The organism is Bacteroidota bacterium (assembly GCA_016194975.1).
Classification (GTDB): Bacteria; Bacteroidota; Bacteroidia; order Palsa-965; family Palsa-965.
The window spans coordinates 115,343-173,013 of sequence record JACQAM010000016.1 but is presented as its reverse complement, the minus strand read 5'-3'; the positions used below and the strand labels follow the sequence as shown (position 1 = coordinate 173,013).

The 57,671-nt window shown below is 44.0% G+C and carries 55 protein-coding genes (2 of these 55 running past the window's edge); 21 read left to right on the top strand and 34 right to left on the bottom strand.

Features of this window, described 5'->3' with window-relative positions; all coding sequences use genetic code 11:
- Positions 1–1,518, bottom strand: the 5' portion of a protein-coding gene (locus HY064_10900; protein ID MBI3511162.1) for an ABC transporter substrate-binding protein. It extends 261 nt beyond the left edge of the window; the window shows 1,518 of its 1,779 coding nt (coding positions 1–1,518); its start codon is at positions 1,516–1,518; its stop codon lies off the left edge, out of view.
- A gap of 186 nt (positions 1,519–1,704) precedes the next feature.
- Entirely contained in the window at positions 1,705–2,475 is a 771-nt protein-coding gene (gene xth / locus HY064_10895; GenBank protein ID MBI3511161.1) for an exodeoxyribonuclease III, read from the bottom strand.
- 150 nt (positions 2,476–2,625) lie between these two features.
- On the opposite strand from xth, the gene HY064_10890 reads away from it, so the two are divergent.
- Together HY064_10890 and HY064_10885 are read left to right on the top strand one after the other, a co-directional pair.
- On the top strand, positions 2,626–6,114 hold the full coding sequence (locus tag HY064_10890) for a hypothetical protein (GenBank protein ID MBI3511160.1): 3,489 nt from the start codon (positions 2,626–2,628) through the stop codon (positions 6,112–6,114).
- A 180-nt stretch (positions 6,115–6,294) separates the two neighbouring features.
- Positions 6,295–6,945, top strand: coding sequence for a hypothetical protein (locus tag HY064_10885; GenBank protein ID MBI3511159.1), 651 nt, complete (start codon positions 6,295–6,297; stop codon positions 6,943–6,945).
- Positions 6,946–7,076: 131 nt separating this feature from the next.
- Here HY064_10885 and HY064_10880 read toward each other — a convergent pair whose 3' ends face one another.
- On the bottom strand, positions 7,077–7,922 hold the full coding sequence (locus HY064_10880; GenBank protein ID MBI3511158.1) for a hypothetical protein: 846 nt from the start codon (positions 7,920–7,922) through the stop codon (positions 7,077–7,079).
- Between the two features lie 170 nt (positions 7,923–8,092).
- Complete coding sequence (locus HY064_10875) at positions 8,093–9,031, bottom strand: hypothetical protein (GenBank protein MBI3511157.1); 939 nt, start codon at positions 9,029–9,031, stop codon at positions 8,093–8,095.
- A 64-nt stretch (positions 9,032–9,095) separates the two neighbouring features.
- Between HY064_10875 and HY064_10870 the strand changes: the two genes are divergently transcribed.
- On the top strand, positions 9,096–9,806 hold the full coding sequence (locus HY064_10870) for a ComF family protein (GenBank protein MBI3511156.1): 711 nt from the start codon (positions 9,096–9,098) through the stop codon (positions 9,804–9,806).
- Positions 9,807–9,835: 29 nt separating this feature from the next.
- Here the strand turns inward: HY064_10870 and HY064_10865 are convergent, their stop codons facing one another.
- From HY064_10865 to HY064_10855, 3 genes are all read right to left on the bottom strand, one after another.
- Positions 9,836–10,720 (bottom strand): helix-turn-helix transcriptional regulator, encoded by an 885-nt coding sequence (locus tag HY064_10865; GenBank protein MBI3511155.1) that lies wholly within the window; start codon positions 10,718–10,720, stop codon positions 9,836–9,838.
- Positions 10,721–11,085: 365 nt separating this feature from the next.
- On the bottom strand, positions 11,086–11,526 hold the full coding sequence (locus tag HY064_10860) for a hypothetical protein (protein ID MBI3511154.1): 441 nt from the start codon (positions 11,524–11,526) through the stop codon (positions 11,086–11,088).
- Positions 11,486–11,836, bottom strand: a complete 351-nt coding sequence (locus tag HY064_10855) for a class I SAM-dependent methyltransferase (GenBank protein ID MBI3511153.1) — start codon at positions 11,834–11,836, stop codon at positions 11,486–11,488. Before HY064_10855 ends, HY064_10860 begins: the two co-directional genes overlap by 41 nt.
- 161 nt (positions 11,837–11,997) lie before the next feature.
- On the opposite strand from HY064_10855, the gene HY064_10850 reads away from it, so the two are divergent.
- The gene (locus HY064_10850) at positions 11,998–12,612 is read left to right on the top strand and encodes a 2OG-Fe(II) oxygenase (protein MBI3511152.1); all 615 of its coding nucleotides are present in this window, start codon (positions 11,998–12,000) and stop codon (positions 12,610–12,612) included.
- Positions 12,613–12,618: 6 nt separating this feature from the next.
- Here HY064_10850 and HY064_10845 read toward each other — a convergent pair whose 3' ends face one another.
- Entirely contained in the window at positions 12,619–14,157 is a 1,539-nt protein-coding gene (locus HY064_10845; GenBank protein ID MBI3511151.1) for a glycine--tRNA ligase, read from the bottom strand.
- Between the two features lie 121 nt (positions 14,158–14,278).
- On the opposite strand from HY064_10845, the gene HY064_10840 reads away from it, so the two are divergent.
- Positions 14,279–15,610, top strand: a complete 1,332-nt coding sequence (locus HY064_10840) for a tetratricopeptide repeat protein (protein MBI3511150.1) — start codon at positions 14,279–14,281, stop codon at positions 15,608–15,610.
- A gap of 6 nt (positions 15,611–15,616) precedes the next feature.
- Here the strand turns inward: HY064_10840 and HY064_10835 are convergent, their stop codons facing one another.
- The 6 genes from HY064_10835 to HY064_10810 form a co-directional block, all read right to left on the bottom strand.
- A complete protein-coding gene (locus HY064_10835) occupies positions 15,617–16,561 on the bottom strand; it encodes an alkaline phosphatase family protein (GenBank protein MBI3511149.1) in 945 nt (314 codons plus the stop codon).
- A 107-nt stretch (positions 16,562–16,668) separates the two neighbouring features.
- A complete protein-coding gene (locus HY064_10830) occupies positions 16,669–17,136 on the bottom strand; it encodes a gliding motility lipoprotein GldH (protein MBI3511148.1) in 468 nt (155 codons plus the stop codon).
- On the bottom strand, positions 17,133–18,530 hold the full coding sequence (locus HY064_10825) for a hypothetical protein (GenBank protein ID MBI3511147.1): 1,398 nt from the start codon (positions 18,528–18,530) through the stop codon (positions 17,133–17,135). The genes HY064_10830 and HY064_10825 overlap by 4 nt, the downstream gene beginning before the upstream one ends.
- 98 nt (positions 18,531–18,628) lie before the next feature.
- Positions 18,629–19,762, bottom strand: coding sequence for a DNA polymerase III subunit delta (locus HY064_10820; protein ID MBI3511146.1), 1,134 nt, complete (start codon positions 19,760–19,762; stop codon positions 18,629–18,631).
- An 18-nt stretch (positions 19,763–19,780) separates the two neighbouring features.
- Positions 19,781–20,452, bottom strand: a complete 672-nt coding sequence (locus HY064_10815) for an SdpI family protein (GenBank protein ID MBI3511145.1) — start codon at positions 20,450–20,452, stop codon at positions 19,781–19,783.
- Position 20,453: 1 nt separating this feature from the next.
- Positions 20,454–20,735, bottom strand: coding sequence for a winged helix-turn-helix transcriptional regulator (locus tag HY064_10810; GenBank protein ID MBI3511144.1), 282 nt, complete (start codon positions 20,733–20,735; stop codon positions 20,454–20,456).
- 173 nt (positions 20,736–20,908) lie between these two features.
- Here HY064_10810 and HY064_10805 point away from each other — a divergent pair, with 173 nt between their 5' ends.
- Positions 20,909–22,102, top strand: coding sequence for a phosphoglycerate kinase (locus HY064_10805; protein MBI3511143.1), 1,194 nt, complete (start codon positions 20,909–20,911; stop codon positions 22,100–22,102).
- A 10-nt stretch (positions 22,103–22,112) separates the two neighbouring features.
- A complete protein-coding gene (locus tag HY064_10800) occupies positions 22,113–22,634 on the top strand; it encodes a hypothetical protein (protein ID MBI3511142.1) in 522 nt (173 codons plus the stop codon).
- Between the two features lie 20 nt (positions 22,635–22,654).
- Here HY064_10800 and HY064_10795 read toward each other — a convergent pair whose 3' ends face one another.
- Positions 22,655–23,218: a CvpA family protein gene (locus HY064_10795; protein ID MBI3511141.1), complete on the bottom strand. Its 564-nt coding sequence runs from the start codon at positions 23,216–23,218 to the stop codon at positions 22,655–22,657.
- A gap of 239 nt (positions 23,219–23,457) precedes the next feature.
- Between HY064_10795 and HY064_10790 the strand changes: the two genes are divergently transcribed.
- Complete coding sequence (locus HY064_10790; protein ID MBI3511140.1) at positions 23,458–23,802, top strand: hypothetical protein; 345 nt, start codon at positions 23,458–23,460, stop codon at positions 23,800–23,802.
- A gap of 50 nt (positions 23,803–23,852) precedes the next feature.
- On the opposite strand, the gene HY064_10785 is transcribed toward HY064_10790, so the two are convergent.
- A complete protein-coding gene (locus HY064_10785; GenBank protein ID MBI3511139.1) occupies positions 23,853–24,212 on the bottom strand; it encodes a hypothetical protein in 360 nt (119 codons plus the stop codon).
- Positions 24,213–24,312: 100 nt separating this feature from the next.
- On the opposite strand from HY064_10785, the gene HY064_10780 reads away from it, so the two are divergent.
- The 4 genes from HY064_10780 to HY064_10765 are packed head-to-tail and all read left to right on the top strand — an operon-like array spanning position 24,313 to position 27,261.
- The gene (locus HY064_10780; protein ID MBI3511138.1) at positions 24,313–25,158 is read left to right on the top strand and encodes a peptidylprolyl isomerase; all 846 of its coding nucleotides are present in this window, start codon (positions 24,313–24,315) and stop codon (positions 25,156–25,158) included.
- Positions 25,159–25,881 (top strand): hypothetical protein, encoded by a 723-nt coding sequence (locus HY064_10775; protein ID MBI3511137.1) that lies wholly within the window; start codon positions 25,159–25,161, stop codon positions 25,879–25,881. It abuts the gene before it with no gap.
- 25 nt (positions 25,882–25,906) lie between these two features.
- Positions 25,907–26,920, top strand: a complete 1,014-nt coding sequence (gene pheS / locus HY064_10770) for a phenylalanine--tRNA ligase subunit alpha (GenBank protein MBI3511136.1) — start codon at positions 25,907–25,909, stop codon at positions 26,918–26,920.
- A gap of 32 nt (positions 26,921–26,952) precedes the next feature.
- Positions 26,953–27,261 carry a tetratricopeptide repeat protein gene (locus HY064_10765; GenBank protein ID MBI3511135.1) on the top strand — a complete coding sequence of 103 codons (309 nt, stop codon included), beginning with the start codon at positions 26,953–26,955 and terminating at the stop codon, positions 27,259–27,261.
- A 55-nt stretch (positions 27,262–27,316) separates the two neighbouring features.
- On the opposite strand, the gene HY064_10760 is transcribed toward HY064_10765, so the two are convergent.
- From HY064_10760 to HY064_10745, 4 genes are all read right to left on the bottom strand, one after another.
- The gene (locus HY064_10760; protein ID MBI3511134.1) at positions 27,317–28,270 is read right to left on the bottom strand and encodes a choice-of-anchor J domain-containing protein; all 954 of its coding nucleotides are present in this window, start codon (positions 28,268–28,270) and stop codon (positions 27,317–27,319) included.
- Positions 28,271–28,400: 130 nt separating this feature from the next.
- The gene (locus HY064_10755; protein ID MBI3511133.1) at positions 28,401–29,336 is read right to left on the bottom strand and encodes a T9SS type A sorting domain-containing protein; all 936 of its coding nucleotides are present in this window, start codon (positions 29,334–29,336) and stop codon (positions 28,401–28,403) included.
- Between the two features lie 174 nt (positions 29,337–29,510).
- The gene (gene pyk, locus HY064_10750; GenBank protein ID MBI3511132.1) at positions 29,511–30,974 is read right to left on the bottom strand and encodes a pyruvate kinase; all 1,464 of its coding nucleotides are present in this window, start codon (positions 30,972–30,974) and stop codon (positions 29,511–29,513) included.
- Between the two features lie 2 nt (positions 30,975–30,976).
- Positions 30,977–31,396 carry an IPExxxVDY family protein gene (locus HY064_10745; protein MBI3511131.1) on the bottom strand — a complete coding sequence of 140 codons (420 nt, stop codon included), beginning with the start codon at positions 31,394–31,396 and terminating at the stop codon, positions 30,977–30,979.
- Between the two features lie 152 nt (positions 31,397–31,548).
- On the opposite strand from HY064_10745, the gene HY064_10740 reads away from it, so the two are divergent.
- Positions 31,549–31,971: a hypothetical protein gene (locus HY064_10740; protein ID MBI3511130.1), complete on the top strand. Its 423-nt coding sequence runs from the start codon at positions 31,549–31,551 to the stop codon at positions 31,969–31,971.
- Between the two features lie 13 nt (positions 31,972–31,984).
- Positions 31,985–32,434, top strand: a complete 450-nt coding sequence (locus HY064_10735) for a hypothetical protein (protein ID MBI3511129.1) — start codon at positions 31,985–31,987, stop codon at positions 32,432–32,434.
- On the opposite strand, the gene HY064_10730 is transcribed toward HY064_10735, so the two are convergent.
- The gene (locus tag HY064_10730) at positions 32,435–33,007 is read right to left on the bottom strand and encodes a hypothetical protein (protein ID MBI3511128.1); all 573 of its coding nucleotides are present in this window, start codon (positions 33,005–33,007) and stop codon (positions 32,435–32,437) included.
- Between the two features lie 224 nt (positions 33,008–33,231).
- Positions 33,232–34,680, bottom strand: a complete 1,449-nt coding sequence (locus HY064_10725; GenBank protein MBI3511127.1) for a WG repeat-containing protein — start codon at positions 34,678–34,680, stop codon at positions 33,232–33,234.
- A gap of 330 nt (positions 34,681–35,010) precedes the next feature.
- Between HY064_10725 and HY064_10720 the strand changes: the two genes are divergently transcribed.
- The 3 genes from HY064_10720 to HY064_10710 all read left to right on the top strand — a co-directional run bounded on the left by HY064_10720 (position 35,011) and on the right by HY064_10710 (position 39,233).
- On the top strand, positions 35,011–35,583 hold the full coding sequence (locus HY064_10720; GenBank protein ID MBI3511126.1) for a hypothetical protein: 573 nt from the start codon (positions 35,011–35,013) through the stop codon (positions 35,581–35,583).
- A gap of 197 nt (positions 35,584–35,780) precedes the next feature.
- Complete coding sequence (locus HY064_10715; GenBank protein MBI3511125.1) at positions 35,781–37,814, top strand: ABC transporter ATP-binding protein; 2,034 nt, start codon at positions 35,781–35,783, stop codon at positions 37,812–37,814.
- Positions 37,815–39,233 (top strand): hypothetical protein, encoded by a 1,419-nt coding sequence (locus HY064_10710; GenBank protein MBI3511124.1) that lies wholly within the window; start codon positions 37,815–37,817, stop codon positions 39,231–39,233. It begins immediately after the preceding gene.
- Between the two features lie 36 nt (positions 39,234–39,269).
- Here HY064_10710 and HY064_10705 read toward each other — a convergent pair whose 3' ends face one another.
- From HY064_10705 to HY064_10690, 4 genes are read right to left on the bottom strand one after another with little or no spacing between them, the layout of a single operon-like run.
- The gene (locus HY064_10705) at positions 39,270–39,968 is read right to left on the bottom strand and encodes a class I SAM-dependent methyltransferase (GenBank protein MBI3511123.1); all 699 of its coding nucleotides are present in this window, start codon (positions 39,966–39,968) and stop codon (positions 39,270–39,272) included.
- A 54-nt stretch (positions 39,969–40,022) separates the two neighbouring features.
- Positions 40,023–40,760, bottom strand: a complete 738-nt coding sequence (locus tag HY064_10700) for a glycosyltransferase (protein ID MBI3511122.1) — start codon at positions 40,758–40,760, stop codon at positions 40,023–40,025.
- Positions 40,757–43,087 carry a hypothetical protein gene (locus tag HY064_10695; GenBank protein MBI3511121.1) on the bottom strand — a complete coding sequence of 777 codons (2,331 nt, stop codon included), beginning with the start codon at positions 43,085–43,087 and terminating at the stop codon, positions 40,757–40,759. Before HY064_10695 ends, HY064_10700 begins: the two co-directional genes overlap by 4 nt.
- Positions 43,084–43,812, bottom strand: coding sequence for a glycosyltransferase family 2 protein (locus HY064_10690; GenBank protein ID MBI3511120.1), 729 nt, complete (start codon positions 43,810–43,812; stop codon positions 43,084–43,086). The genes HY064_10695 and HY064_10690 overlap by 4 nt, the downstream gene beginning before the upstream one ends.
- A gap of 129 nt (positions 43,813–43,941) precedes the next feature.
- Here HY064_10690 and HY064_10685 point away from each other — a divergent pair, with 129 nt between their 5' ends.
- Positions 43,942–45,537, top strand: coding sequence for a hypothetical protein (locus HY064_10685; protein ID MBI3511119.1), 1,596 nt, complete (start codon positions 43,942–43,944; stop codon positions 45,535–45,537).
- Here the strand turns inward: HY064_10685 and HY064_10680 are convergent.
- The 8 genes from HY064_10680 to HY064_10645 all read right to left on the bottom strand — a co-directional run bounded on the left by HY064_10680 (position 45,531) and on the right by HY064_10645 (position 55,596).
- Positions 45,531–47,417, bottom strand: coding sequence for a hypothetical protein (locus tag HY064_10680; protein MBI3511118.1), 1,887 nt, complete (start codon positions 47,415–47,417; stop codon positions 45,531–45,533). The genes HY064_10685 and HY064_10680 overlap by 7 nt on opposite strands.
- A gap of 113 nt (positions 47,418–47,530) precedes the next feature.
- On the bottom strand, positions 47,531–48,190 hold the full coding sequence (locus HY064_10675) for a CoA transferase subunit B (GenBank protein ID MBI3511117.1): 660 nt from the start codon (positions 48,188–48,190) through the stop codon (positions 47,531–47,533).
- Positions 48,191–48,293: 103 nt separating this feature from the next.
- Positions 48,294–48,629, bottom strand: a complete 336-nt coding sequence (locus tag HY064_10670) for a hypothetical protein (protein MBI3511116.1) — start codon at positions 48,627–48,629, stop codon at positions 48,294–48,296.
- A 51-nt stretch (positions 48,630–48,680) separates the two neighbouring features.
- Positions 48,681–49,388, bottom strand: a complete 708-nt coding sequence (locus HY064_10665) for a CoA transferase subunit A (protein ID MBI3511115.1) — start codon at positions 49,386–49,388, stop codon at positions 48,681–48,683.
- A gap of 140 nt (positions 49,389–49,528) precedes the next feature.
- Positions 49,529–51,070, bottom strand: a complete 1,542-nt coding sequence (locus tag HY064_10660) for a gliding motility-associated C-terminal domain-containing protein (GenBank protein MBI3511114.1) — start codon at positions 51,068–51,070, stop codon at positions 49,529–49,531.
- Between the two features lie 512 nt (positions 51,071–51,582).
- On the bottom strand, positions 51,583–53,883 hold the full coding sequence (locus HY064_10655) for a transglycosylase domain-containing protein (protein ID MBI3511113.1): 2,301 nt from the start codon (positions 53,881–53,883) through the stop codon (positions 51,583–51,585).
- Positions 53,884–54,018: 135 nt separating this feature from the next.
- The gene (gene metX / locus HY064_10650; protein ID MBI3511112.1) at positions 54,019–55,029 is read right to left on the bottom strand and encodes a homoserine O-acetyltransferase; all 1,011 of its coding nucleotides are present in this window, start codon (positions 55,027–55,029) and stop codon (positions 54,019–54,021) included.
- A 102-nt stretch (positions 55,030–55,131) separates the two neighbouring features.
- The gene (locus HY064_10645; protein MBI3511111.1) at positions 55,132–55,596 is read right to left on the bottom strand and encodes a hypothetical protein; all 465 of its coding nucleotides are present in this window, start codon (positions 55,594–55,596) and stop codon (positions 55,132–55,134) included.
- Between the two features lie 150 nt (positions 55,597–55,746).
- Here HY064_10645 and HY064_10640 point away from each other — a divergent pair, with 150 nt between their 5' ends.
- The 3 genes in view from HY064_10640 to HY064_10630 are tightly spaced (at most 51 nt apart) and all read left to right on the top strand, a layout consistent with a single transcriptional unit that may run on beyond the window.
- The gene (locus HY064_10640; protein MBI3511110.1) at positions 55,747–56,169 is read left to right on the top strand and encodes an OsmC family protein; all 423 of its coding nucleotides are present in this window, start codon (positions 55,747–55,749) and stop codon (positions 56,167–56,169) included.
- A 51-nt stretch (positions 56,170–56,220) separates the two neighbouring features.
- Positions 56,221–57,411 carry an O-succinylhomoserine sulfhydrylase gene (locus HY064_10635; protein ID MBI3511109.1) on the top strand — a complete coding sequence of 397 codons (1,191 nt, stop codon included), beginning with the start codon at positions 56,221–56,223 and terminating at the stop codon, positions 57,409–57,411.
- A protein-coding gene (locus tag HY064_10630; protein ID MBI3511108.1) for a SpoIIE family protein phosphatase crosses the window boundary here: on the top strand, positions 57,408–57,671 show its beginning. The gene runs 2,970 nt beyond the window's last position; only the first 264 of its 3,234 coding nucleotides appear in the window; it begins with the start codon at positions 57,408–57,410; its stop codon lies off the right edge, out of view. The genes HY064_10635 and HY064_10630 overlap by 4 nt, the downstream gene beginning before the upstream one ends.

Below are 57,671 nucleotides of genomic sequence, written 5' to 3'. Positions count from 1 at the left end.
GCTCACATAACGAACTGAGTTGATCGATTCGCGTTCTTCAAGTTTCGCCGGAACATGTTTTCCATAGAGAATCGTAAGAAAAGTTTCCGGATCGGGATAATCGGCGATCCAACCCGTACGCCAGAAAAGTGCTTTTCCTGTTTCGAGAGTTTCGAGATGTTCTGCAAATGGCAATTGTGTAACATGAACAGAAATGCCGAGATTTTCTTTCAGTTGATTCACGACATAATCTGCAGTCATAGGATTTCTGTCGCCACCGCCGCTGTTGATCTGCAAAGTGATATCGGGAAATCCTTTTCCACCGGGATATCCTGCCTGCGCAAGAAGTTTACGCGCTTTATCAGGATCATAAGTATATCCAACGATAGTTTTTGAATCGTATCCCGGCAAACACGGAGGAACAACTCCGTAGATGGCAGGTGTTGCATCGCCCTGTAGAACTTTTTCTGCAATGTATTGGCGATTGATCGCATAATTGAATGCCTGTCGAACAAGAGAATTATTGAACGGTGGTAATTTATCCTGGAATCCGTAATACGTCAAACTCATCGCTTCGTTGCTCTGTATAGTAAAATCGGCTGCATGGTCTTTAGCACCGGAGAGTTCTCCCATGATATCTTTCGCCATTTCTACCGGTAAACGGAAAACCATATCGAGGTCTCCGCTGCGGAATGCAATGATCTCGGAACGTTTGTCCTTGATGAATTTAAATTCCACATTATCAAGATAAGGCAGGCGATTGCCATATTGATCAATTGCCCAGTATTTCGGATTTCTTTCGAGTACCACTGCATCTCCTTCACTGATGCTTTTCACTTTGAATGGTCCCGTTCCCACACAATGAATGCGCATGTCCTCGCCATATTTTGCAAATGCTTCTTTCGCGTAGATCCAGCAACCTTGTGTAGCAAGAATATTCAGGAAGCCGGGCATTGGTCCGCTCAAACGGATATCGATGGTAGAATCATTCGGAGCGGTTATACCCGAAACTCCTCCTGCGAGCGGACTGTTTTTTTCCGTGGAAGCAAAATAATCATTCGCACCTACAACGCGGTCTTTGAACGTATCGGGAAAATGCTGGTTGTTTGGAGAAACTGTGCAGATCCTGTCGAAACAATATTTAATATCGGCTGCAGTACATGCGCGTCCATTGCCACCAGCGAAGCATGGGTCATCATGAAAAACAACATTGTTGCGCAAATGAAAAACAAAATGTTTGGCGCTGTCGAGAATTTCCCATTTGTAAGCAATACCCGGCATGATGGTGAGATCTTTCGGATTGAACTTCACGATGCCTTCGTACACCTGTGCGCCTATGTGGCCGCTCACAATATCCACAATGTTCAGCGGAAAAAGTGTCCGGAAATCTTCCGTCTCATTCATCTTGAAAACTCCGCCATATTTTACGGGGCCCTTAGCGACAAGATTTTTGCCATCGTTCTGGTTATCGTCTCCGCAACTGTAAACAAGGGCTAAACCAAGCAGGGAGATCGCCAGGGAAATTTTTAAGCTTTTCATAGTGGAATTAGCGTTTTTCAGGAATCAGCGCCTAAAATACGGAAAATTACCTTTTGCACTGGAAAAATTGGGGAATTCGCTTTCTGCACTATAGATCGGCGAAAAACGGGTAGAAGATCAGGAGAATTTCAGAGGGAAACTACCCAAACCCAAAAATTCAAATTCCCAAACCCAAAAATCAAAAATTCAGAATTCCACTTCCACTGAAATGGGGCAATGATCAGAATGTTTTACTTCGGGCATAATGGAAGCTGATCGCAATTGTTTTTCCAATGCAGCACTGATCATGTGATAATCGATGCGCCACCCGAGATTACGCGCACGTGCATTCGCGCGGAAAGTCCACCACGTGTACTGATGTGGTTCGGGATGATAATGACGGAATGAATCAATGAATCCGCTGTTAATGAATTTTCCGATCCACGCTCTTTCTTCGGGAAGAAAACCGGATGATTTTGCATTGCTCACCGGATTGTGAATGTCGATCGGTTTGTGGCAGATGTTCCAGTCTCCGCCAATGATGAGCTTCATCCTTTTTTTCTTCAGCTTGTCAATGTACTGCTGAAAAAAATCCATGAATTCATATTTGAAATCCTGGCGCACATCGCCCGTTGTACCGGAGGGGAGGTATAAACTCATCACTGAAACATCGCCATAATCGGCGCGCAGCATTCTTCCTTCCGAATCGTATTTTTTATTTCCAGAACCGATTTCAATATGATCGGGTTTTGTTTTTGAAAGAATAGCCACACCGCTGTATCCTTTTTTTTCTGCCGGATTCCAGTAGCAATGTTTGTATCCTGCATTTTCGAAAACAGAAAGATCGAGCTGTCCCGGCTCCGCTTTTATTTCCTGAAGAAGAATAATATCAGGCGAATTTTTTTTTACCCAGTCTATCCATCCTTTATTGAGCGCAGCACGAATGCCATTTACATTGTAGGATATAATTTTTTTCATTCGTAAACGTTTAACAGTAGCCCCGAAAGATAGGCAGAAAGCAAAGCCACAAATTCCAAATCTCAAATCTCAAATTCCAAGAGTCAATCGAGTTAGTCCGGAATTTGAGATTTGGTATTTAGATAATGCACTACCTTTAATTTTACATCGATGCGGCGAAAAGTTTTTCTGTTTTTTTTCTTCCTGCTCTTTGCTGCGGGAAAAATTTCTGCGCAGGCTTCATCGTGGCGGGATAAATCCATCGCTGCAAAATCAGACACCGTTACACTCGACACACTCAGTATTGTTGCAACTACTTTCGAGATATCGTCGAACGGAAAAAAATTAGATTCCACCCAATACAAATTGCTTCCTGCTGAAGCAGAACTTGTTCTTTCTGCAAATGCACCGCACAATGATCTGCAGGTGCATTATGCCGTTTATCCATTGCTGTTCACGAAATCAAATTCGCACAAGGACGAAAAGACTTTCACCTCCAAACCCGATAACCGCATTGATCCGTTCCTCTATAAACCCGGGGAAACAACACTGGATGATCCGTTCGCTATGGGCGGACTCAATAAAAGCGGAAGTCTTTCGAGGGGAATTACATTCGGGAATACGCGCGATGTTTCTGTGAACTCCAGCCTCAACCTCCAGCTCAGCGGAAAAATTTCTGATGATGTCGATCTTACGATGGTGGCCACGGATGATAATCTTCCTATTCAGCCCGACGGTACCACGCAGCAATTGCAGGAGTTCGACAAAGTTTATATCCAGCTTTCGGGAAAAGGAACAAAACTCATTGCGGGAGATTTCACTGCCACGCGGCCCAGTTCTTATTTCATGAATTACAACAAACGCGGACAGGGACTGATGGTCACTTCCGAACAACATATTCTTAACGCAGCAAAAAAAGATTCTTCCGGAATTCTGAAAGTGAGCGGAAGTGTTGCGCTCTCAAAAGGGAAATTTGCACGCAATGTGATCCAGGGCATCGAAGGAAACCAGGGGCCGTATCGGTTGCACGGAGCGGAAAATGAATTTTTCATTGTGATTCTTTCCGGAACAGAAAAAGTTTTCATTGACGGAAAACAATTGATGCGCGGACAGGAAAATGATTACACCATCAATTACAACACAGGCGAGATCACTTTTACAGCGAAACAACTCATCACGAAGGACAAACGCATTACGGTAGAATTCCAGTACAGCGACAGGAATTATTCGCGCACGCTCGCCACCACGGGAATTGAATATGATGTGAAAGGATTTTCTGTGCGGCTCAATGCCTATTCAGAACAGGATGCAAAAAATCAACCGCTGCAACAAACATTGACCGATGATGACAAATTAAAAATGGCGGCGGTAGGTGATACACTTTTGCATGCCGTGGTTCCCGGAATTGACAGCGTTGCTTTTTCCGGCGATAAAGTTTTGTATAAAAAGACCGATACGCTCGTGAACAGCATTCTTTATTCCAATGTGTATGTGTATTCCATTTCTCCCGACAGCGCGCATTTCCGTTTGAGTTTTTCATACGTGGGTTTACACAATGGAAATTATGTGCAGTATTCCACTTCTGCCAATGGAAAAACTTTTCGCTGGATAGCGCCGGTGAACGGAGTTCTGCAGGGAGATTATGAACCGGTCATTCTCCTGATCACGCCGAAGAAAAAACAAATGGTGACATTGGGAGGAACCCTGCCTACTTCGCTTGGAAAATTTGAAACCGAACTCGCCTACTCTTCCTTCGATCAGAATACTTTTTCTCCTTTTGATTCGCAGGATGATAAAGGATACGGAGGAAATTTAAAATACACCAATGAATTCACGATGGGAAGTTCGCAACACCTCGGCGTGCAGGCGCACTACGAATACGTGAGCCGTTATTTTTCGCCGATCGAAAGATTCCGTCCTGTGGAATTCGAACGCGATTGGAATTTCGGTTACGGAAATTCTACGCCGCACATTCCCACTGCCGATCAGCATCTCGCCGGCGTTTCGCTCGATCTCAAAGGAAAAAAATCAAATGTCATCGGTTATGATTATTCCATGTTCGATGAAGGAACTGCTTTCCGCGGAGCGAAAAATGCGGTGAATGTGAATTGGGCCGATAAAAAAACTTCTGTGACCGGAAAAGCAAGTGTGCTGGAGACCACCGGAATTTTCGGCAACAGTTCTTTCATCCGTCAGAATGTAAAAATTACAAGAGCGATCTATAAAAAATGGAGCGTTGCCGGATCTGAATCGCAGGAAATGAATCGTTCAGTGCGCGCAGGAAATGATTCGCTCATTTTGCCAAGCGCAGGATTTTTCGAATGGGAAGGTGATCTCAATTACAACGATTCTTCGAAACGCACACTGACTTTTTTTTACAAACAACGCAGCGATCTTCTTCCTGATCACGCATCACTCTCGCGCGCTACGTTCGCAGAAAATTTCGGGAGTACAGTAGAGATGAGAAAAAATCCTGATCGTGATCTTCGTGTAACGGCGAGTTACAGGAAACTCGATATCAATTCTCCGCTGCTCACTTCGCAACAACCGGATAATACAGTTGTGGGAAGAGCAGAATATAATCTGCGAATGTGGAAAGGAGTGGTGAGCACTACCACTTTTTACGAAACCGGTTCGGGACTCGAAGTGAAAAAAGAATATTCCTACATAGAAGTTCCGGCAGGGCAGGGAAGTTACACGTGGACCGATTACAATGGCGATGGCGTGAAACAACTGAATGAATTTGAAACGGCGTTGTACAGCGACCAGGCAAATTACATCCGTGTTTTCACTCCCACGAATCAATATGTGAAAGTTTACACGAATCAGTTCAGCCAGAGTTTAAATTTAAAACCTGCTGTGAAATGGGCGAATGAAAAAGGCGTAAAAGGATTTGCGGGAAAATTTTCCGATATGGCTTCGTACCGCGTAGACCGGAAAACAATGAGCAACGATCCCGCGCACATTTACGTGCCCACGGTGGATGACGCGCGCGACACGCAACTCGTGACGCTGAATTCCACAATAAGAAACACGATTACGTTCAACCAGCTCAGCAGTAAATTCGGAATAGAACATACGTACCAGGATGTGCGCGGAAAAAATTTGCTTACAAACGGGCTCGAGTCGCGCGCGAACACGTATCATGATGTGCACGTGCGCTGGAACATGACGAAATCACTTTCGCTGGTGAATGATCTGCGCGACGGACACAAGAGCAGTTCTTCCGAATTTTTTTCCACGAGAAATTATCGAATTCATTACACCGAAACAGAAAATAAATTCAGCATTCAGCCCGGTACTACTTTCCGCGTGAGTTTCAGTTATCGTTACTCCATGAAAAAAAATCTTCCGGAATATGGAAATGAAAATGCGGTGGTGCAGAAATTCGGAACGGAAGTAAAACTGAGTAAACTTTCGAAAGGAAGTTTTGTTGCCGAAGGAAATTATTACCGCATCACTTATTCCGGCGTAGTGAATTCTTCAGTTGGCTATGACATGCTAGAAGGGCTGAAGCCGGGAGAAAATTTTACGTGGCGTATTACGTGGCAGCGTTCACTCGCGACAAATCTTCAATTGACATTGGGGTATGAAGGAAGAAAAACTCCGGGATCGATCGTGGTGCATTCCGGAACAGCGCAGGTGAGAGCGATTTTTTAGTTAATGGTGTGAGAAGATTATCTGTGAGATCTGTATGAGAAATTTGTAGGCGGGGAAAGCAGTTGTCAGTTTTCTGTTGACAGTTGTTGGTTTGTATGGGACAGTTTTTTCAAAAGGATGTTTTTTCCTATTTGAATAAATAGCTTTGAGATGATGAAAAGGGCAATTTTCATATTTGCGTTGAGCCTTCTGTTTGTGCCTGTTTTCGGACAAAGCGACAGTGACTATTTTAATTTTCCGGATACCGTTCGATCTGCTCTTATGCAGAAAATGGTGGTGAAGAATCTGGATAGTTTGAAAATAGATTTCGTGGACACATTTTATAAGCCACATTGTTACCTGGTAGAATTAAATAGCGGAACGTGGGAATATTCTTATTCAATAGCAATGAAAGTTGATAGTGTATGGAATATTTATGCTCTTCCTGAAATAGCTGGAAGTGCCAGCTTTTACAAGGCTCAGAGAGTAATGTTTGATACGATCGGGAATAAGGAATTGCTTTTAAGATTTGTTTCTATGATTGGTAATACGAATAGAACTTCTGGCGATGGTTGGGGTGAAAAGCAGGAAACGGTATTTCTCATCAATCCGGATAATATGGTTCTTCTGTTTTCTGTCGAAAATTATTTCAGTCACATCCAATGGTCTGGCGATGGCGGGGAAATGGATAATGAGTGTGATCATTATACACTTGCGATCACACCTGGGAAGATCGTCCTCAAGCAAACAGGAAATTGTAATGATTTTGGTGAAGAGATCTTCGGCAAAATTTCTGACCCTTTGATCGTAACGTATTTTTACAATGGAATTTGTTTCTTTCGTGAGAAATGATCTGTGAAATCCGTGGGACACTTTTGCCGCAGAGCCGCGGGGGCGCAGAGGTTCACGGAGAAATTACTTTGCGACCTAATCAGACTTTGCGAAAAAAAATTTGGTCTGTGGAAAATGTGAGAAGCGGTTGGTCAGTCGGGTTTGTAGATAATATTCATTTCATCCGTTTCAGACCCCTCATAATTACATGGAATAGAAGAGACGACCCTATGTGCGGCAATCAATCTTCCATGAGAATCAAACTTGTATGTCGTAATTGCATTTTCTGTATCGATAGCGCAATTAAAATCATATGGAAAATAATTATGGACGATCCATATTTGCGTTTGAGAATAATGATCAATACTGACAGATTTAATTCCTGTTATTTCCTGAAAAAGTATCAAAGAGTCGTTTCGGATGTTGTATTGCCTTGTGACGCCTGAGCTGTCTGTAAGCGGACGCGATGTCGAATAGAGCTTTCTTCCATCCGAGAATTCGGTAAGAAATGTGGTATTTTTCCTGGCCGAATCCGATACAGACTTACAACGCTCATCATCATAATCAGATTCAATAATAGTATATCCTGAAGAGTCTCGAGTTATGGAATTTCCATATTTGATAACTTCGTTTTTGTCCAAATCATATTCAAAAATTTCATCATTCCGAATAACGCCGTAACACTTATTTCTGAGCCCAAATTTCTGTTCAACCAGTGAGTCATTGAAGAACCTCCACTTGATCTTTTCTTTCCAGGATCTTTCGTGAGGGCGTTGAGAAGATTTGATGATCATGGTCACTGATTCGGAATGATTTTTCCACGCATGAATTAGTAAAGAATCAATTTCGGTTTGGAAAACGAGTGTCCCTTCACTCGTCTCTTGTGAAAACAAATCAGTTGAAATCAAAAAGAGGAATAAAATAAAAACTCGTTGCATTGCTGAATTTATTCTATAACGCAAGACTCGCAAAAAGCCACAACGTCCACTGGAAGTCACGAACTGATTTTGCTGCTAAGAACTTATTGCGCATAGCCCGATAGCAGGGAGCTCCGTCGACCGGATAGCCGGGAAGAAGGTTTTTTGAAACACTGCAGTTGCGCTCCTAATCAGTTGTCAGTAATAGTTGTCAGACTAAGCCCTGAGCCTGTCGAATGGGTCGAAGGTTGCTATTCAAGCACCAGCCCGCACGTACCGATCATCACTTTGTCAGCGTAGATCTCGATGATATATTTTCCCGGAGGAAGCGTGGTATCTTTTGCAACGTGGCAATTCACGAGCGCGGTCATCGGTTGATTTTCGTAATCGATGGTTTTTTTTGCAGCGAAGTAGGCCGTGGTTTGTCCGAATGAAAATTGGTGATCAGCATCTTTCGATTCGGTCATTTCCTGCGCATCGGGTTGAATGACGCGAATGAAAATATCTTTGTTGCCCGCAACGGTGAGATCATTATCCGCAATATCGAACGTGACTTTGATCTTGTCCACTTTACCCGCTTTCGTGGTCTCGGTATCTTTTTTTCCATTCTTCGACGACTTCACTCCCACTGCTTTTACATTGAGCGTACTCAGCATGGCAGCGCGATCAATGCGGTTCTGCAGTTTGTCTTTATCAGTTTGAATTTGATTTGATTTATCTTTTTCCTTATCGAGTTGTGTGAGCACTTCCTGTTTTTCCACAATGAGTTTTCCGTTGAGTTGGTTAAGCGAATCGATGGTACGCACATACCCTTTCATGATCTCGCGCAGTGTATTCGTTTCTTTTTTCAGTTTTGCAATGATGTAAGCATCGTTCTGGTGTTTGTCGGCAACGACGAGAAGTGAGTCGATATATTTTTTCTTTGCATCGAGTTCTGCATTCAGATTCTTGTCGTCGGTTTGCAATGCGTCGTATTGTGTGCGGAGTTCCTGCAGATCGGTTTTCACATTGTCGCGTTCTTTCACCACCTGTTCAATGGTGATCTCGTGTGTGGCAACGATCGTTTTCAATTCTTTGTAACGGAATGAAAGGAAAACACATAGTCCTGCGAGCAGAAAAATGATCGTGAGATAAATGGCATGGATCTTTCCGTTGCCTTTTTCCTTTTCTTTTTTTGGTTGATCTTCCATTTGAATGTTCGCTGTTTTATTCAGCAAAAAATATTCCCTTTATTTGCAACAAAATTACGCTTTTATGCCATCGGCTGCCATCAAACAATATACACAGGGCTTTGTTAGTCTTTTTTATCCTTCACTCTGTGCGGCGTGCAATGCTGCGCTGGTAAAGAATGAAAGATCTATTTGCACGGCTTGTCATTTGACTCTTCCGCGCTCGGGCGATGAGCTTTTCCCCAATGAAAATCCGGTGGCAAAAGTTTTCTGGGGCCGGTTGAAACTCGAAGCGGCCGTTTCGTGTTACCTGTTTTCGCAGGGAGGAAATGTGCAGGAACTAATCCATCGTCTGAAATACAACGGAAGGCGTGATGCGGGAATTGTGTCCGGAAGAATTTTTGGAAATGAACTGAAAGAATTAACGCCGTTTAACAACGCTTCATTGGTAATTCCGGTTCCTCTGCATTATAAAAAATTAAGAAAACGAGGATACAACCAGGCGGCCTGTTTCGGGGAAGGACTTGCAGAAGGGCTTGAAATTCCAATGAAAGAAAATATTTTATTGCGATTGGATGCAACCGATACACAAACAAGAAAAAGCCGTGAAGCGCGGTGGAAAAATGTGGAAGATGTTTTTGTGGTAAGAGAAAAAGAAAAATTAGAAGGGAAACATCTCATTCTTGTGGATGATGTGATCACCACCGGCGCGACAATCGAAGCGTGCGCAATTCCCTTACTGAAAATTGAAGGCGTTAAATTGTCGGTGGTTTCACTGGCATCTGCCAGAGATTGATTCGATTGTTAACTGCCGCTGACAACTCATTACCGTACTCTTTCCCTTGCGGCCGCATGCGCCTGGTATTCGCGCGGAGTTTTGCCCGTTACTTTCCGGAACACGCGATTGAAGTGTGATACATTTCCGAATCCGCAGGCGTAGGCAATTTCTGCAACGAGTTTATCGTCGGCCGATTTTAATTTCCGGCACGCCTGTTCCACCCGCACTTCATTGAGAAAAGTAACATACGTTTTGCGTGTATGCTTTTTAAAGAAGCGGCAAAATGCTTCGGGCGTCATGTGCACGACTTCGGCGGCGTTACCCACACTCACTTCTTTGCTGAAATTTTTTAAAGTGAAATCGTAAATGGAATGCATACGCGATCCTTCTTTTTCCGTGAGCTGGTGGCCAACGGGTTCATCGGAAAGCGGAAGATGTTTGCTGTGATTGAGTGCAAGATCCATCAGTTGGAGAAATGCAGTGAGTTTCTGGATTCCACTCTGCACGCGTATGCGCAGGAACGCTTCGGTCATTGCCACATAATCATCCGGCTCAATTCTGAATCCGCGCACAGAACGAACAGCAAATTGTTTGAGGCCTTCCAGTTCCGGAAGATTGGCAAGAATATTTTTTGTTTCAGAAACGTCGAAGTAAACGGAAATACTCTGCGCTTTCAGCCAGTTTTTGTTGGTGAAATAAATAGGATCGCAACGGAAAACGTGCGGCTGATTGGGGCCGAACCAAAAAATATCTCCCGAACCAAAATGGCCGGTGTAATTTCCGGCAAGTAATGTTCCTTCACCTTTGAGGATCCACGTTAGCTGCACTTCATTATGCTGATGGAGATAGGTGTAAAAATACTGCTCGATCTCTTCTTCCACGATGATCGTACTATCGCCATTAAGTGGAATTTTGAAGGGAAGTGCTTTCATCGTATTGGTAAAATCAGGAACATTAATGATGCAATTTTAATCTTAATTGTCTGCTATGTTACAGCAATGCGTCAAGATTAGCAAATAATTTGCTAAAATCTGAATACGCTTTTGTAACTGACAGCAATAGATTTGTGAACTGCATAATTCCAAAGGGGTTTTGGGTTCAGCCAACTGGCTGGATAATTAGGCAGTGGGTGAATGAGGTCTTTGTTCAACATTCGCTCAGCACATCAGTTGCAGCGATCGGAAGGGAACCGGTCGCTGTTTTTTTTAGCCACAAATTAGCGCGGATTTTTTTTCTGAACTTTTTTAGAGAAAATCACATCAGCACACTTGTCCGCCGAAACTACAGTGAAGGAGGATTATTTTTTCTTCGCTACAAAAATCCAATCCCACGGATGCGGCCCTTTCAGATTTTTTGGCACATCGTCCATTTCGGTTTCCCATCCGTATTGCGCTTTCGTTCGCTCCACCACCTGCAGTTTATTCTGCGCGAGGAGCGATTCGTATTCTTCGCCAATGAAATGTTTAGTGGGAACATCGCCCACTTTCACTACGCCATCAGTAAGTGAAATAAAATCTTTTTTAATTTTATTGCCGACATAATTTCTGCTTTGTGCGGAAGTATAGCCCGCAGCAATTCTCAGCTCAATTAATTTCTGGTAAACGAAAAGAATGGATTCCATTGAAGGGATCACAGAAATAAAATGTCCGTCCCTGCGGATCGTACCGGAAACTGTCGCGATCATTTTCTTCAGCAATTCAGGTTGATGTGAGATCAGCACATTCGCAGCGACAGCCACATCGCATTTTTTTTTTCAGCGGTTTGGTGAGATCGTGTACAAAGAATTCTGCGTTTTTAATTTTCCGGTGTTTGCGCGAAGCAACTGCAATGCACTTCGGAGAAAAATCGCTTGCCGAAACAAATTTTGAAATGGAAGAAAGAAAAGGAACGAATCCGCCTACACCACAACCATAATCGGCAACCACATCTTTTTTCGAAATATATTTTTTCAGCGTTTTAAAAAGTGTTTCCGTTTTATCGTCGTGCAATGAACTCGTGATGTCTTTTTCAAAAGTTTTAGCGAGGTTGTCCCAGTGATTAACATTCATGTTTTACGAATTACGGATCTTCGAATATACGAATGGGGGATGGAAGATGCACTTGGTTTTGGTATTCGGGCAATGCATCATTTCCCATTAGTGGAATAAGTCCAACCTCCATCTTCCATTCGTATATTCGCATATCCCTAAAATCTGTAATTCGCTATCCAATGCCGATAATCAAACCGCTGAAAAATCTTCCGCCACTCAAACGCAGTGAACTCAACCATGAATTTGCCGATTATGTCTGGTACAAAAATCTTTTTAAAGACGATGAAGTGGAAGCGATCCGCGCGATGTGGGATGAAGAAAAAGTGATCGATGCTAAAGTGAATGAATCGGGAAAACAATCGGAAAAAGAAAATCTGCGCAAGTCGAAAATTATTTTCCTTCCGCCCGGGCCAGACACCGACTGGATCTATGATCGCCTCGCGCTCGCATGCAAGCAGGCGAATGCGAACCGCTACAAGTTCGACATCGCCGGTTATCAAACCGAATTGCAACTGGCGAAATACAGTGAAGGACATTTTTTCGACTGGCACATGGATTTCGGCGCAGGCGATGTATCGAACCGCAAACTTTCCATTACCGTTCAGTTGTGCGATGAAAATGAATATGAAGGAGGCGATTTACAATTTATGATCAACCAGGATCCTTTCACCGCAACAAAATCAAAAGGAACTGCAATTATTTTTCCTTCTTTCGGATTGCATCGCGTTACGCCGGTCACCAAAGGAACAAGAATGTCAATTGTGGGATGGATAGCAGGGCCGCATTACCGTTAGGGAGGATTACAATTTTCTCAGTACATTTTTCATGCTCACTTTTTCTTCAATGATTTTCGGTAATTGTTCAATGGCCATTCGTTCCTGTTTCATCGTATCTCTTTCACGAATGGTAACTGTGTTGTCAGTTAAAGTCTGGTGATCGACGGTGATGCAGTATGGCGTTCCTATGGCATCCTGGCGGCGATAACGTTTTCCGATAGAATCTTTTTCTTCTGACGTGATGAGGTGATCGAATTTTAAAAGGCCGATGATCTCATTTGCTTTTTCGGGCAATCCATCTTTATTCACCAATGGAAGAATGGCTGCTTTGATGGGTGCGAGAAATGCAGGAAAATTCATTACCACGCGTTCGCTCCCGTCATTAAGTTTTTCTTCCGTGTATGCGTGCGAGAGCATAGCGAGAAACATGCGGTCGAGCCCGATGGAAGTTTCCACAACGTACGGAACGTAACTTTGATTCAGTTCCGGGTCGAAGTATTGTAATTTTTTTCCGGAGAATTGTTCGTGCTGCCGAAGATCAAAATCACTTCTCGAATGAATTCCTTCCAATTCCTTGAATCCGAATGGAAATTCAAATTCAATATCGCATGCCGCTTTTGCATAATGCGCGAGTTTGAGATGATCATGAAAACGATATTTGTTTTCCGGAAATCCCAATGAGCGGTGCCAGTTCATTCGTGCCGCTTTCCATTTTTCATACCATTCGCTTTCTGTTCCGGGCCTCACGAAGAACTGCATTTCCATCTGTTCGAATTCGCGCATGCGGAAAATAAATTGCCGCGCAACAATTTCATTTCGGAACGCTTTTCCTGTTTGTGCAATGCCGAACGGAATTTTCATTCGTCCCGTTTTCTGCACATTGAGAAAATTCACAAAAATTCCCTGCGCAGTTTCCGGACGGAGATAAATCGTATTCGAATCTTCAGCAACAGATCCAAGTTGTGTAGCGAACATTAAATTGAATTGACGCACATCAGTCCAGTTGCGGCTTCCGCTTACCGGACAAACAATTTCAAGATCGATGATGATCTGTTTCATCGCCTCCATATCATTCGCTTCCATCGCAGCTTTGAAACGCGCATTGGTATCGTCAATTTTTTTCTGGTATTCCACCACACGCGCATTCGTGGAGCGAAACATTTTCTCATCGAAATTCTCGAAACGTTTCGCAGCTTTCTCTACTTCCTTTTTTATTTTGTCTTCCACTTTCGCCATCGCATCTTCTATCAGCACATCGGCGCGATACCGTTTTTTAGAATCTTTATTATCAATGAGCGGATCGTTGAATGCATCCACGTGGCCGGAAGCTTTCCAAATGGTTGGATGCATGAAAATGGCCGCATCTATTCCCACAATATTTTCGTGAAGCTGCACCATGGCTCTCCACCAGTATTCGCGGATATTTTTTTTCAGTTCCGCTCCATATTGGCCATAATCATAAACTGCGCTGAGCCCGTCGTAAATTTCGCTCGATGGAAAAATAAATCCGTATTCCTTCGAATGAGAAATAATATTTTTGAAAAGATCTTCCTGATTGGCCATGATCGCAAAGATAGTTGGGAGGATGGAGTTTGGAGTCAGGAGCCGGGAAAAAAATAAATGGCAATTTCTTCCATCCGTACTCCCAACTCCCAACTCCCAACTAATTATTATCTTTCCATGAATGAAATTCATCCGGCCAGCTGTATTTTTTCTGATCCTGCTTCCCTGTCTTATTCCGGGAAATATTTCTGCGCAAACCAAAATGATCGATTCGCTGCAGAATGCGCTGCATAGTGTAAAAAGTGATTCTGCTTACGTGGAAGTATTGCTGCATCTCTCGAAAGAATACATGAGCGTCGATAGTTCCGTTCAATCGAGAAAAAATGCCGAGCACGCACTTGCGGTGGCGCAGGGCGCACACTACATGCGCGGAATTTTCCAGGCCACTTCCGATCTCGGAACAATTTATCTTGATCTCGGCGATTACACGAAAGCGCTGGAAATGGAATTCAAATGTCTCGCTTATGCCGACAGTTCGAATGACCTGGTGAAGATCGCTGCAACGAATAACTCCATTGGAATTATTTACTGGTACCAGTCGAACCTGGATAAAGCGCTCGAGTATTACATGAAAGCGCTCGACATTCAGAAACAACGCAAAGACACGGTTGGAATTTCGGGATCGCTGAATAACATTGGCATCGTTTGTAAGAATAAAGGCGATACTGCAAAAGCGCTTTTCTATTATCGCCAGGCGCTTGATCTGAGTATGCGCGTGAATAATAAAAGAGGAATGGCCAACACTTATAATAATCTCGGCGCCTTATTTGAATTGAGAAACGATCTTGATCGCGCACTGAATTATTTTCAGCGTTCACTTTACATCCGCCAGGAGATCAATGATAAGATCGGCATTTCCACATCGCTCACCAACATCGGTGATCTTTACCTTGCTAAAAAAGAATATGAGAAAGCCGAGCAGTATGAACTCGACGGACTCGGTATTTCAAGGGAGATCGGCGATCTCGAAGGAATAAAAGCGGCCTGCAGTTCACTCAGCGAAATTTATGCGGGAATGAAAGACGGAATGAAAGCGCTGAAGTTTTATCAGGAATATATTGCTGCGCGCGATTCGCTTTCGAACGAAGAAGGAAAACACAATATGGAAAAAATGGAAATGCGTTTCCAGTATGAGAATGATAAACTCGCATTGAAAAAAGACACGGAGAAACAACAGGCGCTTGCAGAATCGGAAAAAAGAAAACAGGGATTCATCATCATCGCCGTATCGGCCGGGCTTGTCATGGTGCTTATTTTTCTCGCATTCATCCTGAATCGTTTCCGTTTAACCCGCCGTCAGAAACAGATCATCGAAAAACAAAAAGTGATCGTGGAAGAAAAAAATGAGGAGATCACCGCAAGTATTCAGTACGCAAAACGGATACAGGAATCGCACCTGCCCACCGAAAAATTCATTGAGAAAACGCTGAAGCGGCTAAGGGGTGGTGAGTAGCGAGTACTATTTGAATAATTCCCTCATCACTTTTCCATTCCCCGTCGGCATATCGAATTGCATCAACTCTGCAATTGTTTTCGGAATATCTATTTGCTCATAATCATAATTCAATGTTTCGCCATGACGGAAATCGGGTCCTGCAGCAATGAATTCAATATGGCGGCAACCTTCGCATCCGTCGCCATGTGAAACAAATCCATCATACACATTATCGAGATGGCGGCCATGATCATTGGTAACAATTAAAGTGGTGGTGCCTTTGTAATACGGATCATTCTGAAGATAATTCCAGATGAGCGCGATGTAATGATCGGTACTCACAATTCCCGCTGTGTAATTCGCCCATACTCCCTGGTGGCCCGACCAGTCCGGTTCGCGGAAATTCACAAGCATAAGATCAGGATGATATTGAGTGAATGTGCTGATGATCTTCTGATACGTAATTGAATCGTGGCGGTAACCGGTGAATGGCCCTGCTACTCCGCAATCGTAACTTGGCGTGTACAAACTCTGCATTGATGCATCACGGCAATTAGCAAGCACAAATAATTTATCTTTCGAAGTGATGACCCATGTTTTTTCCATTGGCGCTCCCGTTGCTTTGCGGTAATACTGGAACATGGATGGATATTGCGGCAATTGATTTCCGCCATTGTCAAGTGGCTCATAGTAACCCGTGCACATCGCATCATGCCCCGCGCTCGTCCACGTGTAACCGTTGTTGCGGAAATTGTTAAGTACTACTCCTTCATTATACAATTGCCCGCGGCGGAAAGGAATATACTGCTGCGTACTGTCGCCCCAGGTTTCCGAATAGCGCGCTCCATCGACCACGATCACGATCACGTGTTTGGTTTTGTATTGCGGGCCTGTTTGCGTATCACGCCTGCAGGTTGTGATAAAACACAACCCGGCAAAAAGAAAAACAATTTTGAGGATGTTCTTCATGGGCAATGGGGGGTATATTCAAAGTTAATGAAAAGAGGGTTTATTCCCATTAAAATACCAATGAAATCATACGCGTTCAGATCAACGCAACACAGGATTAATCCCGCTCACTCCGCTCTTGCTATCCTTATTCCCACATTTTTTATTCCCGGCAACTCTTCCATACGCATGGCCTGCTCCACTTCCATGTGATATTTTCCGGCAAGTGGAAAACGAACGCCCTGGCGGAAAACCAAACGACAATCGTGCAGGTCGCCTTGCCCTTTTCCCAACCAGTGACCCGTTTCATCTGCCAATGGAAATTCTACCGTATCATTTCCCATTTTCCCATTGGGAAATTTTGTGTGGAAGAAAACATAAATATTACTGAAAGGATATTCGTCGGTGTTGCGTATGTTGAAATAGAAATTGTATTTCGTGACGGTGTCCGGAACATCAAAATCAAAAACAAGATGCTGCTTCACATCCCACGCTGTGCCGTTCACTTCCTGGTTCTGTTCAAAAAGTAATTTGTCGTCGCAACTGAAAAGTGCAATAACTAAAAATGGAAACAGAAAAAAAAATCGCGTTCTCATACAAATGGTGGCGGTGAATCGGGTGGCGGCGGAGCTGCTGGCGGCTGATTCCTGTTCGGGCGATCCTGGTTGCGGTTTTGTTGATTCCGATCCTGTTGATTCCGGTCTTGCTGATTCGGATTCCGTTGTTGCCCGCGTTGCTGTTGTCCTTTCTGCTGATTCGGATTTCTTTGCTGCGATTTATTCTGTTGCTGCGGATTATTTTTCTGCCCGCCCGGATGACCCGGTCGGACGGGCTGCGGTCTGTTCTGCTGCTGATTTCTTTTATTTTTCTTATTTCGTTGCTGCTGATCGAAACGCGTGAGACTGTCCTGCCCTACTACATTTTCGAAATCGGGTTGTTTCACCGCTTCTTCTTTTTCTTTTTTCACAGCGCCGGTCTCCGCAGGTTTTTCTCCGCGCTTATTCATCTCGATGATCTCTTTCACGCGCGCGCTCGTGAGCGGAATGAACTGGTCGGGCTCATCGACAAAAGAATAGAACATAATGCCTTTGAAAATATCTGTCTTCTGGTGACGCGCTTTTCCGCGGACCGTTTCAATATCGATCGCTTGCGGAAAATCGCGGATCGCTTCGAGGTAAGAATCCAATTCGTAATTCAGGCAGCATTTTAATTTTCCGCATTGTCCTGCAAGTTTCAGCGGGTTGAGCGACAACTGCTGGTAACGTGCAGCGCTCGTTGTTACTGAACGGAAATCATTCAGCCATGTTGCGCAACACAATTCTCTTCCGCAGGAACCAATTCCGCCGAGACGTGCTGCTTCCTGCCTCGCGCCTATCTGGCGCATTTCCACTCTTATCTTAAATTGTTCGGCAAGAATTTTTATCAGCTCGCGGAAATCGACGCGTTCATCTGCTGTGTAAAAAAATATCGCTTTCGTTTTATCGCCCTGAAATTCCACATCGCTGATCTTCATTTGTAATCCAAGATCGAGTGCGATCTTTCTCGAGCGCATCATGGTTTCCTGTTCGAGCGCCTGCGCTTCTTTCCATTTGTCCACATCGGCCTGCTTTGCTTTGCGGTAAATTTTTTTCAGCGTGGGATCTTCTGCTTTCACATTTCGTTTTGCCAACTGCGCTTTCACCAACTCACCAACAATGGAAACGGTGCCTATATCATGCCCGGGCGATCCTTCCACGGCAATCACTTCACCGGTCGCAAGCGAAAGATCATTCACATTGCGGAAAAATTCTTTCCGGCTGTTTTTAAAACGCACTTCCACAACATCACAACTTTTCTGCCCGGAAGGCAATTCCATATTCGCGAGCCAATCGAAAACATTCAGCTTATTGCATCCTCCCGTTCCGCACGAGCCATTGCTCCTGCAGCCGGTAGGAACTCCGCTTACAGATGTACTGCATCCTCTTCCCGAAGAACAACCACTACACGACATTTTATTTATGGAAAATTAAGTTCAACAATGAAAAAACGCGGAAAAATTTTTCCCGTTGTCTTAGAACAAAAATACAGGTTTTAACGGGTTAGAAAACGTTAAACCGCCTCCGGCTTGGGAATGTTGAGGAGTTCATTTGCTTTGAAAGAAATGTCCATGAAGATCATTTTCGGATTTCCATTGCGCTCCAAATGCTGAACCGCGGTGTCAAACATCTCGATGAAATATTTTCCATTGGCCGCATGAATGAATGGTGAAAATTTTGTGATGAATTCAAGTTCTTCTCCCGACAGTCGCACGAGCGTGGAGTCGCCGTAATTCATGATGAGCGATTCGCGGACAAGTTCAAGTGCGTACTGGATGAATTGTTTCTGCCGTTCACGTTTTTCTCCAGCGAGCTGTTCCACCAATGGTAAAATCCGGAGCGCATCGAATTTCAAACACGCCCGCATCCATTTCTGGAAAGTGGAAAGATTGAACGCAGCGTGTTCATTGCGATCGAGAATTTCTTTTGCAGCGGCAAAACTTCCGTCGGCCTGGAAGGTCATCTTTTCCGCATCAACGGACGAAAGAGAAAAACGCTGCATCAGTGCAGAACGCATATCACTGTCGGTGATCGGTGGAATTTTTATGAGTTGTGTGCGCGACACAATGGTGCGCAACAACTGGTCTTCTTCGGCAGTAGTGAGAATGAAAAGTGTTTTGTCGGGCGGCTCTTCTATGATCTTGAGTAATTTATTGGCGGCGGCAGCATTCATTTTCTCCGCTTCCCAGATGATCATGATCTTGAATTCTCCCTCGTAAGATGTGAGACTTAATTTGCGCAGGATCTCCGCACTTTCATCTACCGCAATAACCGGCTGTTTATTTTTCGCATCCAGTTTATCGAACCATTCGTCGAGTGTGATGTACGGATTTTCATTCAGTGCTTCTCTCCATTGCCTGATCAGGTGTGCGCTTACGCGAATATCTTTCGAAATAGCAATCGGGTAAACGAAATGTACATCGGGATGAACGAAGTTTTTGTGTTTTTTACATGATGAACATTCGCCGCACGAATCGTTTTCTGTTCTGTTGGTACAATGAATGTATTGCGCGTATGCGAGTGCGAGCGGAAGTGCGCCCGCGCCTTCTTTTCCGAAAAAAAGTTGTGCATGGCTGATTCTTTTCTGCAGAACAGATTGCACCAGCCGTTGTTTAACTTCTTCATGACCTATTACATCGCGGAACATCATCACGCAAAAATAACTTTATTTGACACTTTGCTGTTTGTTCGTAATGTCCCTGTAAATTTTCCAGGAATACACAATGGGAATGATAGCCACGAGAATGATAATGGGGAAAAAACTATAGAGCTGAAATTTCTGGGGAAGAAAAAATAATCCGGGTATCATGAGCAGTCCGCCTATCACCCAGAGTTTTCCTGCTAAGCGATGTGTTCGCACCCACACTTCTTCATTGCTGAGCGTCCAGGGTGTGCGGAAGCCGACGAAGAAATTTGTGCGTATCCTTCCGAACTGGTTTCCCATGATCAGCATCAATCCGATCAGGCACAACTGCACAATGAGTCCAACATCTAATTTTACTTTCAGCGAAACGAGACACGTGACGAATGCTATAATGCAGAACAATACTGCAAGTGAAACACGAATGAGAAAATACGCGCCGGAGAAGAGGTCGTAATTTTTTTTGCGCGGATCTATTTTCGGAAGAACAAGCAGCAGCGCATAAACTCCGAGGTTCACTCCCGGAAGCAGTAAGAGCGACCACTTGTTTCCATAGTCATCCACTTCTCCGGAGGCATTCCAGTGTGTGGGCACTCTTTCAGGAAAGGCATTCCATTTTGCAAGAATGAGGATCAGTGGTGAGAGAATGACCAGCCACAACATCCATTCGCGTTTTAAAGAAAATTTTGTTTCCATGTTATTTATTTTTTTTGTTTTTCTTTTTTTTATCGGTGAATCCCATTACCCAGGAAAGCATTTCGTCGAAGACCGTAGTATTGAGCGAATACCGGACGAATTGCCCCTCCCTGATCGAGATCACAAGATTCGCCTGCCGCAACAGGTCGAGGTGATGTGAAATACTCGGTTTGCTGATCGTGAATGCATCGGCAATATCGCCAGCTGTCCTGTCTTTCTTGCGTAGCATTTCCAATATTTCTCTTCTTGTTGGATCGTCAAGCGCCTTGAATAAAATGTTCATCGGTTCAAAGATATAGTATATTTGTATAATTAGACAAACATCTAAATAATAATTTTTCTATAAAACTGACCTTCAGCCCGATAAATTTTCGGCGGGCGATGACCATCGGAGCCAAAGTCAGGGAACCCATTCTTTCATTGTAAAATCTTAAATTTGCATTCCATTTCTCTCTTATGAAAACTGTGAATGATTTTAATTTCGCTGGCAAAAAAGCGCTGATCCGCGTGGACTTCAATGTTCCGCTCAATGAGCATTTCACTATCACCGACGATACGCGTATGCGCGCGGCTGTGCCCACGATAAAAAAAATACTTGCTGATGGCGGTTCCTGTATTTTAATGTCGCATCTCGGCCGGCCGAAAGAAGGCCCTTCTGAAAAATATTCGCTGAAGCATTTAGTGAAACATCTCGCAGAACTTACCGGCGTGAAGAATATTCAATTCGTAAATGACTGCATTGGTGAAAATGCAAATAAAGCGGCGGCTGAATTGAAGAACGGTGAAATTCTCCTGCTGGAAAATCTCCGCTTTTACAAACAGGAAGAAAAGGGCGACGTTAGTTTCGCAAAAGAACTCGCCGCACTCGGAGATATTTATGTGAATGATGCGTTCGGCACTGCGCACCGCGCGCACGCAAGCACGGCCGTGATCGCCCGATTTTTTCCAGATAAAAAATGTTTTGGATTTGTTATGTCGGGAGAAATTGAAAGCGTGAATAAAGTGCTGAATGGTTCTTCCCGGCCATTCACTGCCATTATGGGTGGGGCAAAAGTTTCCGATAAAATTCTCATTCTCGAACAACTCCTGAAAAAAGCCGACAACATCATCATCGGTGGCGGAATGGCTTTCACATTTGTAAAAGCACTCGGTGGTAAGATCGGGAAATCGCTGGTGGAAGAAGATCGCATTCCGAATGCGATAAAGATCCTCAACGATGCAAAAAAACTCGGAGTGAATATTTACATTCCTGTCGATGCGGTGTGTGCCGATAGTTTTTCCAACGATGCAAACCGGAAAACCTGCGATGTAAAAAATATTCCTGACGAATGGATGGGGCTCGACATCGGTGCAGAAACAGAAAAGATTTATTCCGGCGTGATCAGGAATTCAAAAACAATTCTCTGGAACGGGCCAATGGGCGTTTTCGAAATGGAGAATTTTGCACACGGAACCAAAGTTACTGCCGATGCGATCGTCGCTGCAACTTCAAACGGATCCTATTCACTCATCGGTGGCGGCGATTCTGTTGCGGCGATCAATAAATACAATCTCACAGAAAAAGTAAGTTATGTTTCTACCGGTGGCGGCGCACTTCTTGAGTATATTGAAGCCGGAACGCTGCCGGGTGTGGAAGCGGTGAATGCCTGAATTTTTTTTAATGTGTAACAGAAAAACTTTTTTTTCTTCCATCGTCTTTTTATTTCTCCTCGCTTCGTGCAGGGAGGAATGGAAAATATATGATGCGAAAGAATTCACAATTGAATTTCCCGGGCTGGCGAAAGATACGGCCACGCTCAACGGAGATCTCGCCGGTTTGCGAACCTATTACGATCCGGGACCGAAAAGTCTCGACTCTAATTTGTATTATGCTGTTTCAGTTTACACACTTCCTGATTCTGCGGATAAACTTGGGAATGATTTGGATGAATTTTTCCGCGCCGATGTAAAGATCTATGCTTACACAATGGGTGGAGTTCTTGCCGACAGCGGACGTGCAGTGAAAAGCGGAAAAATTGAAGGCCGTGAATACAAAGTTTTTCTCACACACCAGGCAGGAACAGTCACCATCAGGAAATTCGCACGCGGGAAACACCTTTACACGCTGCTTGTCATTACCAGTGAAATGTGTCTCGATAATTCGCAGATCGCACGTTTCATGGATTCGTTTAAACTGAAATAATATTGGTCATTGATCATTGACTATTTTTTCAAACTGTCTTTTACCGGCGGTAATTTCAAACTCACATTGATGCTGTCGGTGTGTTCCAGCATTTTCCCGAGATCCGTATTCTTTAATCCTGGAATAATTGCCGGCGCAACGCGTGCAACCGGATGATAGAGCAATGATCCATTCTTCATTTTTGGTGGAAGGATCTCGATTCTTTTTTCAAGACTATCAATAACAAAAAATAATACGCTGAGAATAAAAAGAAATTTAAAACATCCGATGAGCCCTCCGAGAAGTTTATTGAAAAATCCGAGCACCGACTTTTCGAAAAAACGATCCACCATTTTCGCAACAGCATACACTGCGAAAAGTATGGCCACGAAAATAAATGCAAATGAAATTAGCGGAATGTAAGGTGACGAAGATCCCGTCCATTTTTTTATGAGAAAAGAAATTCCATCGGAAAGATGAATGCCTCCCCATACGCCAAGAAAAAAAGCTACGAGTGTAGCCGCGGCCATGATCGCACCTTTCGTGTAGCCGCGCCAGAATCCCCAGAGAATCGGAATGATAATAATGATGTCAATGAAATTCATGGTGTGAAGTTAGACATTGAGTGTTATTTGGTTTGAAAATTCAGTATTTTCCGTTTCAACAAATGAACAATGCCAAACTCACAATGTTCAATATTCAGGGAATGAAGGTTTAATTTTCGATGTTTTTTTTCACTTGCTCATTTATCATTGGTCATTAGTCATTGATTCAAACTGTATCATAGAAAAAATTCCCCGACGACCAATTCCCATTGGCCAATGGCCAATGACTAACTTTGCACGTGCACGAAAACGATACGAAGTCAAAATGGAATAAATTACTGAGCGCGCTCGAACCTCAATTCGGAAGCGGCCTCGATGTGCAGGCAATTCTTTTCATCATCGGTGTGCAGGAACTTGGCCATGGGTTCCGGAAACTTACCAAGGAAGAAAAAGTAGATGTGATGCACATTGCCATCTGCACTTTGCTTGAACCTTACGGCTATTACAAATTTGAAGGACGAGATGCCGATAACTGGCCGCACTGGGTCGCCACTTCAAAACTTCCGAATCTGCAGGCGGGACAACAAAACCGATTGATCATTGAAGCGATCATCGATTATTTTTCCCGGAATGAAATGATCTGAAATAAAAAAGCCCCGCAAAAAGCAAGGCCGTAGAAAAAATAATTTTTTCATCAGATCTTCACCGTCACTTCATCTGTCTTGCCCGATTCAAAGCGAACTACTTTCCCGGTGTTGTAGGTAGAAGTGAAGATCACTTTTATATCCATGATCTTAGGAAGTGCCGTTTCGAAATTTGCTTTACCGGAAGCATCAGTGCTTTCCTGTACAGGGGAGATCTGAGTTCCGGTGCCAGTTCCGTCCGGATCAAGTTCAACAGTTGCACCAACGATCGGCGCACCGGTTGCAGCATCAAGTACTGTAACAACAGCTTTGCAGGGTTTATCCTTATGACAAGCCGGCGTTAAGGCAAGCATACCAATGAACAGCACGAATGTGCAGGCAACTGTGAGCTTAGGAATGTATTTGTTCATGTTTTTGCCGAGATTCAAAAAACGGTAATAGGTCCGATTTTTGTTGCAAAGTAGCCGAATGACTACTTTTGCCTTCTACAAATATAAAAAAGTTTTCAACATGCTCAAGCGCCTATACATTCCATTTCTCGCCTTGATTTCCATTCCTTTTTTCACTTCCTTCTTCGCTGCCGACAAGCGTTCTAAGGTATTGATCCATACGGATTTGGGCGATATAAAAATTGTGCTATACGATGAAACTCCAAAGCACCGTGACAACTTCCTGAAACTCGTGCAAAATCATACACTCGACAGCACATTATTTCATCGCGTCATGCAGCAATTCATGATACAGGGTGGCGATGTTGATTCGAAACATGCAACACCCGGAACTGCGCTGGGTAATGGTGATCTCGGTTATACTATTCCCGCAGAATTTAATCCTGCACTTTTTCACAAGCGCGGCGCTCTCGCTGGCGCACGGCAAGGTGATAATGTGAATCCGAATAAAGAATCATCGAGTTGCCAATTCTACATTGTACAGGGAAAAACTTTTACAGATAGCATGCTCGACATTGCGCAGAAACAACTCGACGGCGGAGTGAAGCAGGCCATTTTTTCCAAACTCATCAATGATCCTGCAAATGCTGCATTGAGAAATTCTTTTGTTCGCGCACAAATGAGAATGCAGCAAAAAGGAATGCCCGACAGCCTGAATTATTTTTCTACAATGGTTGAACCGAAGATCGATTCCATTTTCCAACTCACTCCACACCGCACCATCACCAAAGAACAACGCGAAGTTTACAAAACGCAGGGCGGCGCTCCGCATCTTGACGGAGGATACACGGTGTTCGGTGAAGTGATCGATGGAATGGATGTGGTAGATAAAATTGCAGCAATGCCCGTCGATCAGAATGCACGCCCGCTTACCGACATTCACTGCACATTCAAGATCATCAAATAAATGAGGAGAGAAAAAAGAAATTCCTCCCTGCGGATCCTTCTTGTTATTGCCGCAATTTCAGTTTTACTTTTTCAACGCTTTCACGTTTACGCTTTTTTCCACAACGGAATTTTCAGTTTCAGAAACGATACTGTTCCGCAAACACAGGAGCCGCTTTCTGATATTTTTCTCGGCAAGATCCGTGCAACTGCAAAAACTTCTTTTTCTTCCGTTACAGCAGATACATTTTCTACCATCGATGATCTGCGCGCCACACTCGCTTCGGATGAATACATGCATGTGAGCGATGCGCAGCACAATGATTCACCGAGAACACCCGAAGAGAACAGGAATGTGGTGATCAAAGACGTTTACGTTTTCGGAATAAAACGGGAAGACGACAACGATTATCATCTCATTCTCGGATCAAAACCTGAGACGTATGTTTTTCAGAATTACATGACCGCAGAAATTTCCGGGCTTCCTTCAACTTCAAGTTCGTCTTATACCACGCTGAAAACGGTAAGAGATATTTTCAAAACACAAATGGGCGTCGCTGTTTCAAAAGAACTTGTTTATTACGCAACTTTTAAAAATCCACCGATCCATCTCACTTACATTGGTGGTTCACTTTTTTTCGACAATCATCATTACGGCCAGCATTCTCGCGTGGAAGAATACCAGGTGTGCTCGTCATGGGAAATTCACCCGGTGACCACGATCACCTTCGCAAAACAGCAGTGAGTTTTTCGCATAACTTTGCATCGCAATGAGAGAACGGATCACGCAATTATTCGAAGCAGTAGAAAATTTCAACGCAACATCTCCTGATGCAGCCGAACAGTTTCGTTTGAAATTTCTCAGCCGCAAAGGAGAGATCGCTGTGTTGTTCGATGAATTCAAAACCGTTTCGCCGGAAATAAAAAAAGAAGTCGGCCAGCTTTTGAATCAACTGAAAAATACCGCGCAGGAAAAATTCGACGCTTTCAAAAATATTTCAACGAACGGCCAGGCAGGAAAAAGTTCAGTTGCAGATTCCACGCTTCCGGTTTCTTCCTTCAAAGGAAATCGTCACCCGCTGAATATTATCCGCAAGGAAATTCTTTCCATTTTCGGGCGCATCGGGTTTACCGTTGCCGACGGGCCGGAGATCGAAGACGACTGGCATAATTTTTCTGCGTTGAATTTTCCAGAAGAACATCCTGCGCGCGATATGCAGGACACGTTTTTCATTGACAAAGAAATTGCTTTGCGCACTCACACATCGAGCGTGCAGGTGCGCGTACTCGAGAAAACGCCGCCGCCTGTACGCATCGTGATGCCCGGGCGCGTGTACAGGAATGAAGCAGTTTCGGCGCGGGCACATTGCTTTTTTCATCAGGTGGAAGGATTATTTGTAGATAAAAATGTTTCGTTTGCCGACATGAAACAAACGCTGCTTTATTTCTCGAGGGAAATGTTCGGCGAAAAAACGGAGATCCGTTTGCGCCCTTCTTATTTCCCATTCACAGAACCGAGCGCGGAGATGGATATTTCCTGCACGATCTGCGGAGGAAAAGGTTGTGCGGTATGCAAACATTCGGGCTGGGTTGAAATTCTCGGATGCGGAATGGTGGACCCTGCTGTATTGAAAAATTGTAAAATAGATCCCGAGGTTTACAGCGGCTTCGCTTTCGGAATGGGAATTGAACGCATTACCATGTTGAAGTATGGTGTGAATGATCTGCGTTTGTTTTCGGAAAATGATGTGCGTTTTCTGAATCAATTCGGAGGGGCGTTATGAGTTTAACCGCTAAGGCGCAAAAACGCTAAGGAATGTCACGCAAAGAACAACTCGAAGAATTATTGAAAGAGGATCCGCGTGATCCTTTTTTACATTATGGCGTTGCTCTCGAATATGCAAAGGAAGGAAAATTGAAAGAAGCCATCGTGCGGCTGGAAAAACTCATTGCTGAAAATGAAAATTACCTCGGCGCTTATTACCAGCTCGGGCAGTTTTATGAAAAAGAAAATGAAACGGAGAAAGCAAAAAATATTTATTCGCGCGGAATTGCATTAGCTAAAAAGCAGGGAAATAGAAAAACAGAAGGAGAAATGCGGAGTGCGTTGGAAATGCTGGAGTGAAAAAAAGCGGAACCATCTTCACGATCCCGCTTTTATTTTTCTAAAAATTATTTTATCAGTGCATCAGCACTTTTTTCACAATGTGTTCTCCGTTCAGGTCAATGCTCACCACGTACACGCCCTCGGGCGCATCCGTAAGCGTGATGCGGTTATTCACCAGCGTGTATTGTAAATTTCTTCCCATCATATCGGTGATCGCGATCATTTTATAATTGATGCCGTTGCTCTCGATCACAATTTCATTATGATCATTCACAAATACATTGATCCTGTTCGGATCGATCGGCGAAATGCCGCTCGGATTATTGGTGAGCGTAATATCATCTACAGAAAAAGAAGGATCGCTTCCAGCGCCATCGTCATTATTCACCCAGTGAAAACCGATCTTCACATTCGCATTATTATTCGCCGTTGCAGGAAGTGTGATGGTGAATGCTGTCCATTGTCCTGCAGCACAACCCGTGGTTTTCGCCAGCGGATCGATCGTTGACCAGGTTACTCCGCCGTCGGCAGAAAATTGAAGTGATGCATCATCATTTGCCAAATCGCCATTCTCAAGATAAACAAATGAAAGAGAAATATTTGTTTTCCCTGTACAATTGATCAGCGGCGATTCGGCACGCATATCGGTATTGGCACAATAACCGAAACTGCAGAACCCGCCGGAAAAATAACTCGCGCCGGTATCAGCGCCTACATTCACAAAAGAAGGAATGGTAATATTCACATTGCTTACATGCAGTGTTCCGTTCATCACATTCGCAGTAACGCAACTCGAAGAACAATTTCCTGCGCCCGTTCCGGCATTGGCAGAACTGATGTACCAGGTATTTGCATAGGTTCCATTGGCGCCACTGCTTGCCGATCCCCAGGTTCCATTTGTGCCGGTGTAGGCGGAAGCGAGTTGTGCTCTATTACAACCCGTACCGAAATCTTCGGTCCAGAAAGTTTGCGCTGTTGCCGCAAAAGTTGCGAGCATAAATGCAGAAGTGTAAAAGATCTTTTTCATTTGAGTTATGGTTTGGAAAGTGAATGTACGAAATAGATGTGAAAGCGGAGAATGGAGCACGGAGAATCGAGAAATTCATGCATTGTAAAATCGCTCTTTGGTGCATTATAAATTTTCAATCTTGAATCTTTCATTCTATAATCTGTTTTTTCGTTTCAAGAATTTCTCCCTTTTCTCCAATGATGCGGATCAAATAAATTCCCGAAGCAATTCCTTCGAGGGAAATAACCCGCTCATTATCCGCAGACATTAAATCTTTCTTTATCACTCGCCCGAGCTGATCGGAGATTTCGCAGGAGAACGATCTTGCATTACCGGAATAATCAATATGAATTTCAGAGGACGCGGGTGACGGATAAATATTGAAGTGAAACTCATCAGTGAGTGCATTTATTCCCACACCAGAGCATACGTTGCAAGTGGGCGTAAATCTCCAGGCATCATTATTCGCTGTCCATTGCGTTGGATAATTTCTTCCCGGAACAACAAGTCCGGTGGTACCGGTTGAATTTTGAATTCCCTCGATAGCCATTCCGCCATTCCACCCCGTAAACAATGATTTATGCTGAATCTGTATTTCTATAATGTTCGTTGTTTCATACAGGATCACTTCTCCGGTGAATTTTAATCCTGTGCTGGCATACATAGGCGCGCGATAAATAGACGCAACGAATCTGCGATTGGGTGAGGTGCCATACGTGTTGTAATAAAAATGCTGCGTAGAATCGAGATAAAGATCCTGCCACGGGAAAAAAATACAGTTCTCCGGATCAGCCGGATTAGGAACCGCGGCGCCAATAGGCCATTGGCAATATTGATTGGCTAAAGAAATGTTGAATGAAAGAATTCCATTCGATCCCATGACCACTGCAGAATCCTGTGCGCCCATAAAACAAAAAAAGAACGGCAGTGAAATGACGGAAGACCATTGATCATCAGCAATAGTTATTTGCGTTCCGAGGTTGAATGAGTCTGGCGCATAATTGATCTGCGAAACGGAATAGCATTGAGAAAAAACTGTTTTCGAAAAAAATACAATTCCGGCAATGAGTAAATATTTTTTCATGATCGGGGTTTTTGGGAAATGAAATTTAGGAAAAAAATCGGAGAAATGAGAACTTCCTGCAGCGCAATTTATTTAACGGAAGACTGAAAACCGGAAACAACTAATGACCAATGACAAAATAATATTGCGACTGAATATTTTTATCCCCGCAAATTATCTCTTCTGCAGAAAATATTATTCCACCGTACTCAGTTTGATCATATTTGTTTTCCCTTTTTCGGTGATGGGAATGCTTGCGAGGTTGATAATGTGATCGCCGGTGACTATGTAACCATCTCTTTTCAGAATGAATTTGATATCGGCGATGGTGTGATCGGTAGAAATATTTTTATCATAATAAAATCCGCGCACGCCCCACACGAGCGAGAGTTGCGTGAGAATACTGTAGTTGTCGGTGAAAACAAAAATATTCGCTTTCGGACGATAACTCGAAACACGCAGAGCTGTGTAACCCGAATGCGTCATCATGATGATGGCCGATGCATCCACTTGTTTCGAAAGTTGTGTTGCAGCAAAACAGATGTTGTCGGAGAGAAAACGTTCGTCGTGCGAAAAAAACGGCGTTCGTTTTGCATAATACAGATTGTGCTCTTCTTCCACCTGCGTGATGATCTTGGTCATGGCTTCGATCACTTTCGCCGGATGTTTTCCAACAGAAGTTTCACCACTAAGCATAACTGCATCGGCACCGTCCATCACCGAATTTGCAACGTCGTTCACTTCTGCGCGCGTGGGAGAAATATTCGTGATCATGCTTTCCATCATTTGCGTAGCGATGATCACGGGCTTAGAAGAAAGCAAACATCTCTTCACAATCATTTTCTGCAGAACCGGAACACGCTGCATCGGAACTTCCACGCCGAGATCTCCGCGCGCTACCATCACTGCATCGGCTTCGCGGATAATATTTTCAATGTCGAGAATGGCTTCCGGTTTTTCAATTTTAGCAATGACTTTCGCATGTGCGCGTGGCTGGAAATTCAGGATGAGATGTTTTAGTTCTATAATGTCGGCGCCGTTTCTCACGAATGAAAGCCCGATCCAGTCAAATTCCAAACGCAATGCAAAATCGAGATCTTTCAGATCTTTTTCCGTGAGGCAGGGCAATGAAATTTTTGTATTCGGAAGGTTGACTCCTTTTTTCGAGGAAAGAATTCCGCCATGACGCACCACCGCTTTCACTTCATCTTTCTGATTCGTAGAGATTACTTCGAGCACTAATTTTCCATCGTCAATGAGAACGGTTTCTCCGGGTTGGACATCTTTCGGAAATTGCCGGTAGGTCATGAAAACTTTTCCTGCATTACCAATCATTTTTTCAGTCGTGAAAATGAGTTCATTCCCCTCGATAAGCTCGACAGAATTATTTTCCACTTCGCCGATGCGCAGTTTCGGTCCCTGCAAATCGCCGAGAAGAGAAACGTGAATTCCGAGTTTGCGGTTGATCTCGCGAATGTGTTTCACCTGCTCGTCCACTATGGCATAATCGCCATGAGAAAAATTAATGCGGAAAATATCTGCACCGGCTTTTGCCATTTCTTCAAGCACTTCAGGCGAAGAAGAAGCCGGCCCGAGTGTGGCGACAATCTTTGTGCGGTTGTACTGTACGCGCGCAGCAGGGGAAATTTTGTGTGTCATATTCAGAAAACAAGATTTTGTCGGGAGCGCAATGTTTCGGGATCAATGGGAAACGACATGAGGACGAAAGGAATATTTTTTATTTCGCGCAGCATACGCGAGTGATCATTAGCAGTAAAAGGCCCGCGCACAATGAAAAAATAATCGGCCTGATCCTGTTCAGGAATGAGTACCTGGTTTCCGTTCTTATTCACAATAAGTGTGAGCGCAATGTCATTTTCCGGATCTTCCTCCCGGAAAACGGTGAAGAGAACCGGCGACTGATTTTTTTTCAGTTCTATGGACATGGGCTCTATCTGTTCAAGATTTATTTCCAGCGCACGGTTAATGGCCCAGCATAAACGATATGCTTTTTCGTGGCAGGAAATTCCCAGCAGAAAAAAATCGTATTCATATTCTATATCGAGACGGAACTTCGGCATGGGAACGAATTGCGAATTAATGCGAATATACGAATGGAAGATGGAGAATGGACTCGCTGTCAGTATCTGATAAATTAATCGGTTCCCCAAAAGAAATAAGTCCGGCTTCCCTGCTCCATCATCCTTTCGTACCTTAGTATGAATTGATCCCTATGAAATATTTTTTTCTGCTGTTATTTTTCTTTTCCGGCGCAACTTCCATTCGTGCACAAACAAAATTTGCATTGCTCGACGCGAAGGATCCGATCGTTGGTGAATGGGAATGGATCGCGAATGACACGAATGCTCCTGCGGCGCCGCTTGCTGATGAACCCTGGAAGATTTTAAAATTCAATGCGGGAACTGCACAATCGATGGGTGCACTTGGTATGAATGATGACAAAGGTTATGATTGTCCTTCATGGTTTCTTGCTTTCTCGAATGGAAAACAAATTTCCGCCACACTTTCTGACGGGTGTGTAAAAAGTGACAAAGGAAAAAAATTTTCCTTCGAATACTTTTATGATGCTTCCGATGATGAACTTCTCATTACCGTGCGCGGAGAAAAATTCCGTTACCGCAGAAAAACACAATAGATAAATTTTCAGTATGGATGCGATCGTTAAAACATATTCAGCGCCAACCATTCTCGCTCTTGCAGCAAGCATAAAAAAAGATGCGGATGCTTTTCACTGGCTGATCACGAATAATTTCAAGGAACTTGCTGCGCTCGCGGATGTGCTCGTGCAGGGAAAAACAGAAGCGCTCGAATGGCTGAAGGCGAATGAATTTTCTGCGTTGCTGCTTTTTATCCGTGCACTTGATGAAGATGATGAAGCCGTTGAACACCTGATGGAGAATAATGAAAAAGCGTGGGCGGCCACTGCAAATTATTTTAACGGGAATGAATCGGCCGAAGATTTTCTCTCAGCTTTCTTCCCGCATTTTCTTGAACTTGGAAAAGTTCTGGAGAGTTGCTACAATAATAACAATTCGAATTCCGCAATAGGAGGATTTAGTGGCGCAAGCACATTACCCGGCTATGGAAAATTATTCTGATCATTGAGAAATTTTCATCCGCACACCGGGTGTCAATGCAATTACTACAGGAATTCCCGGAAGAATATTCGTGGAGAGATCAAGCCCGTTTCCCAATGGGAAATTGTATTCGAGTTCACCTCCGTACCAGACCAACTTCGTTTGCCATTTTCCGTTCTTCGAATCTTTGAAGTATCCGTCGTTAATATAATTGCCGAATGAATTCCAGTTTTTCCGGTAATAAAAAAACGGGCCGAGCCCTGCGCTTGCATTTCCTGCTTTACGGAGATCGACCGTGTACCGGAAATTGAACATGGTCATCCCCGCCAATTTCCCGGCACAATCGCGGAACAGCGCCTGGTCAATTTTCACAGAAACTTCCGGGTAAAACATGTATTCTGTTGTGACCGCAACTCCGAAATTCATGGCGAGGCGTTTCTTTTTCCCGAATGCATTTTTATAGAGATCGCTGTTCTGATTTTTATCGATGTGAAAAGTGATGCCCATGAATTTTATTCCCACGAAGAATTGAGCAGGAAGCGAATAACTCATCGCGAAGAAAAAAGAAAAAAAAAGAAATCTTTTGCCAAGCATCGGTTACAAAACTTGCTGAATGTACAATTTACGATGTACAATTTACAATTTGGAAAATAATCTGTGGCAAATTTCCGCGATTGAAAATCGCCAGTGTCAATTTCACAAATATTGCCACAGATACTCACAGGTTGCTGTCACGGCTTTTCTCTTCTGCCGTACCTGCTTTCCTGATTCTTTTGCAACTACCGCTGCCGCTATACACTGCCGCTTCTGTTTAGTGCCTACTGGTTACTGCCAACCGAATCTTCTTTCCAAACAACTTTTCCTTTCGTATCGATGTATTCCATTTTTTTATTCACATACACACGCGCCAGTCCATTCACAAAATTTGCTGCATAGTCATATTGAAACGGAATGGCCTGCTTCCCGCTTTTATCAATGAAGATCCATTTATAATCTTTCGGAACGGCCGCCAGCTCACAGGAAAAATGATAATCATAATTGTCAGGATAAATGCAGGGAATGACTTCCCGCCCCTGCATATTCACAAACCCCCACACATGCCCGTGCTGGCTCGTACCCATCGTATCATCCACGCGCTCGCAAACCGCGATCATTCCATCGGAAGGAGAATCAAATTCATGATAAAAATACGGATCGACGATCATTTTCCCGTGCAGGTCCATCAGCCCCCATTTACCAACAGAAAAATCATCATCCTCTGCATCGACTTGAAAACATTTGTATTCCGGTTCATATTCCTGAATATAGAATTTACTCACAGCAATAATATTCCCTTTCTTATCAATAAGCGAATCATTGTCCACGATAGCAACACTATCTTTGAAAGAAGAAGCATCCCGGTAATTACCAAAAACTTTTTTCCCGGTCGTGTCAATGTAAAACCATTTTTTTCCGTCAGCAGTGACTGCGGCGAGTCCTTCGGAAAAATCTTTTGCATCATCATACTCCGGCGGAATAACCCATGAATTACCGGAACGCATAAAACCGGTTTTTCCAATGACGTTCACCTGCACCAATCTCAGTCCGTTGTGAAGATCGCCGAAAAATGTATCGGGCCTGCAAGCCGGAAGCGCTTCCTGAACTTTTATCTCGGTATTGTAAATCGGCCGCTCATATGTTCCATCGAGGTGAACAATTCCCCAATCGAAACCAACGCCATAATAATTTGTTCCGCAGTTCCAGAACGAACCAAAACGATCGAAGCGCGGCGGAATAATTTCTTTCCCGGTTTTTGTAATGAGCCCGACCCGGTTTTTTATTTCCATTTCGTAAATCGAATCTCCCGGCGCATGCGAATTATAAAGGTGCTCATATTTAAATGGGATGAGGATTTTTCCATTCCCCGTAACGAGTCCGAATTTTCTCCCGATCCTCGCACTGAAAATCGAATCGCCTGAACCTTCCCACACTTCATCATATAGCGGCTGAAGAATAAATTTTCCTGACGAATCGATCACGCCCGTCTTTCCATGAAAAATTACAGTGCGGTTGTGGGCATTCCATCCGTGCCAGAGAATGCTATCGAAAATAAAAGGAATGGCGGTGTTTCCTTTACGATCGATCCATCCCCATTTTCCGTTTGTATGTGCTTCGAAAAGTGAATCGAATGGCGATGTGTTTTTTTTCAGTGCAGCATAACCCTGCGTACAATTGAATTGAACAAAAAGAACCGGCAGAATAAAAAAAAGAAAACTATAGCGGCTCATCCGTAATAAGGCTTGCTGAATGTACAATTTACGATATACAATTTACAATTTGGAAAATAATCTGTGAAAATCTATGGCAATATTCTGAAATTGATGCTGATTAGTCCCCCTGCGAGCTGTTTTGTTATGCGCCATTTTTGTTCATCCTTCGTTGCATTTCTTGGCCGTAGTCGCTCCACTATGGCCTGCAAAATGCGTCTCGGCTGAACAAAAATGGCATCATAACAATTCCAAAAAATGAATTTTAAACAGCCTCTGACTTGCACAGATTTATTACTACTTAAATTTCCCTGCAGTATTTTCTATCTTTGTTCTATAATTCTTTCATTTATGCGCTTGCCGCAATTTGTTCCGGTTATTTTTCTTTCGCTGATCTTTTCCTGCTCAGGAGAACCGGACAACAATAAAAAGATCGTTTCTCAATTCACAGGAATCCTTCCACAGCTCATGCAGAATGATTCGGGGCTTTTTCACGGAATTGTATTGGGAATGAGTATGGCGGATGTGAAAAAAAATATTACGCCGCAGGATAGTCTTGGTGTAGAGCAACCCGGCTATCTCCAGTACGAGGGAAAACTTGCAACTCAGAAGATCTACGATTACGATTGCAATTTCGACGAGAAAGGTTTGAAGGATATGACGATCGACATTCACCTGAAGGATGAAAAAAATTCCGATGCACTTTTCCGTGACTTCAGAAATTATTTCACAAAAAAATACGGGAATCCCATTGATACTACTTCCGATTTCATCTGGCAGATCAATGCCGGCAAACGCCCCGCAAAACTGATGCTCCGCCAGGGCGATGATTACCTGTATGGCGAACTTACATTTGCTTTCTACGACAAAGCGTTCGACAACTTTCTAAAGAATGGCGATACTGTTCCACCCTTGATCCCCTGATTTTTTACCTGCATTTTATTGTCATTCACCGTTGAGAATTGCTAATTCATAAACCTTTCTCCCTGCAAATAATTCCTGCTGTTTTACTCCTCGTTCCTCTCCATTGTCAGGTCTTTGCGAATGTGTATTTTTAACCCTCTATGGAAAGTTCACGCTTCGAATCCGGTAGTCCGGTTACTGCGCAGTCGGGTGTTTTAATGGAAGTGCGGAATCTCGTTACTGAATTCCGGACGGAAAATGAAACGGTGAAAGCGGTGAACGATATTTCTTTCACTATACGTGCAGGAGAAACAATCGGCATCGTGGGTGAATCGGGTTCTGGAAAATCAGTAACCGCGCTCTCCGCAATGCGGCTCATTCCGAATCCACCGGGAATAATTTCTGCAGGGGAAATCCTTTACAATTCGAGAGAGAACGGCCAGGTAGATCTCGTGAATCTTTCCGAAAAAGAAATGCGGAAATTCCGCGGCAATGAGATCGCGATGATCTTCCAGGAACCGATGACCTCGCTCAACCCGGTTTACACCTGCGGAGAACAAGTGATGGAAGCCATCCTGCAACATTGGAAAGATCCTTCTATTCCTCCAATGAAAAATAGCATTCAGCTCGTGCTGCAATGGATCTACACCTGGATCATTATCCGCACGCTCATTATCACGTCTTCGATCATCCTGATTTGTCTTTGGGTGCGGCATATAACTTTGCCGCTGAAAATTCTCGGAATTATTTCCGGGATTTACCTGCTCGGACTCACTGCCTATTATTTTTTCAGGAGGGGAAAAGGAATTGCGCGGCCGCTGCAATGGCTCACTTCGAGACAACGTGTGGCGCGCGCAAAAACAAAAGAACTTTTCGATCAGGTACAACTTCCCGATCCCGAAAGAATTTTAGAAAGTTTTCCGCACCAGATCTCCGGCGGACAAAAACAGCGCGTGATGATCGCTATGGCCATGTCGTGCAATCCGCAATTACTTATTGCTGATGAACCGACAACTGCGCTTGATGTGACCGTGCAGAAAACCATTCTCGAACTCATGCGCGATCTGCAGGCCGAGCGAAGTATGAGTATCCTGTTCATCACGCATGATCTTGGTGTGATCGCTGAACTTGCCGACCGCGTGGTAGTGATGTACAAAGGAAAAATTGTGGAGCAGGGTTCGGTGCTTGATATTTTTTCAAATCCGCATCATCCTTACACCAAGAGTTTGCTCGCATGTCGTCCTCCGCTGAACAAACGTTTGCAATGGTTGCCTACTGTCCGCGATTTCATGCACACTTCAGATACGGGCGAGATCGTGGAAAATAATCGTTCCGTGCTTGAAGTGACGCACAGTCTTGTAGTGACCGATGCAGAGCGAAAAGAAAATCACCGGAAACTTTACGGGCAGGAACCCATTTTGCGCGTGAATGCTCTCAAAACTTATTTCACCACGGAAAAAAATATTCTTGGTAACCCGACGAAAGTGGTGCGTGCCGTGGACGATATCAGCTTCGATGTTTATCCCGGTGAAACGCTTGGGCTGGTTGGTGAATCGGGTTGCGGAAAAACAACTTTAGGCAGAACCATCCTCCGCCTCATTGAACCTACGGAAGGAAACATTATCTGGAAAGGAAAAGAGATCACGAATCTTTCCGCTGGTGAATTGCGTGCGTTGCGCAAAGATCTCCAGATCATTTTCCAGGATCCTTATTCTTCATTGAATCCGCGAATCACCATTGGCGATGCGATCACGGAACCTATGCGTGTGCACGGCATAGGCGTGAATGAAAAAAACAGGAAGCAGCGCGTGATAGAATTACTGCACCGCGTGGATATGAATGAATCGCATTTCTACCGATACCCGCATGAATTCTCGGGAGGGCAACGCCAGCGCATCTGCGTTGCGCGCGCACTCGCACTCAATCCGCAATTCATTATTTGCGATGAATCGGTTTCTGCGCTTGATGTTTCCGTGCAGGCACAGGTGCTTAATTTGCTCAATGAACTGAAACAGGAATTCAATTTCACTTACATTTTTATTTCGCACGATCTGAGTGTTGTAAAATTCATGAGCGACAGAATGGTGGTCATGAATAACGGTAAGATTGAAGAAATGGGCGACGCCGACCAGATCTACAATCAGCCCGCAACAGAATACACGCAGAAACTTATTGCGGCCATTCCTAAAGGAGAACTCGATGACATCCGCGCTTCCATGTCGCGCAAACGCATGAGAGCAGAAGCTGTTTAAATGAAACGCCTCCCGCTTTTTTATATTCCTGCCCTCTTTATTTTTCTTCTCGTCATGAATTTCATTTCCGATGGAATTTATGATACCGGTGATGGTGTGATGCATCATCTCATTGCAAAATATTCGTGGAAACATCCTGCACTCCTGCTCGATCATTGGGGAAAACCATTGTACACACTTTTTTCTTCTCCCTTCGCGCAATTCGGTTACAAGGGCAGCGTAGTGTTCAATATCATCACACTGTGCGCAACTGCTTTTCTCACCTGGAAGATCGCAGAGCGAATGAATATTCCTTTCGCCGGGTTTGCGCCATTGCTCGTGATCTCCGCGCCGATCATGCTGCCGGTGGGAATGAGCGGGCTCACCGAACCCTTTTTCGCTTTCATTCTTGTTTCCGGAATTTATATTCTGCTCAGTGGCCGCGCGGGGCTCGCCGCAATCATCATTTCTTTTCTTCCGTTCGCACGCACCGAAGGATTTTTTCTTGTCCCGCTTTTCGCTTTGATTTTCGCAATGAAAAAAGATTTCTCTTCTGTTTTTCTCCTTGCAACAGGAACCGTTCTTTACAGCATCATCGGCCTGATCTGTAAACATGATCTGCTTTGGGTGATCCATGAAAATCCTTACCGCGGTGCAGAAAAAATTTATGGCCATGGAGGATTGTTCGATCTCGTGGGGAAAAATGAATACGTGTGGGGATGGGGAATGACGGCGCTGCTTGCTGTGGGAATTTTACTTTACCCGTTTCACAAAAAACTTCGCGTTAATATTCCGGGGAATGAATTTGTGATCATCGGCGGATGCTTTCTTGTTTTCTTAATGATGCATTCTGTTTTCTGGTGGAAAGGATTGTTCGGTTCGCTCGGGCTGCATCGTGTGCTGGCTTGTACCATTCCGCTGGCGGTGATCATTTCATTGAGGGCTTTGCAACTTCTCCGTTCGCTCATCCCGAATAGGGCGCTGAGCATTTTTCTTCTTTCGGCTGTTACCGGTACACAACTTTTCTTAGTGTGGAAGCAACATCCGCTTCCATTTAAAATTTCGTGGCAGGACCGGGGAAAAATGAACACCGTTAATTTTCTTTCTCAAAAAGGAATGCAGAAGAACAAAGTATTCTGTGCCGATCCGTTTTTTGCCATGCTTACCAATAAAGATCCGTGGGATAAAACACTGTGGGAACAGTTTAATTGTACCTGTCCCGAAATGAATTTCAAAAACGGGGATCTCATCATCTGGGAAACACATTTCGCGCAGTTCGATATTCCTTTTCCCGTTCAATTACTTACAATGGATTTGCGTTTCCGGGAAATTTACAGAACCGGCCAGATTCCAAAAGACAAAAGTGAAGCGGATAAGAAGTCGGCGGTAGTTGTGTTTGAATACAACGTTGAAAAAAGTTCAGAGTTGGCTGATAAATGAAATGATCGCTGAACATTGAACTCCGGACTTTGAACATTAAACGGCGCCAAGATACACCCAGTCTCCTTTTACATTCTCACAGGAATAATTCTTCAATGGAATGGCTGACGTTAATTTTTCTTTGAACGGAAAAAAATTTACATGTTCGTCGAGCGTGTAATAATAATAACGCTGCTTCGGAGTAACAATGAAAACCTGCTTGCGTGCAATGCGTACCAATTCTTTCATGCATTGTTCCAGTTCGATGAGGTGTTCAACCGTGTGGCAGCAAGTGACCACGTCGAATGATTTATCGGCGAAGGGCATTTTCTCTATATTGCCTTTCACGTATTGGTAAACATCCCCGTTCTTATCCGTGTCTTTGATGTCGAATCCTGTCAGTTGCAGTTGCGGATATTTTGCGCGAATCTGTTTCAGTAAAAAACCATTTCCGCTTCCCACATCAATGAGCGTTTGCGCCGACGGATCAATATTTTTTAAAATGAATGCTACACTTTGCCGGTTGAGATCGGTAACGCGGTTGCGGGAGATCGTATTGAGGTTATTGTAGAAACGATCGTAATCTTCCGGCGTGAAGGAATGCACCCTGCTTTTGAAATTCATCACTTCACGAATATTTCTTCCACGATAGGCAAAATAAAAAAACGGGTACATGAACCAACGCGAATCACGGATCACCGGCGGAATCCATTCGTCCATGAAATAGCGTATGACGTTGGTGATGTTGCGATTCACAGAATTAATAATGAGTTAATCATAGAATTATCGAAAGTAAAGTTTTTCCCTTCTTCATTTATCGCTCTTCTTTGCTTTGTCGTATTTCCCCCTCACATGATTCCATTTTATCCGGAAAAGATCAACGAGCATCCCGGGCGCGTGACGCATTAAGCTCACACTCGAATGATCGTCACTGCTGCGGAAATGCACGGGTAATTTTTTTATATCGTAATTTCTTTTCAACGCTATGTAAAGTAATTCCACATCGAAGGTGAAACTGTTCAGTCGCGAAACTAAAAAAAGGTCATCGGCTGTTTTTGCACGGAATCCTTTTATGCCGCATTGCGTATCGAACATTCCCGTGGTGATGAATCGCCCGACGATGAAAGTAAAAATGCGGCTGCCGAGTTTCCGCATTCCTTTTATTTCAGAAAAATATTTCGACTCGGGCAAACGACGGTCGCCGATCACGATGTGAAATTCTTTTTCGGTGAGGTACTGTACAAACCGTTCTATCGTTTCAAATTCAAAGGGAACATCGGCATCCGTAAAAATCCGGACATCGCCGGTCGCGATTTTCATTCCTGCGCGCACTGCCCCTCCTTTGCCTGTATTTTTCTTCAGTCCGATGAAAGTACAGTTGTTCTGCAACACAACCTTTTCCGTTTCACCGCCATCGCCCGAGCCATCATCGACCACGATGATCTCATTGGAAGGAAATTTTTCACTCAGCCATTTTTTAAAAGCCGGAAGCTGTTCACGGAGAAGAACAGCGCTTTTATAGGAAGGAAGAATGATGCTCAGTTTCATTTTGCGCCGTGATAATAACAATTGTTCCAGAAAATATCATTCCCGTCGCGGAAAAATAAATTAGTTCCTCCCGGCCTCAACAACAATTCATCGATGCATAATTCTGTTCCTGGTTTCAGATCTTTATTCCATACTGTAAACTGAAGATGCATTCCCGCAGCAGGAACGGTTATCGGAAATTCAATGAGTCCCCAGTTGCCGTCTATCGCCTGCACATTTCGCAGCGCGTCGCTTATCGAATAAAAAGGTTGCACTTTTTTCGAAGTATCATACACAAAAGTTTCCATCGTAACGCGGGGATAAATATCGTCGCGAATGTGATCCATCCAGAAAGAGCACAGGTAAGTTCCTGGAACAGGGATCACCGTGTCGATGACGCGTTCAAATTCTGTGGTCACAAATTTATGCGATGCTTTTCCGCGGAACGCTCTTCCATTTCCATTATCATAATTCCTGTAAATGAAAAATGGTGTGGAGTCGGAAGAAAAGAATTTGCCCTGCGAATATTTTTTCATGGCATCCACTTCTCCGCCCAGCCAGTCATGATAGGTTTCAGGAATATTTGCAAGGTCATTAAGTGCGAGCGAATAGATCTCATACTGTGCTGAAGTGGCAATCTGTTTTGCCAGCGCAAGAATTCGTTTTTCATTTTCATCCAGCATTTCTTTTTTCACCAGCAACAACAGCGGACGCTTGTCATGAATATCTTTCATTACATCAAACGGTTTATTCGGATCCATTACGAGTGAAATAAGATTGACAGTCTGGCTAAGCGAAACTCTCGCAGAATTCACACCCATGAGCGGCAACCCGGTTTTGAGTGAAACGATATACGATTGACGAACAATATCCGCATCAGCAGGCACACGCGCAATATTTTCAGAACCCTGGTGAAAATACGGTAACGGAAGTATGGCCTGGAACTGCGCAGCGTTGAATCCTTTCATCCATTGATCAGCAGGAAGTTTATCCGATTCATCCTCGAGTTCTGCAATGTGATTATCATACTCTTTTTCTTTTCCTGCATTGAGATAATACGCATCATAAAAAAGAAGAGAAGGAACAAGAACGAGTACTAGTATGCGCAGAATTTTTTTGTGCTGCAATACGCGGAAGATCCTGTACACGGCAATGATATTCGCGATATAAAAAAATGCCCACGTAAATCTTCCTATCGCACGGAACTGCCGCACCGGACCGAGATAAGTGAGCCAATTCTCATGGCCGCCGATAAATGGTTTCCCGAATGAAAAATAAAGCAGCACGAGCGACACCCAGAAAAAAATATTCAGCGCTTTATTATCCGTCACCTGCAACACCAACCGGAAACGTTTCCTGAAAAGACGATAAAGCTGAACGGAAAAAAGAAGCAACAGTCCTCCCATTGCAACAAGCCCCACGTAAGACATGCCTTCAAAAGTCAACTGGTCGTCTGGTGGATTTACATTTTTGAAGATCGAATGAAAAATGGGTTCATACGGTTTTCCATAGGGATAAAAAACTCCGTCGAGACGCGAATGAAAAACAAGATAGCCCCAGGGCGCGTGCGTGCGGTCGTGCACATGATCCGACATCATGATGAGTGATTGCAGCAGGAGAACCGGTGCAATAAATTGTATGGCGAGATGTTTGGCTGCAAATTTTATTCTGCCGAATCCGCGATCGCGCGAAAGAAAAAGTACCAGCCAGTACGCGCCACCAATGGTGGCGAAAAAAGCAAGAAAATAAAGATGCGTTGACGCGCCGAGAAAAACAATGAACCCGATGAAAACACTTTTCATTGCACCTGCCTGGTCGTAAAAACGAAGCAACATGTAAATGAATGCGGGAATTAAAAAAATCCAGGTGAGTGAATAATGTCCTGCCATGCGCATCACCTGCGGGGAAAGAAATGCAATGGCTGTTGCCGAAAGTGCGCCGTAATACCAGGGCAATCGCAGGTGACGGAAAATTGCATACAGGAAAAGTGCGCCCAGCACCGGGGAGAAGAGCATGAGTAAATTGATCAGCGCAACTCCCAATGGCGCTGCACCGGTTCCGAAAATTTTTGCAACATTATTCACGAACGGCATTGCGCCCGTGAAAAAAATACTTTCGCCATAAGGATAATTTATACTCGACTGGCTCCAGTACGCATGATCATATTTGACATGATAAATTGTTTCATAATAGATCTGCAACCCGTCGCCGCCCGCGCTGAAATAAGTGCTCGCCGGGTGCCGTAATAATTTTCCGTAAAAGAAAAACAGCAGCAGCAGGGAAATTCCCAGCGTGAGCAGAAAACCTTTCTCGCTCGCGATGCGCTTCAGTGTGTGAATGAATTTCAACGCTGGTTTTTTCGGTCAAAAATATTGTAAAGGAGAATGCACCAGATCGCGCGGAAACCATCTTTCCACCCGATCTTTTTCCCTTCTTCGTACGTGCGCCCGTAATAAGAAATGCCCACTTCGTAAATACGCACGCCTTTCACGCGGGAAATTTTTGCAGTCACTTCCGGCTCGAAGCCAAAACGTTTTTCTTTAAGCAGGAGCGATTTGGTAATCTTCGTATCGAATAATTTGTAACACGTTTCCATGTCCGTGAGATTGAGATTGGTGAACATGTTGGAAAGAAAAGTAAGAAATTTATTTCCCAGCGTGTGCCAGAAAAATAAAACGCGATGTGGTTTTCCTCCCATGAAACGCGAACCGAAGACCACATCTGCAAAACCGGAGAGAATAGGTTTGAGCAGAATATTATATTCTTCGGGATCATACTCGAGATCGGCATCCTGGATGATGAGGTAATCGCCGGTGGCGAGTTCAATTCCTTTATGAAGCGCAGCGCCTTTCCCCTGGTTGAACGGTTGATTGAAAAGACGGATGTCGTATGATGAATGTGATGAAATATATTTTTCGATCACCGCTTGTGTTTCATCTTTTGAAAAGTCATTGACGATAATGATCTCCTTCTGCATGCCGCCGTTCAGATCCACTGCGATCACTTTGTCGAGGATGAGATGAATGGTGGCTGCTTCGTTGTAAGCAGGAATGATGATGGAGAGTTTTTTCATTGGTAAAAGAGTTCCGAAGATACGCTTTCGGTGCGTTATTGAGAATGAATTTTTTTTTCCGGGGTTCGTCTCGAACAATGAGACAATGCATCAGGCGTTGGCACCTGTTATATTTTACCTTTACCGGCGATGTCATTCTGGAAAAAGATCGTGGCCTTTTTTTCCCGCTACGAACCGGTTTTATTTGTGGTCGCAACTTTGTTCATGCTGAACGAAGTTTTTGCGAACGGTTGGCTTGTTACTGAAGATAGTTCAGCGCATATTTATAATTCCATAATTACGCGGGAACTTTTTCTTCATCCTACCCCGTTTCTTAAAAGTGTATTCATTCTCAATCCTTCGCCCGTACCGAATTCGCTAAGTCATGTCCTTCTCGGGGCCCTCTCTTATTTTTTTTCAATAGAAATTTCGGACAAGATCATTCATGTCATCAACGTATGCGGAATGTGTTTCGCTTTTCGTTTCCTGGTTCGGCAGATCAACCCGGGGCAACCGTATTACAGCTGGCTCATCTTTCCTTTTGTTTACTCCGGCCTGTTTTATCTCGGTTTTTATAATTTTTACATGGGAATAATTCTCAGTCTTACAACTATGGCCGCATGGTTGTATGCCGAAAAAAGATCGTTCGGGATCCGGCGTGTATTCTTGCTCGTGTTTTTGTGCACGCTTCTTTTTTTCACACACCTCATTCCGTTCCTGCTTTTTGTTTTTGTAGCGGGCATGCGGATATTATTCCGGCTGTTTCATAAAAATTATCGCACATTTTTTGTAAATACGGGGATATTGTTTTCTGCGCTTATTCCGGCGATGATCCTTTTTTTTATTTATTACACACACCGGACAGAAAATACAGGGACAACCGTTTGGGCCAGTGCATGGATATCAGTGAAAAAACTTGCCACGCTGCATCATCTCTCTGTTATTTCAATGTATCAGCAACCGGTTGCGATCACGATCTCCTGTGTTCTTTTTTTCAGTCTGCTTTTGTCGCTGATCTTTTTTTTCAGAAACAAAAGCAATTATGCAATGGCGGAAAAAGAACGTTTTCTGTTCTGGGGAATCTGCTGGATAGTGGTGCTTGCTTTGATCTTCATTTCCCCGGATGATTTCGGAGGAAGCGGCGCAATGACAATCCGCCTCATTGAGCTTTCATGGTTTTTCTTTCTTCTTTTTCTTGCTTCAGGAAAGCTGCCGGAAAAAATAATCCGGACACTCGCATTCTTTTCCTTTGCATCAGCGATGATCATGATGCATTACCGGCAACCGCAGATCGCAGGACTTGCGCAGGATGCAAAAAAAGTAATGAAGCTGGCCGGGGAAATTCCTTCTAATTGCACGGGCGCCTACATTCCTGTAACGGAAAACTGGCTGCGTTTACATATAGGCGAACTTGCTTTCGCAGAAAAAAAATCGCTGATGCTCTCCAACTATGAAACTGTTCACGATTTTTTTCCCCTGCTGTGGAGTAAGAATTTTATTTACAACTATAAGATCGGCGGGCTCTCCTCTTCCGATATTCCGTGTGCACGTTGTTATTGGCCCGAACAGCCTGGAAAACCGGACAAGGAGATCGACTACCTGATCGTGTGCAATGATAAAAGTGATACGTCTGATTGTTTCCGGCAGATGAATGACTCTCTAAAGGTTCATTATGTTCTCAGGGAAGAAGTTCCCCCATTCAGGCTTTACGAGTCTAAATTATTCCGGCAGAATTTTTCTTACTGATCTTTTTTATCCTTCGCAAGGATCCTCACGGTTACGTTGTCCATATAAACTTTCGCTTCATCACCGTTCCACAGAAAAACTTTCACCTGTTTAGTTCCTTTCGGCAGCGTACGCGTCCATCCCGTGATGGACCATTCGCCGGGATTCAGATTGAGTTCAGAAACGTGCATTCCTTCCCAGCTATCGCCATTGGCAGTTATGGCGGTGAATACAATAAGCGCTGAGGTGTTCCTTTTTTCTATTCTTATTCTGCAGCTGAGTGTGGCGGCAACAGGAATTTCTTTCACTGAATCCGGAACATTGGTGACCACAGCAATGCTGTACATATTTTTTCCGCCGGCAAAAGTTCCTTTTTTACCAATGAAAAATCCGGCGGTCATCAATTCGCTGTACGGATCTTCATTTTCAAAATCGTCCCAGGATTCTGCAATCGTTTTCAGTTTCTGTGGCGGAGGATCCATCAACCGGAATAAAGCGGTTTTTGTTTCCGGAAAATATTTCAGGATGTCGGCCATTGCGTAAAGCGCCGTGTCTTCCATCGGCAAATAATAATATCCGCAGTTTCTCAGAAATTCGCTTCTCACAGTATGGCCGAATTCATTCATGCTGTAACGCATCCGGTAATAATTCACAGGAAGATCATACGGTAAATCGGTCGAGATCATATCAGCAAAAAAAGGAGGATCAACTTTTATTTTCTGATCGCGGAGAATTTTCATCGCGTCTTTTACATTTTCCTGTTCGGAACAGTCGTAATAATGTTTTGTATTGACGCAAAAACAAAAATGGATAATGAAAAAAACACTCGTTGCACCGAGCATGTATTTCCCGGCTTTGCCCGAATTCATTGTAAAAGATGAAAACAGCAACAACAGCAAAGGCAGGTAAAAAAGTGTGACACGCCCGGAAATATAATTGCTTCCGAGAATGAAATGCTGCATCACCGGGAGAATAAAAGAAAGAACAAGCAGAACAAGAACGAATAATGTTGTTCTGTCTTTTGTGTTTTTCATTCGCAGAAATAACTGTATTGCCACAAGGAACGGTATCGCACTGAAAAAAATGACCAGCGGCAATGCGAGCATATCACTGTACGGAGCAATGTAAGCCGTGCTTTTGCCCAATGAAGAAAACAGGAAGAAAGGAGAATGGACTTCATCGCCAAGAAAAAAAGCGCCATTCGCATTTAATTTTTGCGCGTACGGGAATAAAAAAACGATCGCTATTAACGGGATGAAAGCCGGCACAAGATAATTTCTCCTCCGGCGCGTTTTGTCCGAATAAAGAAAACAAACGAAGAATAACGCCGAAGCAACCAGCACATGAATGAGTGCCAGATTGGCCGCCGTGGCAAGCAGGAAAAAGAGTTGTGCTTTAATACAACTGCTCATTTTTCCGGAAGAGAAGAAATTGCCACTGTAAAAGATCCCGCACATCATCATGGCCACCGAAAGTCCGTACCCGCGCGCAATGGAAAAATAATCAAGCAGCCAGGGCTGCAGTGCGATGATCAGGAAAACAGGAAGTATCCGCCAATTGTTGCCGAACCATTGTTTGAGCGTGGCGATCAACGCGGTGAAAAATATTCCGCCGGCGAGTACATTCGGCAATCGCAGAGCCAGTTCTCCCGATCCGAAGAGTGAAACGGAAATTTTCATGAGCCACGTGTTGAGCAGGTGATTGTTTGCGCTCATGTAATTCAAGTCGTGCGGCAGCCATCGCGGGGTTCTCACATATTCGAAAAAAGTTTGCGCTTCATCCCACGTGATGGAAATATTTTTTGCGCGGATGGCCAGGTAAATGAAAAGTGCGCCTGCCGATAAATACAGGACGGGAGTGCCGGACGAAAATTTTTTAGAGTCGGGGAAAGTTACCGGCATCCGTTAATTTGCTAATGACGTATTTTAATAGGCATCTTATACGAAAGAAATTATTCAGCGAAAACTTTCAATGACAAAACATCAACACATTTTCCAATCAGCACATTAGCACATTAATCAATCACCATTTCCGGAATTTCTCCTTCGACCAGCAATTTTCCGGCTGTTGCTTTTTTTATCTCTTCAACGGAAACTCCCGGCGCGCGTTCGAGAAGTTTGAATCCCTTTCCGGGAATCACTTCCACCACGGCAAGTTCGGTAACAATTTTTTTCACGCAGCGCACACCCGTGAGCGGGAGCGTACATGCAGGCAGCAATTTCGATTCTCCCGCTTTATTCACATGCTGCATGGCAACAATAATATTTTTTGCAGCAGCAACAAGATCCATCGCTCCACCCATTCCCTTCACCATCTTTCCCGGAATTTTCCAGTTGGCAATGTCGCCGTTCTCACTCACTTCCATTGCGCCGAGAATAGTGAGGTCCACTTTTCCTGCACGTATCATTCCGAAACTTGTTGCGGAATCAAAATATGCTGTGCCGGGAATTTCGGTGATGGTTTGTTTTCCTGCGTTGATCAGGTCGGGATCTTCATCGCCTTCGAATGGAAACGGCCCCATACCCAGCATCCCGTTTTCCGATTGCAGCATCACGGTCATTCCCTTCGGAATATAATTAGCAACGAGCGTAGGAATTCCTATTCCGAGGTTCACGTAATATCCGTCCCGGACTTCTTTTGCAATGCGTTTTGCTATTCCGTTTTTATCAAGCATAATTGAAAAAATTCAAAAAAAGAAAAGACAAATTCCAAAAACAAGAGCGTGGATGATTGCGAGCGTAGCGTGACAATCTTGTGCGATGGAGGTTTTGGGAATTTTATTTATCGCCCTTCTCGTCTTTTTTCGGAGAAGAAGGCATGGACACCGGTGTTGCATTCGCAGCTTTGTGATCGATACGAAGCTGGATCGTTTCATACCGGCCAACGGGGAAAGAGGCCTGCGTGAGTTTTTCTCCTGCGAGAATAAATTTCAATTCACTTCCATCGCGCTCCATGAGTGCGCCGGTCGCCTGCATGTAACGTGTACGCACGCGCGGACAAAGAAGAAAAATAGGATTGCCTTTTAATTCGAGAACATTCATTTCGAATTTATCAGCAGCTACTTCCTGGGGGAGATAAAGCTTGTCGCCTTTGTAGTCGATGTATGGTTTCATTATGTGTTTTCGGTTTGCAAGTGTTCGGTGTTCTGTTTTGAATTGGCTAATTTACTTTTTTCTTACGGTTCTCTGCTCTATTCTTTTTTCATATTTTTCTCCTTTGAAAATACGCTGAATGTAGATTCCGGGAACATGTATCTGCGCCGGTTCGAGTTCGCCGGGCTCCACGAGTTCTTCCACTTCCGCAATGGTAATTTTTGCAGCACCGGTCATAGGATCATTGAAATTGCGCGCTGTTTTTCTGAAAATAAGATTTCCGAATTTATCACCCTTCCACGCTTTCACAATGGAAAACTGCGCATTGAAAGCATACTCGAGTAAATAATCGTGTTCTTCTCCCTGGAAAGGAAGTTTTCGCGTTTCTTTTCCATTGGCAATTTCTGTTCCCACACCCGCGCGCACCCACACGGCAGGCATTCCGAATTTTGCAGCCATGCTTCTTGTTGCCAATGTTCCCTGCGGAATAAGATCCACTTCCAGTTCTCCACTGAGCAATTGCCGTTCAAATTCTGCATTCTCTCCCACGTAAGAAGAAATCATTTTTTTCACCTGGCGCGTTTGCAGCAAAAGCCCGATACCAAAATCATCTACTCCTGCGTTGTTGGAAATGCAAGTGAGATTTTTCACACCCTTGCGCACGAGCGCAGCAATGCAATTTTCGGGAATGCCGCAAAGGCCGAAACCGCCGAGCATAATGGTTGCCTCGTCATTGATATCACGGATGGCTTCGTCGGCGTTGGAAACTACTTTATTCATGGAGTATGAAATACGAAAATTCTACTAAAAGTTACGAATTACGAAATGTACGAATGGGTACTATTTCGCAGGGAGAGCGAATATACGAAGTGCGGATGGAAATGGAAATGGGGTGGAAGCCGAAAGAGGTGGAACGGGAATTACCGGATGAGGTGAAAAAATCCCGTAAACGTTTTGCCTTTTTCACAGGGAGTGGTAAGGATATAATAGTAAACTCCTTCGACAAGATTCTTACAATCCCAATCGTTATGGTAATTATCACTTTTAAAAACACGGTATCCCCAGCGGTCATAAACTTCCAGCTTCCATCCGTCGGACTGAATACAATCTATTGAGAATTTATCATTTGTTGCATCGCCATTTGGTGTAACCACATTTATTAATGTACAGGAATAATTTTCACAGGGATTGAAAATACAATTCCGGAAAACCGCGCAACTGCCAATTCTACTTTTGGGAATATCGCTGACATCATTATCAAGATCGATGTAGTAAGAACTTGTGCAGACAGAATTGCTGCCGGTTGAAGAGCCGGAATTCCCGGCTTCCGGAATTCCGGTTAATCCATAAACATAATCGGTACCGCCATCGGGATTGGAACCTTGAAATCGTAAGGCATCTCCCGTTGTCCAGATCAATTCTTCGCAACCATTAAGAGAATCTGATGGATCAGAATCACGATAAGCAAAATCGGCTCCACCTGCACTATTGGAATGATAATCCTGGTAAGTGCTGTAATTGCCGATGTTGTAAAATTCAGATAAATTCCAGGCGCCACCCGTGAAAGTATATTCAAAATCTCTGCTAAGATGAGCGCTTGTATATCCTATGTTTTCCATGCTTCTTTCGGAGAGAAGCATTTTTCCGGCTGAAGAAAAATTCAAACTCGAAACCGGGTTTGAATAGGACTCGAGAAGATAATTCGGCATGGCGATCTCGAATCGTTCCGTTCCGGAAAAATCTCCGTTCTGATCGAGTGCCACCGACCACACCGAATTGTTATCGAAGGGAAAAGATGCGGAAGAGGTCACTGACTCATCTTCTGTGTAATCTGAAAAATAAACTCTCGCTTCCCCGTTGTAGTCACTGTAAACGCCAACACCCCAGGGCAGATCACCATAAGGTGGGGCTCCGGCCAATCCATTATCAGGTGCGAAAGGATCAAACCTGCTCAGTATAACGCCGGTCATGCTTACGCGATAAATCTTTCCGTCTTCAAAATTGGTCACGAAAAGTTGATCATGCCATTTATCGTAAGTAATATTTCCAAGCCCGGGCCCTGTATTCGGAATTTTTGTTGCACTCGAACTTGAAGGATTCGGATCGGTCAGTACGAAATCGCTCACACTTCCATCTGCTGCGTTCACTTTGTAAATTCCACCAGGCCCTGCTGTTCCGGCTGGAGTAGGGCCATAAACAAAACTGCTTGCAACAAATATATTACCGAGATTATCAATTGTTACACCGAAAACGGAACCCATTCTCGATGCCTTCCATTGTCTTGAAATTGCATTCGTCGCCGGCAAAATTGTATTTATGGACCAGTTTGCGGAAAACGGAGCGCTGATCACCACATTTCTCGTATCATAAACATGAAGCACATAATCTGTTGAAGTATCGAGCGGATAATTTGTAACCGCAGTCATACCAACGTTCATCAGTGACTGGGAAATTGAGTTCACTCCCAGCATTGACAAAAAGAAACATGAATAAAAATATTTCATTCTTCGCCTGTTATTCTTTAATGAAAATACAACGTGTTACCGGATTCGACAATTAAGTTTTTGCGATTTCTTACCTGTACAGCGTCTCCTAATATGGTAATTCCCCCGACTTATCATAATGATAACACCTCATCTTGCGGTAACATATCCAGTGAAGGGTAAGCGGGTGTTTTCTGCCGGTATTTAACAGGAATTTATCAATGAAAACTGCCGAATCCCCGGAAAGAAATTTCTGATTCCCGGCTAACCTGCTTTTCCAGCCGCTTATCCCCTGCTCGTTATTAAAGAATAAGTGTTCCACATGAGTTGTCTTTTAATACAACTGCAATTTTCCTCAATATCATTTCCTGATATTTCCAATGAAAAAACAATCTACACATATAATCTTTTTCGCATCAATTCGCACTTAGCATTTTTGTCCCCGATTCGTATTTCGTAACTTTTAGTAGAATTTTCGTATTTCGTACTCTTCACTCACCAAACAACGTATCCACATTCGGATCATGAATATCAGTATCATCATCCTTCGAACAATTCAGATCCATGAGAATTTTTTTTGACGGGCGCGGAAATGCTCCTTTGGAAATTTTTAAACTTTTATCGGCATAAACTTTCTGAAAAAATAATCCCCATATAGGAAGCGCCATTGCTGCGCCTTGTCCTTGTTCCATATTATCGAAATGAATACTGCGGTCTTCTCCTCCCACCCAGCAGCCGGCAACCAAATCGGGCGTAAGTCCCATGAACCATCCGTCTGCATTTTCCTGCGTGGTTCCTGTTTTTCCTGCAATGGGATTCATGAGTTTGTATTTGCTTCGCAATCGTGCGCCGGTTCCGAAATCAACAACGCCCTGCATAAGATTGATCATGATGTATGCTTTTTCTTCGCTCATCGCTTCGTGGCTTTTCGGAATGAAATCTTCGAGCACTCTTCCGTTCTTGTCTTCGATGCGCGTTACAAACGTCGGTTCTATCCACGTTCCCTTATTTACGAAAGTAGAATTCGCTCCCACCATTTCGTAAACAGAAATATCTGCAGTACCCAGGCAAAGTGAAGGAACAGGATCGAGCGGAGAAGTGATTCCCACATTTCTTGCGAAATCAACTACTGCGCGCGGGCCGAATTGTTTCATGAGATATGCAGAAATATAATTGATGGAAAGTGCAAGGGCTTTGCGAAGCGAGATCATTTGCCCTTCGTATTTCTCATCTGCTTTTCCTCCCGCATTATCGGGACACCATTCTTTGTTGTCTTCGGTGGTGATACACGTGCGCACGCAGGGAACTTTATCGCAGGGAGAATATCCTTCCTGTATGGCGAGTGCGTACACGAATGGTTTGAAAGTAGAACCCACTTGCCGTTTCGATTCTTTCACGTGATCAAATTTGAAATGGCGGAAATTTATTCCTCCCACCCACGCTCGTATGTAACCCGTTTGCGGTTCCATTGCCATGAATCCTGTTTGTAAAAATCCTTTGTAATAGCGGATGGAATCCATCGGCGACAGAGTCGTGTCAATATCTCCGTTCCAGGAAAAAACTGACATTCTTATTTTCGTGTGAAAATTTTTGTCAATGTCAGCATCGCTCATTCCGCCTTTTTTCAGGTTGTGATACCGATCGCTCCGCAGCATGGCCGAATGCATGATCTGGTCGATCTCATCTTTTTTCACTTTCCAGGAGAACGGCGCATTTTTTTTCTGCTTCAGCGCTTTATCAAATTCTCCCTGTAAATATTTCATGTGTTCACTCACTGCGGCTTCCGCATATTCCTGTATGCGCGTATCAATCGTAGAATAAATTTTCAATCCGTCGCGGTACAGGTCATAAGCTTTTCCATTGGGCTTCGTGTGTTCGCTGCACCATTTCTTCATAAAATTATCGCGCAGGTATTCGCGGAAATAAGGAGCAAGCCCTTCGTTGTGGCTTTCGGGATTGTAATGAATAACAATGGGAAGATTTTTCAGCGAATCGAATTGCGCCTGCGTGAGATATCCGTTCTTCATCATTTGTCCCAGCACCACATTTCTTCTCTTCTTTGCATTGTCGGGAAATAAAATAGGATTCCATCGTGATGGGTTCTGGCACATGCCAATGAGCAAAGCCGCTTCTTCCACTTTCAATGAATCCTGCGATTTGGAAAAATAAACTTTCGCCGCCGATTTTATTCCCACTGCATTGAAATTGAAATCGTATTTATTGAGATACAATGCAACGATCTCTTCCTTTGTATAAAGCCGTTCCAGTTTTATGGCAATGATCCACTCTTTCAGTTTCTGGTAAACGCGTTCCCAGAACGTTGCATGTTGCGCTTCTTCCTGGTGAAATTGCATTTTCGCCAATTGCTGCGTGATGGTGGAGGCACCGCCACCGTGACCGAAACTTGTAACCGCACGGCCGAGTCCTCGCAGATCAATTCCGGAGTGATCGTAAAAACGTTCGTCTTCTGTTGCGATGAGTGCGTGGATCACGTCGCCATCGATGTCTTTGAATTTTACATTCACACGATTCTCTGCATAAAATCGTCCGAGCTCTTTTCCATCGGCAGAATACACAACAGTAGCAAGATTACTTTCCGGATTCTGGAGTTGTTCAATATCCGGCAGATCGGCAAAGAGTGCAATGCCAATGACAAGACCGATGAAACCGACCAGCGGTGTGAGCAGGATGATCCAGAAAATACGGATGATGAAGCGGTATTTTTTATTCGCCTTTTTGGGTTTTCCGTCTTTCGGTGCGGGAGTTTCCGCTGCTGATTTTTCCTTTTCCATTCCGGAATCAAAAGTAGTGAAATTCAAATGCGATGGGGAACAGAAAGGACAAGTGTAAAGATCGGATGAATAAGTGCCGTGGTGGTTCTGAGTTCGATGTGTGTCCAAACTCAAAACCCGTAACTCATAACCCTTTCACGATGAAATAAATTCCCTTACGATCTTCCCAATCTTTTCTCCTTCTACTAAAAATCCATCGTGCCCGAAAGGGGAATCGATCTCTGCGAATTTTGCTCCCGGAATATTTTCTGCGAGAAATTTCTGCTCCGGCAGCGGGCAAAGAAAATCGCTGCTGATGCCGATACAGATTGTTTTTGCTTTTATTTTTTTCAACGCTGCGCTGATACTTTCCCTGTCTCTTCCCACATTATGCGAATCCATTGTTTTAGTAAGCAGCCAGTAGGAATAGGCATTGAACCGTTTCACTAATTTTTCTCCCTGGTAATGAATGTAAGATTCGGCGCTGAAATTTTCTGTGCGATGATCATCGTCGTTTTGCGTGTGTACGAACGCCGCGTAGTTGCGGTACGTGAGCATGCCTATAGCGCGCGCGGTCTTGAGTCCTTTCGCCCCGGCATCTTTATTTTTTTCTCCGAAAGAAGAATCAATTTCTATAGCGATGCGCTGCGCGGTGTGAATGGCAATGCCCCACGCACTTTCTTTCGCTCCCGTAGCTACGAGCGCGAGATGTTCCACCACTTCATTTTCCATGATCGCCCATTCTGCGCACTGGTATCCGCCCATACTTCCTCCAATGAGTAAATGAATTTTTTCTATTCCTAAATGTTTCCGGAGTGCAATGAAAGAACACACCATATCGCGAATGGAAAAAACAGGAAAATCGCCGTACCATAAATTTCCAGTGTCCGGATTTTCTGTCATGGGCCCCGATGAACCGTAACAGGAGGACGGAATATTCACGCAGATGATGAAATATTCTTCCGGGTTGATCGCTTTGTTTTCTCCAATAAGATCGGGCCACCATTCGGCACATTCTGCGCTTGCGGTGAGTGCATGACACACCCAGACTACTTTGCTTTTTCCCGGAATAAATTTTCCATACGTGCAATAAGCAAGTTCGAGCGAAGGGATTTTTATTCCTGCTTCCGTTGTAAATTCTCCGTATGTAAAAGAAGAAAGACTCATGTTGAGAAAAAATAAAAACCAAATCCCACACTAAGACTGTTTCACTGTGCTCGCAGTGACCTGCACGCAAGATTTGGAATTTGGTTTTTGGAATTTAGAATTTTAATTCTGTCTTGAGAACGTTTCTTCCATTCCGTCGCTCGTCGTGAGTACGAGTTGTTTATCATCCACTTTGGTCACCGTGTACACTTCATCTTTCCCGTCTTTGGTCATGGTAAGTGTTTTGTTATCGGGTGTGAGTATGTATTTGCTGTCGTCCGTTCCAAAGAGAATGGAAACAGAAACAATTCCGTTGTCCTTGAATTCATAAATGGATCCTTTCATAAAACCGGTTGCAAATGCAGTGCCCACGCCGGTGAGTGCATTGGCCATTGTAGTCATTCCTTTCGCGAGCGAATCGCCGGCTTGTCCCATTGCAGAAGAATCGCCGTTCGATGTTACATTGATCTTTGCAGCTGCCATATTTTCGAATTTCCATTTTCCGATGAGCGGGTTATGCATTTTTGGCCCGCAGGAAGTCATAAGGAGAATAAGAAGTGCGGGGAGTGTGAAGAATAATTTTTTCATAGTGTGTCAGGTTTTGTTTTGAATTGCGAAGTTAGGAAAAGCATCGGTTTGCATCGGATCACTTTCCGCTTTCTCCTCCGGTTATCGCTGCTGATCGGCATTATTCCTGCCGGCTTTTTCGCCTATCTTTACTTTCCTTTTTTACCACCCATGAAAGTTACTTTACAGCGCATCGACGATGCTTTTAATTTCGAAGCAAAAAGTGAGACAGGAAAAACAGTTGTCTTCGATGCCGGTGTAAAAACGGGAGGAAAAGGAAATGGTTTGAGCCCCATGCAGTCGCTGATCATGGCTGCGGGAGGATGCAGTGCCATCGATGTCATTCTCATTCTCAAAAAACAAAAACAGGAAATAAAAGATTTTAAAATTGAAATTGATGGCGAACGTGAAAAAGGCAAAGAGCCCGCATTATGGGAAACCGTTCACCTGCTTTTCAAACTCGACGGAAATATTGAACCGGCAAAAGCAAAACGCGCGGTACAACTCTCAATGGAAAAATATTGTTCCGTGGTAAGAACGCTCCAGCTTGCCGGGGCGAAAATTACCTGGGATGTTTTAGTGAATGGAAAATAATATTGTTATTGGTCAATTGTCATTGGGTGTGTTTCTTCGCCACCTCTCGCAATGACCAATAACCAATTCTCAGAAATGAAACCGGAAACAAAAGCTATACGCATCCAGAACGAACGTTCACCCGAAAATGAACATTCTGTTCCGCTTTATCTTACTTCAAGTTTTGTTTTTGATAATGCAGAACAGATGCGCGCTGCTTTTGCCGATGAGAACGATGCTAATATCTATTCGCGTTTTTCGAATCCGAATGTGGATGAATTCACCGACAAACTCTGCGCGCTCGAAGAAACAGAAGCGGGATTTGCAACAGCATCAGGAATGTCAGCTGTGTTCGCTTCCTTTCTCACTTTCCTGAAAAGCGGCGATCATCTTCTTGCCTGCTCTTCCATTTTCGGCTCCACGCACACCATCATCACAAAGTATCTTCCGAAGTGGGGAATTTCCTATTCTTATTTTGATGTGAACAAACCGGAAACGTGGGAAGCCATGATCCGCCCGGAAACGAAAATGATCTTCGTGGAAACTCCGACGAATCCGGGCCTCGACATTGTCGATCTCGAGTTCCTGGGGCAGGTTGCGTTAAAACACAACCTTCTTTTTAATGTTGATAACTGTTTTGCAACACCAGTGCTGCAGCAACCCGCAAAGTTCGGCGCACATCTTATTACGCATTCCGCTACAAAATTCATCGACGGACAGGGACGCGTACTGGGTGGCGCCATACTCGGAAAAAAAGAACTCATCAGGGAAGTTTATCTCTTCTGCCGCGCAACCGGCCCGGCGTTATCTGCTTTCAATGCATGGATCCTTTCCAAATCGCTCGAAACACTTCATGTGCGCATGGAACGGCATTCGCAGAACGCGCACAAACTCGCGGGACTTCTCCAGCATCATCCTGAAATTTCATTGGTAAAATATCCGTTCCTGCTCTCGCACCCGCAGTACGAGATCGCGCGCAGGCAGATGAGTGCGGGCGGTGGAGTCGTAACGTTTGAACTCAAAGGCGGATTGAAGCAGGGAAAAAAATTCCTCGATGCAATAAAAATGTGTTCGCTCACTGCAAATCTCGGTGACACACGCACCACCGTTACGCATCCCGCATCCACTACGCACGCGAAACTTTCGGAGGAAGAACGCCTCGCTGCAGGAATTACGCCGGGCCTTGTCCGCGTTTCCGCCGGGCTTGAAAATATTACGGACATCGTGAGCGACATTGAACAGGCGCTCGAAAAATCAAAATGAGCAGGCACAGCTATTTTTTTCTTTTTGTTTTTCTCTTTTCCGCCGGGAATATTTTTTCGCAGCGCTCCTCTCATTACATCCGCAATTATCTTCCGCGCGAATACAAGGGCTTCAATCAGATGTGGCAAATGACGCAGGACGAGAACGGACTTATGTATTTTGCCGGAACCTCCGATGTTTTTGTTTATGACGGATTGCAATGGGAATCGGTGAAAATAAAAAATGGCGCTGCCAACCGGCAGATCGTTCGCGACAGTGCA

Excerpts from the sequence above, each read along its gene's own strand:
- HY064_10765 (MBI3511135.1), top strand. The coding sequence starts at position 26,953 with ATGTCACGCAAAGAACAACTCGAAGAATTATTGAAAGAGGATCCGCGT.
- HY064_10820 (MBI3511146.1), bottom strand. The coding sequence starts at position 19,762 with ATGTTCCGCGATGTAATAGGTCATGAAGAAGTTAAACAACGGCTGGTG.
- HY064_10845 (MBI3511151.1), bottom strand. The coding sequence starts at position 14,157 with ATGGCCAATCAGGAAGATCTTTTCAAAAATATTATTTCTCATTCGAAG.
- HY064_10805 (MBI3511143.1), top strand. The coding sequence starts at position 20,909 with ATGAAAACTGTGAATGATTTTAATTTCGCTGGCAAAAAAGCGCTGATC.
- metX (MBI3511112.1), bottom strand. The coding sequence starts at position 55,029 with ATGAGTCTTTCTTCTTTTACATACGGAGAATTTACAACGGAAGCAGGA.
- HY064_10740 (MBI3511130.1), top strand. The coding sequence starts at position 31,549 with ATGAAATATTTTTTTCTGCTGTTATTTTTCTTTTCCGGCGCAACTTCC.
- HY064_10640 (MBI3511110.1), top strand. The coding sequence starts at position 55,747 with ATGAAAGTTACTTTACAGCGCATCGACGATGCTTTTAATTTCGAAGCA.
- HY064_10850 (MBI3511152.1), top strand. The coding sequence starts at position 11,998 with ATGCCGATAATCAAACCGCTGAAAAATCTTCCGCCACTCAAACGCAGT.
- HY064_10715 (MBI3511125.1), top strand. The coding sequence starts at position 35,781 with ATGGAAGTGCGGAATCTCGTTACTGAATTCCGGACGGAAAATGAAACG.
- HY064_10815 (MBI3511145.1), bottom strand. The coding sequence starts at position 20,452 with ATGGAAACAAAATTTTCTTTAAAACGCGAATGGATGTTGTGGCTGGTC.
- HY064_10645 (MBI3511111.1), bottom strand. The coding sequence starts at position 55,596 with ATGAAAAAATTATTCTTCACACTCCCCGCACTTCTTATTCTCCTTATG.
- HY064_10730 (MBI3511128.1), bottom strand. The coding sequence starts at position 33,007 with ATGCTTGGCAAAAGATTTCTTTTTTTTTCTTTTTTCTTCGCGATGAGT.
- HY064_10835 (MBI3511149.1), bottom strand. The coding sequence starts at position 16,561 with ATGAAGAACATCCTCAAAATTGTTTTTCTTTTTGCCGGGTTGTGTTTT.
- pyk (MBI3511132.1), bottom strand. The coding sequence starts at position 30,974 with ATGACACACAAAATTTCCCCTGCTGCGCGCGTACAGTACAACCGCACA.
- HY064_10745 (MBI3511131.1), bottom strand. The coding sequence starts at position 31,396 with ATGCCGAAGTTCCGTCTCGATATAGAATATGAATACGATTTTTTTCTG.
- HY064_10775 (MBI3511137.1), top strand. The coding sequence starts at position 25,159 with ATGAGGAGAGAAAAAAGAAATTCCTCCCTGCGGATCCTTCTTGTTATT.
- HY064_10635 (MBI3511109.1), top strand. The coding sequence starts at position 56,221 with ATGACCAATAACCAATTCTCAGAAATGAAACCGGAAACAAAAGCTATA.
- HY064_10855 (MBI3511153.1), bottom strand. The coding sequence starts at position 11,836 with ATGAATGTTAATCACTGGGACAACCTCGCTAAAACTTTTGAAAAAGAC.
- HY064_10665 (MBI3511115.1), bottom strand. The coding sequence starts at position 49,388 with ATGAATAAAGTAGTTTCCAACGCCGACGAAGCCATCCGTGATATCAAT.
- HY064_10785 (MBI3511139.1), bottom strand. The coding sequence starts at position 24,212 with ATGAACAAATACATTCCTAAGCTCACAGTTGCCTGCACATTCGTGCTG.
- HY064_10890 (MBI3511160.1), top strand. The coding sequence starts at position 2,626 with ATGCGGCGAAAAGTTTTTCTGTTTTTTTTCTTCCTGCTCTTTGCTGCG.
- HY064_10655 (MBI3511113.1), bottom strand. The coding sequence starts at position 53,883 with ATGGAAAAGGAAAAATCAGCAGCGGAAACTCCCGCACCGAAAGACGGA.
- HY064_10830 (MBI3511148.1), bottom strand. The coding sequence starts at position 17,136 with ATGAGAACGCGATTTTTTTTTCTGTTTCCATTTTTAGTTATTGCACTT.
- HY064_10800 (MBI3511142.1), top strand. The coding sequence starts at position 22,113 with ATGTGTAACAGAAAAACTTTTTTTTCTTCCATCGTCTTTTTATTTCTC.
- HY064_10710 (MBI3511124.1), top strand. The coding sequence starts at position 37,815 with ATGAAACGCCTCCCGCTTTTTTATATTCCTGCCCTCTTTATTTTTCTT.
- pheS (MBI3511136.1), top strand. The coding sequence starts at position 25,907 with ATGAGAGAACGGATCACGCAATTATTCGAAGCAGTAGAAAATTTCAAC.
- HY064_10760 (MBI3511134.1), bottom strand. The coding sequence starts at position 28,270 with ATGAAAAAGATCTTTTACACTTCTGCATTTATGCTCGCAACTTTTGCG.
- xth (MBI3511161.1), bottom strand. The coding sequence starts at position 2,475 with ATGAAAAAAATTATATCCTACAATGTAAATGGCATTCGTGCTGCGCTC.
- HY064_10675 (MBI3511117.1), bottom strand. The coding sequence starts at position 48,190 with ATGCTTGATAAAAACGGAATAGCAAAACGCATTGCAAAAGAAGTCCGG.
- HY064_10680 (MBI3511118.1), bottom strand. The coding sequence starts at position 47,417 with ATGCCGGTAACTTTCCCCGACTCTAAAAAATTTTCGTCCGGCACTCCC.
- HY064_10780 (MBI3511138.1), top strand. The coding sequence starts at position 24,313 with ATGCTCAAGCGCCTATACATTCCATTTCTCGCCTTGATTTCCATTCCT.
- HY064_10670 (MBI3511116.1), bottom strand. The coding sequence starts at position 48,629 with ATGAAACCATACATCGACTACAAAGGCGACAAGCTTTATCTCCCCCAG.
- HY064_10700 (MBI3511122.1), bottom strand. The coding sequence starts at position 40,760 with ATGAAACTGAGCATCATTCTTCCTTCCTATAAAAGCGCTGTTCTTCTC.
- HY064_10865 (MBI3511155.1), bottom strand. The coding sequence starts at position 10,720 with ATGAAAGCACTTCCCTTCAAAATTCCACTTAATGGCGATAGTACGATC.
- HY064_10690 (MBI3511120.1), bottom strand. The coding sequence starts at position 43,812 with ATGAAAAAACTCTCCATCATCATTCCTGCTTACAACGAAGCAGCCACC.
- HY064_10755 (MBI3511133.1), bottom strand. The coding sequence starts at position 29,336 with ATGAAAAAATATTTACTCATTGCCGGAATTGTATTTTTTTCGAAAACA.
- HY064_10870 (MBI3511156.1), top strand. The coding sequence starts at position 9,096 with ATGCCATCGGCTGCCATCAAACAATATACACAGGGCTTTGTTAGTCTT.
- HY064_10720 (MBI3511126.1), top strand. The coding sequence starts at position 35,011 with ATGCGCTTGCCGCAATTTGTTCCGGTTATTTTTCTTTCGCTGATCTTT.
- HY064_10685 (MBI3511119.1), top strand. The coding sequence starts at position 43,942 with ATGTCATTCTGGAAAAAGATCGTGGCCTTTTTTTCCCGCTACGAACCG.
- HY064_10840 (MBI3511150.1), top strand. The coding sequence starts at position 14,279 with ATGAAATTCATCCGGCCAGCTGTATTTTTTCTGATCCTGCTTCCCTGT.
- HY064_10825 (MBI3511147.1), bottom strand. The coding sequence starts at position 18,530 with ATGTCGTGTAGTGGTTGTTCTTCGGGAAGAGGATGCAGTACATCTGTA.
- HY064_10810 (MBI3511144.1), bottom strand. The coding sequence starts at position 20,735 with ATGAACATTTTATTCAAGGCGCTTGACGATCCAACAAGAAGAGAAATA.
- HY064_10735 (MBI3511129.1), top strand. The coding sequence starts at position 31,985 with ATGGATGCGATCGTTAAAACATATTCAGCGCCAACCATTCTCGCTCTT.
- HY064_10795 (MBI3511141.1), bottom strand. The coding sequence starts at position 23,218 with ATGAATTTCATTGACATCATTATTATCATTCCGATTCTCTGGGGATTC.
- HY064_10725 (MBI3511127.1), bottom strand. The coding sequence starts at position 34,680 with ATGAGCCGCTATAGTTTTCTTTTTTTTATTCTGCCGGTTCTTTTTGTT.
- HY064_10875 (MBI3511157.1), bottom strand. The coding sequence starts at position 9,031 with ATGGAAGATCAACCAAAAAAAGAAAAGGAAAAAGGCAACGGAAAGATC.